Source organism: Rhodospirillales bacterium, from assembly GCA_018666775.1.
Classification (GTDB): domain Bacteria; phylum Pseudomonadota; class Alphaproteobacteria; order SMXQ01; family SMXQ01; genus JABIXC01.
The window spans coordinates 57,672-115,036 of sequence record JABIXC010000010.1 but is presented as its reverse complement, the minus strand read 5'-3'; the positions used below and the strand labels follow the sequence as shown (position 1 = coordinate 115,036).

At 53.9% G+C, this 57,365-nt stretch carries 55 protein-coding genes, 2 tRNA genes and 1 riboswitch (2 of these 58 cut by a window edge); of the genes, 28 read left to right on the top strand and 29 right to left on the bottom strand.

Annotation, left to right across the window (positions count from 1 at the left end; translation table 11 throughout):
* From HOJ08_05700 to HOJ08_05685, 4 genes are all read right to left on the bottom strand, one after another.
* On the bottom strand, window positions 1-473 hold the beginning of the coding sequence (locus tag HOJ08_05700; GenBank protein ID MBT5672926.1) for a hydantoinase/oxoprolinase family protein. 1,582 nt of this gene lie to the left of the window's left edge; the window shows 473 of its 2,055 coding nt (coding positions 1-473); its start codon is at window positions 471-473; its stop codon lies off the left edge, out of view.
* 26 nt (window positions 474-499) lie between these two features.
* Complete coding sequence (locus HOJ08_05695) at window positions 500-1,981, bottom strand: phospholipid carrier-dependent glycosyltransferase (GenBank protein ID MBT5672925.1); 1,482 nt, start codon at window positions 1,979-1,981, stop codon at window positions 500-502.
* A gap of 159 nt (window positions 1,982-2,140) precedes the next feature.
* The gene (locus HOJ08_05690) at window positions 2,141-3,352 is read right to left on the bottom strand and encodes an MFS transporter (GenBank protein ID MBT5672924.1); all 1,212 of its coding nucleotides are present in this window, start codon (window positions 3,350-3,352) and stop codon (window positions 2,141-2,143) included.
* Window positions 3,353-3,455: 103 nt separating this feature from the next.
* Window positions 3,456-3,529, bottom strand: a tRNA-Gly gene (locus HOJ08_05685).
* A 346-nt stretch (window positions 3,530-3,875) separates the two neighbouring features.
* Between HOJ08_05685 and HOJ08_05680 the strand changes: the two genes are divergently transcribed.
* The 5 genes from HOJ08_05680 to HOJ08_05660 all read left to right on the top strand — a co-directional run bounded on the left by HOJ08_05680 (window position 3,876) and on the right by HOJ08_05660 (window position 8,836).
* Complete coding sequence (locus tag HOJ08_05680; GenBank protein ID MBT5672923.1) at window positions 3,876-4,325, top strand: Rrf2 family transcriptional regulator; 450 nt, start codon at window positions 3,876-3,878, stop codon at window positions 4,323-4,325.
* 73 nt (window positions 4,326-4,398) lie between these two features.
* A riboswitch (SAM riboswitch) is annotated at window positions 4,399-4,478 on the top strand.
* Window positions 4,479-4,542: 64 nt separating this feature from the next.
* The gene (gene metZ / locus HOJ08_05675) at window positions 4,543-5,754 is read left to right on the top strand and encodes an O-succinylhomoserine sulfhydrylase (protein MBT5672922.1); all 1,212 of its coding nucleotides are present in this window, start codon (window positions 4,543-4,545) and stop codon (window positions 5,752-5,754) included.
* A 157-nt stretch (window positions 5,755-5,911) separates the two neighbouring features.
* Window positions 5,912-6,304: a Co2+/Mg2+ efflux protein ApaG gene (gene apaG, locus HOJ08_05670; protein ID MBT5672921.1), complete on the top strand. Its 393-nt coding sequence runs from the start codon at window positions 5,912-5,914 to the stop codon at window positions 6,302-6,304.
* A 266-nt stretch (window positions 6,305-6,570) separates the two neighbouring features.
* Window positions 6,571-7,125, top strand: a complete 555-nt coding sequence (gene folE, locus HOJ08_05665; GenBank protein MBT5672920.1) for a GTP cyclohydrolase I FolE — start codon at window positions 6,571-6,573, stop codon at window positions 7,123-7,125.
* Window positions 7,126-7,387: 262 nt separating this feature from the next.
* Window positions 7,388-8,836: a TrkH family potassium uptake protein gene (locus HOJ08_05660; GenBank protein MBT5672919.1), complete on the top strand. Its 1,449-nt coding sequence runs from the start codon at window positions 7,388-7,390 to the stop codon at window positions 8,834-8,836.
* On the opposite strand, the gene HOJ08_05655 is transcribed toward HOJ08_05660, so the two are convergent.
* The 3 genes from HOJ08_05655 to HOJ08_05645 form a co-directional block, all read right to left on the bottom strand.
* On the bottom strand, window positions 8,833-9,462 hold the full coding sequence (locus HOJ08_05655) for a hypothetical protein (GenBank protein ID MBT5672918.1): 630 nt from the start codon (window positions 9,460-9,462) through the stop codon (window positions 8,833-8,835). The genes HOJ08_05660 and HOJ08_05655 overlap by 4 nt on opposite strands.
* Before the next feature lie 107 nt (window positions 9,463-9,569).
* A complete protein-coding gene (argF, locus tag HOJ08_05650; GenBank protein ID MBT5672917.1) occupies window positions 9,570-10,499 on the bottom strand; it encodes an ornithine carbamoyltransferase in 930 nt (309 codons plus the stop codon).
* Window positions 10,496-11,674 (bottom strand): aspartate aminotransferase family protein, encoded by a 1,179-nt coding sequence (locus HOJ08_05645; GenBank protein ID MBT5672916.1) that lies wholly within the window; start codon window positions 11,672-11,674, stop codon window positions 10,496-10,498. Before HOJ08_05645 ends, argF begins: the two co-directional genes overlap by 4 nt.
* Window positions 11,675-11,882: 208 nt before the next feature.
* Between HOJ08_05645 and HOJ08_05640 the strand changes: the two genes are divergently transcribed.
* Window positions 11,883-12,389, top strand: coding sequence for an isoprenylcysteine carboxylmethyltransferase family protein (locus tag HOJ08_05640; GenBank protein MBT5672915.1), 507 nt, complete (start codon window positions 11,883-11,885; stop codon window positions 12,387-12,389).
* Between the two features lie 12 nt (window positions 12,390-12,401).
* Here the strand turns inward: HOJ08_05640 and HOJ08_05635 are convergent, their stop codons facing one another.
* A complete protein-coding gene (locus HOJ08_05635) occupies window positions 12,402-13,232 on the bottom strand; it encodes an ABC transporter permease (GenBank protein MBT5672914.1) in 831 nt (276 codons plus the stop codon).
* Window positions 13,233-13,284: 52 nt separating this feature from the next.
* Between HOJ08_05635 and HOJ08_05630 the strand changes: the two genes are divergently transcribed.
* Entirely contained in the window at window positions 13,285-13,968 is a 684-nt protein-coding gene (locus HOJ08_05630; GenBank protein MBT5672913.1) for a RecX family transcriptional regulator, read from the top strand.
* Between the two features lie 8 nt (window positions 13,969-13,976).
* Here HOJ08_05630 and HOJ08_05625 read toward each other — a convergent pair whose 3' ends face one another.
* The gene (locus HOJ08_05625) at window positions 13,977-16,187 is read right to left on the bottom strand and encodes a mechanosensitive ion channel (protein ID MBT5672912.1); all 2,211 of its coding nucleotides are present in this window, start codon (window positions 16,185-16,187) and stop codon (window positions 13,977-13,979) included.
* A gap of 187 nt (window positions 16,188-16,374) precedes the next feature.
* Between HOJ08_05625 and HOJ08_05620 the strand changes: the two genes are divergently transcribed.
* The 5 genes from HOJ08_05620 (at window position 16,375) to HOJ08_05600 (ending at window position 21,093) form a co-directional block, all read left to right on the top strand.
* Window positions 16,375-17,994 (top strand): glycosyltransferase family protein, encoded by a 1,620-nt coding sequence (locus HOJ08_05620; protein ID MBT5672911.1) that lies wholly within the window; start codon window positions 16,375-16,377, stop codon window positions 17,992-17,994.
* 49 nt (window positions 17,995-18,043) lie between these two features.
* A complete protein-coding gene (locus HOJ08_05615; GenBank protein ID MBT5672910.1) occupies window positions 18,044-18,445 on the top strand; it encodes a hypothetical protein in 402 nt (133 codons plus the stop codon).
* A gap of 114 nt (window positions 18,446-18,559) precedes the next feature.
* Complete coding sequence (locus tag HOJ08_05610; GenBank protein ID MBT5672909.1) at window positions 18,560-19,858, top strand: hypothetical protein; 1,299 nt, start codon at window positions 18,560-18,562, stop codon at window positions 19,856-19,858.
* Window positions 19,859-19,957: 99 nt separating this feature from the next.
* Entirely contained in the window at window positions 19,958-20,704 is a 747-nt protein-coding gene (locus HOJ08_05605; GenBank protein ID MBT5672908.1) for a ZIP family metal transporter, read from the top strand.
* A gap of 95 nt (window positions 20,705-20,799) precedes the next feature.
* Window positions 20,800-21,093 (top strand): antibiotic biosynthesis monooxygenase, encoded by a 294-nt coding sequence (locus HOJ08_05600; protein MBT5672907.1) that lies wholly within the window; start codon window positions 20,800-20,802, stop codon window positions 21,091-21,093.
* Window positions 21,094-21,103: 10 nt separating this feature from the next.
* On the opposite strand, the gene HOJ08_05595 is transcribed toward HOJ08_05600, so the two are convergent.
* Window positions 21,104-21,180: transfer RNA gene (locus tag HOJ08_05595), tRNA-Arg, on the bottom strand.
* Between the two features lie 297 nt (window positions 21,181-21,477).
* Here HOJ08_05595 and HOJ08_05590 point away from each other — a divergent pair.
* From HOJ08_05590 to HOJ08_05580, 3 genes are all read left to right on the top strand, one after another.
* Window positions 21,478-22,650, top strand: a complete 1,173-nt coding sequence (locus HOJ08_05590) for a hypothetical protein (protein ID MBT5672906.1) — start codon at window positions 21,478-21,480, stop codon at window positions 22,648-22,650.
* A gap of 146 nt (window positions 22,651-22,796) precedes the next feature.
* Window positions 22,797-23,495 (top strand): isochorismatase family protein, encoded by a 699-nt coding sequence (locus HOJ08_05585; GenBank protein ID MBT5672905.1) that lies wholly within the window; start codon window positions 22,797-22,799, stop codon window positions 23,493-23,495.
* A gap of 34 nt (window positions 23,496-23,529) precedes the next feature.
* Window positions 23,530-24,114: a hypothetical protein gene (locus HOJ08_05580; protein MBT5672904.1), complete on the top strand. Its 585-nt coding sequence runs from the start codon at window positions 23,530-23,532 to the stop codon at window positions 24,112-24,114.
* A gap of 2 nt (window positions 24,115-24,116) precedes the next feature.
* On the opposite strand, the gene HOJ08_05575 is transcribed toward HOJ08_05580, so the two are convergent.
* Both HOJ08_05575 and panB read right to left on the bottom strand, forming a co-directional pair.
* Complete coding sequence (locus HOJ08_05575; protein ID MBT5672903.1) at window positions 24,117-24,986, bottom strand: pantoate--beta-alanine ligase; 870 nt, start codon at window positions 24,984-24,986, stop codon at window positions 24,117-24,119.
* A 36-nt stretch (window positions 24,987-25,022) separates the two neighbouring features.
* Complete coding sequence (panB, locus tag HOJ08_05570) at window positions 25,023-25,859, bottom strand: 3-methyl-2-oxobutanoate hydroxymethyltransferase (GenBank protein MBT5672902.1); 837 nt, start codon at window positions 25,857-25,859, stop codon at window positions 25,023-25,025.
* A 173-nt stretch (window positions 25,860-26,032) separates the two neighbouring features.
* Between panB and ggt the strand changes: the two genes are divergently transcribed.
* Window positions 26,033-27,862: a gamma-glutamyltransferase gene (gene ggt, locus HOJ08_05565; GenBank protein MBT5672901.1), complete on the top strand. Its 1,830-nt coding sequence runs from the start codon at window positions 26,033-26,035 to the stop codon at window positions 27,860-27,862.
* A 10-nt stretch (window positions 27,863-27,872) separates the two neighbouring features.
* Here ggt and HOJ08_05560 read toward each other — a convergent pair whose 3' ends face one another.
* The 4 genes from HOJ08_05560 to HOJ08_05545 form a co-directional block, all read right to left on the bottom strand.
* Window positions 27,873-29,303 (bottom strand): HAMP domain-containing histidine kinase, encoded by a 1,431-nt coding sequence (locus HOJ08_05560; GenBank protein MBT5672900.1) that lies wholly within the window; start codon window positions 29,301-29,303, stop codon window positions 27,873-27,875.
* A 161-nt stretch (window positions 29,304-29,464) separates the two neighbouring features.
* Entirely contained in the window at window positions 29,465-29,650 is a 186-nt protein-coding gene (locus HOJ08_05555; protein MBT5672899.1) for a hypothetical protein, read from the bottom strand.
* 200 nt (window positions 29,651-29,850) lie between these two features.
* The gene (locus tag HOJ08_05550; protein ID MBT5672898.1) at window positions 29,851-31,284 is read right to left on the bottom strand and encodes an FAD-dependent oxidoreductase; all 1,434 of its coding nucleotides are present in this window, start codon (window positions 31,282-31,284) and stop codon (window positions 29,851-29,853) included.
* 3 nt (window positions 31,285-31,287) lie between these two features.
* Entirely contained in the window at window positions 31,288-32,046 is a 759-nt protein-coding gene (locus tag HOJ08_05545; GenBank protein ID MBT5672897.1) for a TVP38/TMEM64 family protein, read from the bottom strand.
* 363 nt (window positions 32,047-32,409) lie between these two features.
* On the opposite strand from HOJ08_05545, the gene rpmH reads away from it, so the two are divergent.
* The 6 genes from rpmH to argB all read left to right on the top strand — a co-directional run bounded on the left by rpmH (window position 32,410) and on the right by argB (window position 36,770).
* A complete protein-coding gene (gene rpmH / locus HOJ08_05540) occupies window positions 32,410-32,544 on the top strand; it encodes a 50S ribosomal protein L34 (GenBank protein ID MBT5672896.1) in 135 nt (44 codons plus the stop codon).
* A 69-nt stretch (window positions 32,545-32,613) separates the two neighbouring features.
* Window positions 32,614-33,015, top strand: a complete 402-nt coding sequence (gene rnpA, locus HOJ08_05535) for a ribonuclease P protein component (protein MBT5672895.1) — start codon at window positions 32,614-32,616, stop codon at window positions 33,013-33,015.
* A 14-nt stretch (window positions 33,016-33,029) separates the two neighbouring features.
* Window positions 33,030-33,353: a membrane protein insertion efficiency factor YidD gene (gene yidD, locus HOJ08_05530; GenBank protein ID MBT5672894.1), complete on the top strand. Its 324-nt coding sequence runs from the start codon at window positions 33,030-33,032 to the stop codon at window positions 33,351-33,353.
* Entirely contained in the window at window positions 33,350-35,167 is a 1,818-nt protein-coding gene (yidC, locus tag HOJ08_05525) for a membrane protein insertase YidC (GenBank protein MBT5672893.1), read from the top strand. The genes yidD and yidC overlap by 4 nt, the downstream gene beginning before the upstream one ends.
* A gap of 31 nt (window positions 35,168-35,198) precedes the next feature.
* A complete protein-coding gene (locus HOJ08_05520) occupies window positions 35,199-35,849 on the top strand; it encodes a YihA family ribosome biogenesis GTP-binding protein (GenBank protein MBT5672892.1) in 651 nt (216 codons plus the stop codon).
* A 12-nt stretch (window positions 35,850-35,861) separates the two neighbouring features.
* The gene (gene argB / locus HOJ08_05515; protein MBT5672891.1) at window positions 35,862-36,770 is read left to right on the top strand and encodes an acetylglutamate kinase; all 909 of its coding nucleotides are present in this window, start codon (window positions 35,862-35,864) and stop codon (window positions 36,768-36,770) included.
* Window positions 36,771-36,787: 17 nt separating this feature from the next.
* On the opposite strand, the gene HOJ08_05510 is transcribed toward argB, so the two are convergent.
* The 3 genes from HOJ08_05510 to HOJ08_05500 are packed head-to-tail and all read right to left on the bottom strand — an operon-like array spanning window position 36,788 to window position 41,513.
* Window positions 36,788-38,074 (bottom strand): DUF2336 domain-containing protein, encoded by a 1,287-nt coding sequence (locus tag HOJ08_05510; GenBank protein ID MBT5672890.1) that lies wholly within the window; start codon window positions 38,072-38,074, stop codon window positions 36,788-36,790.
* The gene (locus HOJ08_05505) at window positions 38,071-39,819 is read right to left on the bottom strand and encodes a diguanylate cyclase (protein ID MBT5672889.1); all 1,749 of its coding nucleotides are present in this window, start codon (window positions 39,817-39,819) and stop codon (window positions 38,071-38,073) included. Before HOJ08_05505 ends, HOJ08_05510 begins: the two co-directional genes overlap by 4 nt.
* Before the next feature lie 8 nt (window positions 39,820-39,827).
* Complete coding sequence (locus HOJ08_05500; protein ID MBT5672888.1) at window positions 39,828-41,513, bottom strand: EAL domain-containing protein; 1,686 nt, start codon at window positions 41,511-41,513, stop codon at window positions 39,828-39,830.
* 180 nt (window positions 41,514-41,693) lie between these two features.
* Between HOJ08_05500 and HOJ08_05495 the strand changes: the two genes are divergently transcribed.
* The 4 genes from HOJ08_05495 (at window position 41,694) to HOJ08_05480 (ending at window position 45,109) form a co-directional block, all read left to right on the top strand.
* Window positions 41,694-42,440 (top strand): pyrimidine 5'-nucleotidase, encoded by a 747-nt coding sequence (locus HOJ08_05495; protein MBT5672887.1) that lies wholly within the window; start codon window positions 41,694-41,696, stop codon window positions 42,438-42,440.
* Window positions 42,441-42,516: 76 nt separating this feature from the next.
* Window positions 42,517-43,374, top strand: coding sequence for a 2,3,4,5-tetrahydropyridine-2,6-dicarboxylate N-succinyltransferase (gene dapD, locus HOJ08_05490; GenBank protein ID MBT5672886.1), 858 nt, complete (start codon window positions 42,517-42,519; stop codon window positions 43,372-43,374).
* Between the two features lie 2 nt (window positions 43,375-43,376).
* Window positions 43,377-44,537, top strand: a complete 1,161-nt coding sequence (gene dapE / locus HOJ08_05485; GenBank protein ID MBT5672885.1) for a succinyl-diaminopimelate desuccinylase — start codon at window positions 43,377-43,379, stop codon at window positions 44,535-44,537.
* A gap of 8 nt (window positions 44,538-44,545) precedes the next feature.
* Window positions 44,546-45,109: a hypothetical protein gene (locus HOJ08_05480; protein MBT5672884.1), complete on the top strand. Its 564-nt coding sequence runs from the start codon at window positions 44,546-44,548 to the stop codon at window positions 45,107-45,109.
* Window position 45,110: 1 nt separating this feature from the next.
* Here the strand turns inward: HOJ08_05480 and truA are convergent, their stop codons facing one another.
* The 3 genes from truA to HOJ08_05465 form a co-directional block, all read right to left on the bottom strand.
* The gene (gene truA / locus HOJ08_05475) at window positions 45,111-45,848 is read right to left on the bottom strand and encodes a tRNA pseudouridine(38-40) synthase TruA (GenBank protein ID MBT5672883.1); all 738 of its coding nucleotides are present in this window, start codon (window positions 45,846-45,848) and stop codon (window positions 45,111-45,113) included.
* Window positions 45,845-46,795, bottom strand: coding sequence for a methionyl-tRNA formyltransferase (locus tag HOJ08_05470; protein MBT5672882.1), 951 nt, complete (start codon window positions 46,793-46,795; stop codon window positions 45,845-45,847). The genes truA and HOJ08_05470 overlap by 4 nt, the downstream gene beginning before the upstream one ends.
* Window positions 46,796-46,859: 64 nt before the next feature.
* Window positions 46,860-47,423: a peptide deformylase gene (locus tag HOJ08_05465; GenBank protein ID MBT5672881.1), complete on the bottom strand. Its 564-nt coding sequence runs from the start codon at window positions 47,421-47,423 to the stop codon at window positions 46,860-46,862.
* Between the two features lie 148 nt (window positions 47,424-47,571).
* On the opposite strand from HOJ08_05465, the gene rmuC reads away from it, so the two are divergent.
* Window positions 47,572-48,681, top strand: a complete 1,110-nt coding sequence (gene rmuC, locus HOJ08_05460; protein ID MBT5672880.1) for a DNA recombination protein RmuC — start codon at window positions 47,572-47,574, stop codon at window positions 48,679-48,681.
* Here the strand turns inward: rmuC and HOJ08_05455 are convergent.
* The 7 genes from HOJ08_05455 to bioB form a co-directional block, all read right to left on the bottom strand.
* A complete protein-coding gene (locus tag HOJ08_05455) occupies window positions 48,678-49,526 on the bottom strand; it encodes an MBL fold metallo-hydrolase (GenBank protein ID MBT5672879.1) in 849 nt (282 codons plus the stop codon). The genes rmuC and HOJ08_05455 overlap by 4 nt on opposite strands.
* A gap of 37 nt (window positions 49,527-49,563) precedes the next feature.
* Window positions 49,564-50,421 carry an NAD(P)-dependent oxidoreductase gene (locus HOJ08_05450; protein ID MBT5672878.1) on the bottom strand — a complete coding sequence of 286 codons (858 nt, stop codon included), beginning with the start codon at window positions 50,419-50,421 and terminating at the stop codon, window positions 49,564-49,566.
* 29 nt (window positions 50,422-50,450) lie between these two features.
* Window positions 50,451-51,203, bottom strand: a complete 753-nt coding sequence (locus HOJ08_05445; protein MBT5672877.1) for a dienelactone hydrolase family protein — start codon at window positions 51,201-51,203, stop codon at window positions 50,451-50,453.
* A 14-nt stretch (window positions 51,204-51,217) separates the two neighbouring features.
* A complete protein-coding gene (locus HOJ08_05440; protein ID MBT5672876.1) occupies window positions 51,218-52,078 on the bottom strand; it encodes a hypothetical protein in 861 nt (286 codons plus the stop codon).
* Between the two features lie 61 nt (window positions 52,079-52,139).
* Window positions 52,140-53,939 carry an ATP-binding cassette domain-containing protein gene (locus tag HOJ08_05435; GenBank protein ID MBT5672875.1) on the bottom strand — a complete coding sequence of 600 codons (1,800 nt, stop codon included), beginning with the start codon at window positions 53,937-53,939 and terminating at the stop codon, window positions 52,140-52,142.
* Between the two features lie 114 nt (window positions 53,940-54,053).
* Window positions 54,054-55,325 carry an adenosylmethionine--8-amino-7-oxononanoate transaminase gene (locus HOJ08_05430; GenBank protein ID MBT5672874.1) on the bottom strand — a complete coding sequence of 424 codons (1,272 nt, stop codon included), beginning with the start codon at window positions 55,323-55,325 and terminating at the stop codon, window positions 54,054-54,056.
* Window positions 55,309-56,367, bottom strand: a complete 1,059-nt coding sequence (gene bioB / locus HOJ08_05425; protein ID MBT5672873.1) for a biotin synthase BioB — start codon at window positions 56,365-56,367, stop codon at window positions 55,309-55,311. Before bioB ends, HOJ08_05430 begins: the two co-directional genes overlap by 17 nt.
* A gap of 112 nt (window positions 56,368-56,479) precedes the next feature.
* Between bioB and HOJ08_05420 the strand changes: the two genes are divergently transcribed.
* Window positions 56,480-57,365 carry the 5' portion of an 8-amino-7-oxononanoate synthase gene (locus HOJ08_05420; protein ID MBT5672872.1) on the top strand. 275 nt of this gene lie beyond the right edge of the window, so 886 of the gene's 1,161 nt are visible here — the first part of the coding sequence; its start codon is at window positions 56,480-56,482; its stop codon lies off the right edge, out of view.

The following is a 57,365-nucleotide window of genomic DNA, read 5'->3' as shown; positions in this document are numbered from 1 at the left end:
ACGCCCTTTTTGCGAAATTCCTGCACGGTCTTGCGAAGCGCTGCTTCATCCAGCTTTTTCAGAACCTTGCCCTGAAAATCGACCCGCTCTATCACTTCGCCGGTCATGCTTTCAGGGGCCAAAAGGCTGGGCTTTTGATAGGTAACATCAAAAACAGACGGGCCATGGGGGGTGGATTGTTCCGCCACCTCATAGATGCCCCTAAACCCTTCGGTCACCAACAACCCGGTCTTTGCCCCCTTGCCTTCCAAAAGGGCATTGGTGCCAACGGTGGTGCCATGACAAAAATATTCGACGTCTTCTGCCGCAACGCCTTGATCCAGCAGATGGCGCACGCCTGCAACAATGGCCAAAGAGGGGTCATGGGGCGTAGAGGGCAGCTTGTGGATAGAGATTTCGCGGGTATCTTCGCGAAAATAAACGACGTCAGTAAAGGTTCCGCCGGTATCGACGGTGATGCGATATTTGCTCACGGAATAATGCCTGTTTTCAGATTATATTATAAATGCGGTTTATAACCGATAAACCCCTGTCCGTAAAAGACCCAGATGCGCCGGACCGTCTTGGTGCCTGTCGGGCCTGCAATAACCCCAAGCTTTTGGATGCCAGAAAATCTGGACAAAATATCTTTTGGGTCGGGCCAGAGCGAAATAATAACCGCATTCCGGCCCTTTTTTTCAGGCCCAATCCAGGGCCGGGTCAGCCGGAAATGGTTGGTCACATGCCCATTGGAATACCAGGCATAATAATCGTTCGGCAGCGTTTTCCCAGATCGTCCATGGTGATACAACAGCGCCGCCATGGCCATGCGGTCGCGGATCAACAGCGCCGCCCCCGGATGTTTTGATCGAAGTTCGTTGATTTTATCACCAATAAACGCCCACCCCCGATGATGACGGTAGGGGTCCAATTTGGCCGGAACCGCGTAGCCCGCATATATTCCGGGGGCAGATGCCAACAAACTGCCCCCCATCAAGATCACCGCAAGCCCGATGTGCAAAATAAGCGAGCCCTGAACCAACGATGCCTTATATCGGGCAAGGAGTTCACCGGTCACAAAAATGCTGGCCGCAACATAGACCGGTGCTGCCCAATTGGCATTGGCCCGGGTCAACAGGCTTAACCCTAAAATGGGCAACCCCATGGTCAGAATGAAAGCCACCAGCATGCGGGCCCGGGGATGGGCACGCCATTGTCGATGGCGAAACATCAACCACAGGAGGGCAGCAAACAAAATGGGGCCAAACAGGCCAAATTGAGCCCCAAAAAATTCCAGAAGTTTATCGGGGCGAAAGAGTTCGCCGCCAAGATCCGCATTGGAACGGGTATGGGCATAGGTGATAAATTGCGTGCCCATGTTCCAGATAAAATTAGGCAGATAAATCACAAACCCTAAAATGCCTGACAGCAAAACACCCCGCCCGAATGTGGGCATTGCCAGAAAATACCGCCGACCGTCGCGGTCTAAAACAAGCCAGACCACCAGCGCCGCCACAAAGAAGGCCATGGCGTATTTGGACAAAAACCCAAGCCCCACAGCCACCCCAAGCAACGCCCACCAGCGATATGCACCATCGGGATCAGACCCAAGGCGAACCAGCGCATACATCCCCAATGCCCAAAACATCATCAAGGGCGGATCGGTGGAAACAATGGCAGAAGAAAACGTAACGCCGGGCAAGGTGATGAAAATCAGCGCTGCCATAAAGCCTGTGCGCGCATCATAAAGCCTGCGTGCCATGCCATAGATCAACAGTGCCGTGATCCCGTGAAGAACCGGGACACTTGCTTTAACGCAAGCCACCCCATCCCCACAGATCGCCGTGGTGGCGGCGATCAACCATGCGACCACAGGGGGTTTTGAAAAATATCCCCAATCCAGATCGCGCGACCAACTCCAATACTGGGCCTCATCAGGATGCAGGCCCATGGGATAGGCCATGAGGTACAAAAGCCGGAGCACAACAATGCCCCCAACCATAAGACCAACACCGGATGGTCCAAATAGGGTCCTGGTGAGCCCCTGTCTGGGGGGTTCAGAATTTTGGAACAAGGGTGTCATCGCGATAGGGTCTTTTTCAGTCCTTGTTGGATTCTGGCGATTATGCGCCAGCTACGTCATGCGGTCCACGCATGCCAGCTACATCGTGCGGTCCACACGCTCTACCTTGGCAAGATCCGGGAACAGACGCCAGAACAGGCCGGCAATAATAACAGACCCCACCCCACCGATAACAACGGCGGGCACAGCCCCCAGCCACGCTGCCATCACGCCCGCGCGAAATTCTCCGATTTCATTGGAGGTGTTGATAAAGATTGAGTTCACGGCACTGACCCGGCCCCGTTTTTCATCGGGCGTGGCAAGCTGAATCAGGGTTTGGCGAATATAGACGCTGACCATATCCGATGCCCCCAACACGAACATTGCCAACAAGGACAGCGCAAACCACGAAGACAATCCGAACGTGATGGTGGCAAGCCCGAAGATGAACACGGTGATAAACATGATCCTGCCCGCAGCCCGGGTCAGCGTGATTTGGGTTAACACCAGCGCGGTGGAAATACCGCCGACCGCAATGGCAGCCCGAAGCAACCCGGCACCGCCTGCCCCGACATCAAGAATGTCCTTGGCAAATACCGGCAATAAAGCCGTGGCACCGCCCAGCAACACCACAAACAAATCAAGGGTAATGGCCCCAAGAATAACTTTCTTTTCGAAGACGTACGCAACCCCTGCGAACAAAACTTCCATCGTAATCGGGCCACGGCCTTCGCGGGCGATCCGGGTTTTGATCATCAACACGGTCACGGATGCCATGACCAGAACAACAGCGCTTACCTCGTACACAAATTCCGGCCCCAAAAGATATAGAAACCCGCCAAGGGCAGGGCCACAGATCGCCGCCAGTTTGTTGGCGGTGGTGTTCCATGCGACCGCATTGGGGAATTCTTCCGGTGGCACCAGATTGGGCACCAAGGCATTAGAAGTGGGCTGATAAAACGCGCGCCCCGTGCCAAACAACACCAAAATCAGAAACACAGGCCAAACTTCTGTACTGCCTGAGATGCTGAACAATGCCAACAGCACCGCTGACGCCATCATCACCAGATAACACATGGCCAACACAAAACGCCGGTCGAACTGATCGGCCACATACCCTGTAACCAGGGCAAAGCCAAAGGCTGGCGCAAAGATTGACAGGCCAATATAGGCAAGGTTCATGGGATCACCGGTCAGGTCATAAACCTGATAGGTAATGGCCACCATCACCATGTGCAGTGAGAACGAAGCGAAGGCCTTGCCAAAAAAGAAGTATCTAAAATCGCGCCGACGAAAAGCCGCCAGCCCCATGTTCTTTTTCCCCTCAGATTTTTCAGGGGTTTGGTCAGAACCGGGACCGCCTGTGGGTGGATTACTCAAACAACACCTCTTTCAGAATATTTGGCAAAAAATTTGGAGCGGGTGGAGGGAATCGAACCCTCGTATTCAGCTTGGGAAGCTGATGTTCTACCATTGAACTACACCCGCGTAGACCAGAGCAAACGCACAGCATCTGGACAGTCTGCCCTCAAGGGGCTTCTATGTAGCGTTTTCATACCACTTTCATCAAGTAAAACCCCACAGAGATGGCCCAAGGGCAGATTTTCCCGAAAAACATCGTAACGCATTAAAAACAATTAGAAATCTAGCCTTTTTTGGCCATTTCCCTTCATTGATATTTTACAGAATGCCTGTATGTTTTCTATTGTTACAGATATGTTTTACTCAATTTCCGAGCGACCTTACTATATTTGCTGCAACTTAATGAATAAGGGGGGCCTCTCATTGGTCCTTCGTCGGGGGACAAAAATGCAGACAAAGGATAGTGCCTAATATGATTCTTACAAAATATGCTGATTACAGCATTCGTGTTTTAATTTATCTGGCGGAACGCTCAGGGACTCGTGTCTCCATTGCCACCATCGCCAAGGATTACGATATATCTCGCAATCATTTGATGAAAGTTTCCCAAAATCTGGCGCGCCATGGCTACATCGTTGGCTATCGTGGCAAAGGCGGCGGGATTATGTTGGCTCGCCCCGCCCGCACCATCAACATGGGTGAACTATTGGGTGATGTCGAACGCAACCTCAAGGTAGACGAAGACAACTTTGAAACGGCTGGCCGGGAGAATATCAGGCTTGTTCTAGGCAAAGCACTAGAGGCCTTCACCGACACCTTTGCCGCCTATACCCTTGCTGATTTCATTAAGGAAAATGGCAGTGCACCTGTGCGCACGGAACTTAAAGAACAAAAGCAAAGCGAGGGATCGCGTTGCGCCTGATCCACGTTCTTGACGGGAACGCCTGATCCCCGCGTTCTTGACGGGAACGCCTTATCAATGTATTACCCCACACATACCAACTCGTGGAGATTTGTGCCGACCGGCTTGCGTCCACGTAAAAAACACAGCTAAAAAGGTCAGGCGCTTGCACAAGCCCCCGACCCAACTGGTTGGGGATTTTTTTGTCCCAACCCCAGAGCGCCAAAGGATGAAGCATATGGGTACGAACGACAGCAACGACAAGGGACCCAATGGGTATCGCCCACGAACCAATTTGGTTCGGGGTGGCACAAAGCGGTCCGAATTTCAGGAAACCAGCGAAGCGATTTTCGCCACTTCTGGGTATATTTACGGCTCGGCCGAAGAAGCTGCCGGTGCCTTTAAGGGTGAAAATGACAACTACATCTATTCCCGGTTTTCCAATCCCACCGTCTCCATGTTCGAAGAACGGATGGCCTTATTGGAAGGTGCGAAAACCTGCCGCGCCACGGCATCGGGCATGGCCGCCGTATTTGCGGCACTGGTCTGTATGCTCCGCGCTGGCGATCACGTGGTTGCATCAAGGGCCTTGTTTGGATCTTGTCTTTATGTGATTTCCGATATTTTGCCGCGTTACGGAATAGAGGTTACCTTTGTCGATGGCACCGATCTTGGCCAATGGGAAAAGGCCTTAAGCCGCCCGACCCAGGCTGTCTTTTTAGAAACGCCATCCAACCCGGGCCTTGAAATCATTGATCTAGAGGCGGTTGCAGGACTGACCCATCAGGCCGGGGGCCGCTTAATCGTGGACAATGTCTTTGCCAGCCCCGCTTTGCAAAAACCCATGGCCTTTGGTGCCGATGTGGTTGTCTATTCCGCAACCAAACATATTGACGGCCAGGGCCGGGTACTGGGTGGGGCCATTCTGGGTGATCCGGAATTCATGGAAGATCATCTGCGCATGTTCCTGCGCAACACCGGACCATCCCTTAGCCCGTTCAACGCCTGGGTTTTGCTAAAAGGACTGGAAACCCTTGATCTTCGTGTCAATGCCATGTGCGACACCGCCGGGGCCATTGCTGAATGGCTAAATGGAAGAAGCGATCTTCCAAGGGTGGTCTATCCGGGCCTTGCCAATCATCCCCAGCGTGCGCTGGTCGAAAAGCAGATGACCGGAAACGGCACTGTGTTCGGGTTTGAAGTGCCCGGAGGCCAGGACGGTGCGTTTCGTTTCCTGAATGCGCTTCGCATGATTGATATTTCCAACAATCTTGGAGATGCCAAATCGTTGGTAACCCACCCCGGGACCACGACGCACCAACGATTGGAAGAAGATGTGCGTGTCCATCTGGGCATAACACCAGGTTATGTACGCATTTCTGTCGGTCTGGAAGATATTGAAGACATCCGCGAAGATATTGACCAAGCGCTGAAACAGGCCATTCTGTAATCGGCGTCTGATCAGAGAATACCATAAAATAGTTTCATTTTAAGGGGTTATGGGCTGGTCCCATGCCCCTTAAACATGAAGACTGGACAGAAGCGAAAGGTTCCCTAAACTTCCCTGAATTCTGATTTATCATCCTTTGCACAGCAAAAAAACGGACATGTATAACACCACAACCCATTCGATTAGCATCACCGTCGAGCCGTCCTATATGGACCATGAATCGTCCCCGCGTCGGGGGCGTTATTTCTGGTCTTATCATGTCATTATCGAGAATCAGGGCAGGGAAACCGTCCAGTTAAAAAGCCGCTATTGGATGATCACCGATTCGCTGGGGCGCATTCAAGAAGTTGAAGGAGACGGCGTTGTGGGTGAACAGCCCGTGATCGGGCCGGGGGAAAGTTTTGAATACACATCTGGGACACCCCTTGAAACCACATCAGGCATTATGGCCGGTCACTACAAAATGGAAACCATAGACGGACACCCCCTAGAAATTGAAATCCCGGCCTTTTCCCTTGATCGCCCCAATGATCGCCCACTCATTCATTAAGTTGATCCATTAGAGGCCATTCCCTGCCCACCCTCTTTTGCTTTCTATTTTTTTGACCTCATGCCATGGTTATCAGGCAAAATGCGGGGGAAATGGCACCCCCCAGATCAATTGCCAAATCAATTGCTAAATAAATCAAAGGTGGCCCCGTGAAGGCAGACAATCCCACAAAACTGGTTTCAACCAAGCCGCTTGTTGCATGCGGCCCGGATAAAGCCCCCGCCGATGATGTGCCCAATGATGCGCCAAGTGATAAGCCAAGCCGCATGGAAGCCGAGCGTGCCGTTCGGACATTGATCCGCTGGGCCGGCGATAACCCTGATCGTGAAGGCTTGCTTGGAACACCTGACCGGGTGGTCAGGGCCTGGGAAGAATTTTTCTGTGGTTACAACGAAGAACCAAGGGAAATCCTTGCCCGCACATTCGAAGAGATCGAAGGCTACGACGAAATGGTCGTGCTGAAAGACATCCGCTTTGAATCCCATTGCGAACATCACCTGTTACCCATCATCGGGGTGGCCCATGTCGCCTATTTGCCCACCCGGCGCGTTGTTGGCATTTCCAAACTGGCCCGGTTGGTAGAAGCCTATGCCCGCCGCCTGCAAATTCAGGAAAAGATGACCGCCCAAATTGCCACGGGCATTGATGAAATTCTCCAGCCCGCAGGGGTTGCCGTTGTCATAGAGGCAGAACACCAGTGCATGACCACCCGGGGCATCCATAAACCCGGAACAACCATGGTCACCAGCCATATGATTGGCAGTTTCAGGACAGACCAAAAAACCCGACGCGAATTCCTGGCCATGATTGGTCGCGGCTAGCCGCAAGAGCCCGACTGAGAAGACCACATATAGACAAAAATAATTGTATTAAGACCCAATGCCACAAGCTGTAGTAGAAATCTTAATAAATTCAAAAAATACGAAAAATTTGCCTATTCATCCCTAAAAGAATCAATTTTTTCCATAAAAATCGATTAAATGTACGAAATATGATAAAAAACAGGGAAAAAATCCTTATAATCTGGAAAAACCCCTTGGAATTACCACATATAATCGTAATTTTATCCATTTCAGGGGTTTCATGATCGATTTTCGCCCTATTCTATTCATTTTAGGCATCTTGCTGACGACATTAGCCGTTGGGATGTGCCTGCCCGCGCTGGCCGATCTAATCTCTGGTCGGGGCGACTGGCTGGTCTTTGCGGCCAGTGCCGGGGTCAATGCCTTTATCGGCATTACCATGATCCTGACCACCCGCACGGCCCCTGGGAACCTTTCCATGCGCCAGGCCTTTCTGCTGACCGCCATGAGCTGGGTCGTGATCGCCGTGTTTGGGGCATTGCCCTTTACCTTTGCCGATCTGCAGCTGTCTTTTACCGATGCGGTGTTTGAAGCCATGTCCGGGATTACCACCACCGGGGCGACCGTGATGACCAACCTTAACGATGCGCCGCCGAGCATTTTATTATGGCGGGCGTTGCTGCAATGGTTTGGGGGCATCGGCATCATTGTCATGGCCGTGGCCATCTTGCCGCAGCTCCAGGTTGGCGGCATGCAATTGTTCCGCATGGAATCATCTGACAAATCTGAAAAGGCCATGCCCCGCATTGCCCAGGTGGCCAGCGCCATTGGCATTACCTATGTTGGATTAACCGGCCTGTGTGCCGCCCTGTATTGGGCATCCGGCATGCCCGGATTTGAAGCCTTTGCCCACGCCATGACCACCATTGCCACCGGCGGGTTTTCAACCCGGGATGCATCAATCGGGTTTTTCAACAACGCCGCCATCGACTGGGTTGCCGTGATCTTTATGATTTTGGGCTCCCTGCCCTTTGTGCTTTACCTTCAGGCGGTGCGCGGCAACATGACACCCCTGCTTCAAGACACCCAGGTGCGCTGTTTTCTGTTTCTGGCATTTTCAGCCGTGGCATTGATGGTCACTTGGCAAACGCTGATCAATGGGGTGCCATTTGGCGAGGCCGCCCGCTACGTCACGTTTAACGCCGTCTCGATCATGACCGGGACCGGTTATTCATCAACTGATTTTGGTCTGTGGGGCTCTTTCCCGGTGGCCTTGTTCTTCTTTTTGATGTTCGTCGGAGGCTGTGCCGGCTCTACCACGTGCGGGTTAAAGGTATTCCGCCTTCAGGTTCTCTATGCCACCACCCAGGCCCAGATCGGGAAACTGTTACAACCCCATGGGGTTTTCCTGCCCCAGTTTAATCGCAAGCCAATACCGGAATCTGTATCGGCATCGGTGATGAGCTTCTTTTTCTTTTATGTGATGTCGTTTGGCGCATTGGCAATCGGTCTTGGCTGGATGGGGCTGGATTTTCTGACCGCCGTTTCTGGTGCTGCCAGCGCCATCGCCAATGTCGGCCCCGGCCTAGGACCGATTATCGGCCCGGGTGGCACCTATGAATCCCTGCCCGATGCGGCCAAGTGGCTTTTGTCCTTTGGCATGCTTTTGGGCAGGCTGGAATTGTTTACGGTCCTGATCCTGTTCACCCCGGCATTCTGGCGGAATTAATTCCCTGCCAGATATGCGCCGAAATGTTGGGGCAGCCCAGCTTGGATCTGAGCATTAAGTTCCTTCATCATCTCATCGACGATTTTGAACCATATTTTTTCACGATCAGCGATGCTCGTCCCTTCGACCGCAGTGCCATCATATTTAGACCGGACCGTCAGGAATGCACGCTGGCGTCCGCGAGAATCCCTGATTTCCAGCAAAAAGGATGCACGCCCCTCATAGCGGAGCGATTGTTCGCGAAGGAATAATCCCTTGATCCCACTTGTGGTTTTAAGCGGCACCGCACGAATGGACGCATCCAGAATAATAAGATTGGCGACATGATCGCCGCCAATGGCGCGCAACCGATGTTCACCCCAACGGCGGATTGCCCCATACGGCGTTACCGGAGCCAGATGTTCTACATTGGGTTCTTTCAGCGGCGGGATATAACGGGTGGAAATATCGATGCGCCCGACTTTAAAATTGATCGGGGAAAGATGCGCAAAGGTCAGGTCGGGAAAGGCCCGTGGCGGGGCCGATTCACACCCCGATAGTGCCAATGCCAAGAATGCCGTAAAGACCGGCACAATGAACCGATATCCAGAAAATCTGAAATTAGCCTTGGGCCAAAAACCACGCATGTCAGCAATCCCCCGCTATCTTGATCGTGGAAATACTGCGCTTCAAATGCTGGCTTTTCAAGCATGGCGCGCGAAACGGCTGCCACTCACCGGACCCAACAGGGGGTTTAGACCTCAGAGAGGCACCAGTGCAGGATGCCTTTTTGGGCATGCATGCGGTTTTCAGCCTCATCCCATACGACGGAACTGGGGCCATCAATGACCCCCGCACTGACCTCATGATCGCGGCTGGCTGGCAGACAATGCATAAAGATCGCATCCTTCCCGGCACCAGCCATCAGGGCTTCGTCCACCCGGTATGGGCTAAGCGCTTTAATGTGTTCTTCCGGGCTTGGCCCATCGCCGTTGCCCATAGACAACCAGGTATCGGTGGTCACGCAATCAGCACCGGCCACCATTTGGGCCGGGTCTTCGCTCAGCTCTATTTTGGCACCGCCATCAATGGCACGGGCCACCAGATCCGCATCGGGCGCGTACCCTTTGGGGGTGGCTATGCGAAGGGTATAGCCAAACAAAGATGCTGCGTGAATCCACGATGCGCACACATTGTTGCCATCGCCGATCCAGGCAATGACCCGGTCTTTGATCGGACCAATGTGTTCTTCAAAGGTCAGGATATCGGCCATGATCTGGCAGGGGTGACTTTTATCAGTCAACCCGTTGATCACCGGCACCGATGCATATTTAGCCATCTCAATCAGGCTTGTTTCAGACAAGGTACGGAACATGATGGCATCGGCATAACCCGACAATACCCGCGCCGTATCCGCAATGCTTTCGCCCCGGCCCAATTGGGAGGATTGAACATCAAGGGATGTCACAATGCCACCCATCTGCATCATGCCAACCTCAAACGATACCCGGGTTCGCGTCGATGGTTTTTCAAACACCAAAGCCAAAACCTTGCCATTTGCGGGCGATTTTTCCGATACAATCTTCCCGGCCTTATAGTCCCCGGCAGATGTAATCATCTGCCTCAGTGTTTCAGCAGAGAACTGATCAAGGTCCAGAAAATGGCGCGTGGGGGAATCAATCATGCGGCCGCCTCCGCCTCTGTTGCCGTGCGATCCAGAATCTCCAGCGCGAGGCGAATATGGCTTTCATCAATGTTCAGCGGTGGCAAAAGCCGTATCACATTGCCCCCACCGGCAAGACACAACATGGCGTTGTCGCGGATTTTGGCAATCAAGGGCCGGGGTTCACCGGCACAGACAATGCCGATCATCAATCCCTTGCCACGCACTGCCGTAAAGGTTTTGGGATGGGCCGCAACCAGTTTCTCCAGCCCCGCCATCAATGACGCGCTCATGGTTTGGACGTGATCCATAAAGCCGTCTTCGGTCATGACATCCAACACCGCATTGCCCACCGCCATGGCCAGCGGATTGCCCCCATAGGTGGACCCATGGGTGCCAAGGGTCATGCCCTTGGCCGCATCTTCCGTTGCCAGACACGCACCAACCGGGAACCCGCCGCCGATGCCCTTGGCCACGGCCATAACATCAGGGGTGATGCCTGCCCATTCATGGGCAAACAGCTTTCCGGTCCGGCCCATGCCGCACTGAACTTCATCAAAGAATAAAAGCAATCCATATTCATCTGCTGTTTCCCGAAGGCCACAGAGGAAATCTTCGGATGCCGGACGGATGCCGCCTTCGCCCTGAACGGGTTCGATCAAGATCGCCGCAGTTTCGTCCCCGATGGCGTCGCGGGTTTCATTCAGGTTACCAAATGCAACATGATCAAAACCACCAACAGCGGGATCAAAGCCTTTCAGCAATTTTTCCTGACCGCCCGCTGCAATGGCAGCCAACGTGCGCCCGTGAAAGGCCTGATTGGCACAGATAATCCGGTAACGGTCTGGATCACCCACGGCATCAAAATGGGACCGCACGGTCTTGATGCCACATTCCATGGCTTCACTGCCGGAATTACAGAAAAAGACGGTATCGGCAAAGGTTTCCGCAACCAGCCTTTCCCCCAAACGCTCCTGACCCGGGATATGAAACAAATTGGACGTGTGCCAAAGTTTCCCTGCCTGTTCCGTCAACGCCGCCACCAAACGGGGGTTGGCGTGACCAAGGGCATCCACGGCAATGCCAGCCGTAAAATCAAGATAGCGCGTGCCATCTTTGGTGAAGAGATATGCCCCTTCCCCTCTTTCAAATGCAATGTCGGCGCGCCCATATGTGGGCATAACGGCGGAAATCACGACTTCACTCCTATATTCAGGAACTGCGAAACCCCTCATAAATCGATCAATCTATGAGGGTGCCTTGCGCAAAAAAGCGGCGAGTATCCATATAACGGGGGTCCATGTCAATGTTACTGGCGATGTTCGGGGCATTGGCAAACCCCATCCAAACCATGCTTTAATAGGCGTTCACACAGATCAATCAGACCAATCAGGAATAAAAAGCATGACCAACCCCATCATCAAATGGCTGGGTAGCACATCCAACCGCTCCTTTATCATCTATCCCATTTTGATCCCGGCCCTTACCTGGGCGCGCCATGGCCTCACCCCGCCTAGCCTGCCCTGGGCCACCCTGCCTGATGCAACATGGACCATCACACCGTGGTGGGCGGCGTTGATGGTTTGGGGGTATTTGCAATTCAAATGGACGGGCCGATATCGCTCACGCCTTGGCGGTGGCGGGCCCGGTATTGCCATCCCACCTGACCGGATTCTCAACACCGGGCTTTACCGGTTCACGCGCAATCCCATGTATCTTGGCCATTTGATTTTTATGACCGGTCTTGCATTGACGTTCCATTCAATTGCCGGTTTTGCCCTTTTGGTCTTCCACGTGGTGTGGTTTCAACGCCGGGTAAAAGGCGATGAGCTCAGCCTTGAAAAACGTTTTGGAAATCCATATCGGGAATACAAGGACCGGGTAAAACGCTGGATACCGTTCGTGATCTAAACCCGATCTAAATCACGTCCTGAGGCGATAGCCTGACCGGAACATGGCCCAGCAGATCAAGCCCAACCCGATATTGCCAACAATCATGATGCCATAACCGATGTAAAGCGGTGCTTCGGCATGGCCGGTAAAGCCGTACCGGAACCCATCAATCATATAGAAGAATGGGTTAAGTCTGGCTGCCACATGCCACAGGCCCGGCAACCGATCGATGGAATAAAACGTGCCGGACAAAAAGGCCAAGGGGGTGATCACAAAATTGGTCAGCAAGGCCGATTGTTCATGCTTTTCCGCCCAGATGCCGCCAATGGCCCCCAAAAGCGACAGCATCAGTGCCGCCAGAACCGAATAAAAAACCAGATGCACCAGAGAATGGATATGGAACGGCACAAAAATCGCCATCCCCGCCATGACCACCATGCCCACCACCAAGCCCCGGGTCATGCCGCCCAGCCCGTAACCGATGGTCAATTCCAAAGGCGACAAGGGTGCCATGATGGCATCGACGATGTTGCCCTGCATTTTCGACATCACAATAGATGACGATGTATTGGCAAAGCTGTTCTGGATGATCGACATCATGATCAAACCGGGTGCCAGAAATTCAATGAAGGGCACCCCGCCCACCACCGTCAGTGCGCGGCCCAACGCCAGAGAAAAAATTGCCAAAAACAAAAGCGTGGTCACAATGGGTGCCGCCACGGTCTGAACATAAACCGCCATGAAGCGCATCACTTCTTTGCAATACAAAGACCACATGCCACGCCAGTTGACCCGACCCATAGGACGGGGACCCGGATGGGCCTGTTGGAGCGGGTTTGGTGAAAATTGATCGGGGCTCATAAAATTCCTGCAAGACATGTGATCGGGGCGGGCGATCCTAAGGCGGGATGACATGCGCTGGCAAGCCTGCCATGCTTTGCCCATGGAAAATGGCGAAGACAACACAGATGGCGGTGAAGATAACGGCAAAGAAACCGGGCCAAAGCGTGCCGACCGCAAGCGCAAAAACCCGCGCAAGATAACCATGAGCCATTTAGAGAATGTGGCGCTTTGGTATCTGGAGCGGTTTCAGGCAACGGCCAAATCCCTGGAACGGGTTTTAATTCGCCGCGTCTATCGTTCCGCCAATTTCCATGAAGCAGATCCCGATATTGGCATTGAAATGGTCAAGGAACTGATTGCCCGCTACCGCGAAGTGGGGCTTTTGGATGATCGAACCTATGCCATTGCCCGCACCGAAACCCTGTATCGCCGGGGCAGCTCACTTCGCCTAATTTCAGGCCGGTTACGGGAAAAGGGGGTAGACCCCGAAGATATTGACCATGCCCTTAATGCGTTGCGCGAACGCCTGATTGCTGATGGCATGGATGAAAACCCCGACATTGCCGCCGCAATTCGATATGCCAAACGCCGCCGCCTAGGCCCCTGGCGCAGCCCTGAAAGACACCGCGCCTTGGCAGAACGTGACAAGATCAAAGACCAGGAAACCCGCGATATGGGCGCGATGGCACGGGCCGGATTTTCCCGAGACGTGGCCATGCGCGCACTCGCCAAAAATTCAGAAGATACAGAATAAAGCCGACGTTAGCTGGATTCCGGCGGCGTTGGCTTCATCGCAACATTGGCAGGTGGTGCATTGCCATCGCGATCTTCGCCGAAATAAATGGTCTGGTGGGGGAATGGGATTTCGATGTTTTCCGCATCAAACCGTTCTTTCATTCGGCGGTTAAATTCGCGCCCAACAATCCACTGCTGCAAGGGTTTGGTTTTGATGCGGGCTTTGATAATCACCGCCGAATCACCGAATTGATCAAGCCCCAAAACATCAATGCTTTCCAACATGTGAACCCCAAATTCAGGATCGGCCTTCAGATCGTCACCGATTTCTTTCAAGACAGTGATCACATGATCAACGTTTTCACGATACCCAACACCGACGTCCAGCGCATAATAAGACCAGTCCTTGGTCATGTTCAGGATGGTCTTCACCTCAGAAAACGGCAGCGTGTGCACATTGCCCGCCAGATCGCGCAGACACACGGAACGGATCGATAAGGCCTCTACGGTGCCTGCGTGGTCTGAATCAAACCGCACAACATCACCAATGGCCAAGGTGTCTTCGATCAAGATAAACAATCCGGTGATGACATCCTGGACCAGCTTTTGTGATCCAAACCCGATGGCAAGACCAAAGACCCCGGCACCCGCCAGCAACGGCCCGATGTTCACGCCAATCTCTGACAAGACCACCAGCACGGTCAGCAGCAAAATAACAATGGCCGCCGTGGTGCGCATCAAGGGCAACAAGGTCCGCGCCCGGGCCGCCCCCTTAATGTTATCGTCGATGCCATCAAGATAGCGCCCAATAGCAAGGTTCAACCCTTCCCAGGCGACAAAGGCCATCAACAGAATGATCGCCACAGTGACCGATTTTCCAATCACCACTGTGCCCTCTTCTGAGGCTAGCCATCCCAGCGTATCCACCCCCCAGACATCGAGAACGATCAATCCCGCACCGATAGAAACAACCCAGGCAATGATCTTGTTCAACACTGGCACATAGCGATTCGCCCGCGTTTTAAGGCCCGGAAAACGACTGTCCAGATCATCGCTGATGGCAAATAAATGCGTGGTCGCACGTTCCGTCCCAAGAATCGCAAGCTTGGCACCGACAACAAGAATGGCCGTCCACAGGGTTGCTGAAATCAGAAATTCAAAACCGCCCGCCACCTTGAACAGCCACACCAGATAAACGGCCATGACATACCCAATGGCAAACAAATGCCACGTGGCAGCGATCCGCGCACGCAAGCCCCCATAGGCACCTTCTGCATCGCCCCGAATGGCCGTCGCAGCCGCCATTCGGTTTTGCAACACGAACACCACAACAAAGCCCGCCAGAACAAATCCCAAAAGATAAAGAAGCGATTCATATGCCGGCGCTGGCAAGCCAACAAGGCGCACCGCTTCGAGCAGAAAAAATGCATAGACAAAGATGCGGACCAAACGCCGCGCCCAGATATAAAGATAGTTTGCCGTTTCATCTGAAATTGGGATGGGTCGCAACAAAGCAAGGCCAGGCGATACCGCCGTTCTGGTTGCTGCCAAAATCATCTTGGCCACAAAGAATGAACTGGCCCCGACAAAAAGCACCTGATGGGCAACACCGGTCATGGGCAAAAGCACCAACGCGCCATACGCACCCGCACCATAGGCAACCGCATTGGCAAACAGCAGGACCGTGCGCAGAACAAACCGCCATACCCTGCCCGCTATTTCCGTGCCCGTATCAGTTTCCACGCCTTTGCGCCAATGGCCCGTCAAGAAACGGAACACATACTGGCCCGCCATACCCGCAGCGACGATCACCAGAAAGTGCCAGACAACCCCGAACAGGCGATTGCGTTTGGACTCATCCGTTGCCCAGCGTTTTGCCCAGGGGATCAGATCAGGCACATCTTCAAGAACCCCCACAACACCGACAACACGATTGCCAAGCGCCAAAAGATGGCCAGATATCGCCCCCGCAACGCGCCCGCTCAGATCCTTGGCAATATTGGGTTTTGCCGACCCGGTTTTTTGGGTGGCAATCAAGCCTTTCAACGTGGCAATGAATTTCTTGCGCTCCCCATCATTTTCAAGGGTTTGGGCAAGGGTTTCCAGTTCGCTAATTGGAACCGCCTGAGCAGAACCTTGATCTGCGGCCTTGGCGGCACGCGGCGTGGCCGCAACGACACATGCGGCCATTAAAAAAATGGCCAGCGTAAACCCTGTTTTTTTGATGATCTTGCCCACGATTCCCCCAGTATTCCCTTACCCGTCTTCATATGATGTCCCCAGATTAGCCCGTCCCCGCAGCGCTGTCATATTCTTATGCGTATCGGGGGTTTGGGATGTCATTTAGCCTCTAATCGGGGGCAAAATGATGCTGGATCGATTAAGGTAAAGTTTTCGTAAACCTCTACCCTCTATCCTGTCCCCCATGACAGTCAGGCAAGAAATCACAATCGCTAAAAGGCCCGACCCACTAGAGGCGGGGCTTTTCCATCATCGCGCAGGCAATATTGCCAAAGCCGAAGCGGCCTATCGACGCGTGCTGTCGCGAGACCCAAAGAACCATGGGGCCCTGCATCTTTTGGCCCTTGCCACCCTGGACAAGGGCCGGGGACAGCGTGCGCTGCAACTGGTGGAAAAGGCCCTAAAGCTTGCCCCCGATGGGGCTGACTATCTGCATTCTGCCGGGCATATTTTGGCGGGCCTTGGTCAATTGGAAGAAGCTGTTGCACGCTACAAAGCGGCACTGGCCCAAGACCCCAAACGCCCCCTGACCCTTTCCAACCTTGGCAATGTCCTGAAACGCCTGGGCCACTATGATGATGCCGCAGATCATCTTTCCCGCGCCGTCATTCTTGATCCTGAATTTGCTGCTGGCTGGTCTAATCTGGGTCTGGTTCACCGCGAACGTGGTGATTTTGATGGGGCCTTTGCGGCCTTTTTAAAGGCCATCGCCATCACACCCAATGAGCCGGGGTTTCACTACAATCTGGCCAATGCCCGCATGGCCGATAACGATACCGCAGGCGCCATCACCTGCTACAATCACGCCCTGTCCCTCAACCCTACCCATTTGAGTGCCCATATGAATTTGGGCGCTGCCCTGAGACAAACGGGCAATCTGGCAGGGGCCATCACCCATCTGGAAACTGCCACCAGGCTTTCCCCTACCGACGCAGAAGCCCACTGGAATCTTGGATTGGCACAATTGATGGGCGAAAATTGGGCCACAGGCTGGGCCGAATATGAATGGCGCCGGAAAATGCCCAGCTATGGTTTGGCAGAACCCGATCAGCCGATTTGGAACGGCACCTCCCTTGAAGGCGCGCGGCTTTTAATCCTCCATGAACAGGGCTTTGGCGATGCCCTGCAATTCATGCGCTTTGCAGCCTATGCCAAGGCCCTTGGCGGGCACGTGATTTATCAGGGGCCAAAACCCATGCTGCCCATTATCGGTGCCATGGCCGGGGTGGACGAAACCTGTGATCTGAACGATCCCCCACCCCCATTCGATGCCTTTGTCCCAATGATGAGCATCCCCCACATCCTGAAACTCGATGGCGCCAGTTTGGCACAGGATACCTATCTATCGGCAAAGCCGGATCATAATCCACTTGCACACATAGACGGGCTGAAGGTCGGCATCGCCTGGCAGGGCAATCAGGACTACCGTTTGGATCGGGAACGCTCCATTCCCCTGCATCATTTTGAATCCCTGGCAAAAATGCCCGGCGTTACCCTGATTGGGCTACAAAAAGGCGAAGGCACAGAACAAATAAAAGATTGGCCATCAGCGCTGCCCTTTGTTGATCTTGGCACCAACATTGATGCTGAAGGTGGTGCCTTTATGGAAACGGCAGCCATCATGGGTGGTCTTGATTGTGTTGTGACATCCGATACCGCCCTTGCCCACCTGGCAGGTGCGATGGGGAAACCGGTCCATGTGGCATTGGCCCATGTGCCAGATTGGCGTTGGGGGCTTGAGGGATCAGCCTGTGTCTGGTATCCCACCATGACCCTTCACCGCCAAACAAGCCCCGGCGACTGACAGGGCGTGTTTGCAACCATCAAAGAGGCGCTTTGCGCGCGATAATATCATGGCCGATGCAACTGCTGCTATCACCATTCCCATCGCACCGGGGGAATTGCTTGATCGGCTAACCATTCTTGAAATCAAACTGGACCGCATAGACGACGCCGCCAAACGGGCCAACGTGCAGATCGAACAGGTTGAACTGGCAGCAATTGCGGCGGCAAAGATTCCAGACAGCGAACCCATCACCACCCTTCGCGCAGACCTGAAATCGGTCAATGAGGCACTTTGGGTGATCGAAGATGATATCCGTGACTGCGAACGCGCCAAGGATTTCAGCGATACCTTCATTTCCCTTGCTCGCGCCGTCTATCGCACCAACGACAAACGCGCAGCCCTAAAGCGCCAAATCAACGAAGCACTGGGTTCAGCCTTGGTCGAAGAAAAGTCCTACACCCCGTACTAAGCCCCTGACCAAGTAGCCCCATACGCAAACGGGAGTCTTGCTCTCAGGGGTAAAACTTGCGTACGCTGTCACCCATAAAAATAAAAATGTATTTTTTAACAGGGAGAAATATCTATGTCCTATCCACGATTTTCAATATTGCTATCCGGGGCAGCCCTTGGGGTCACCCTTGGCTTTGGCACCCAAATGGCGCCTGCAGTCGCAGCCGATATGTCCTTAAAGGGCGAAACCGTCCAGATCATCATCAATTCACGCCCCGGTGGCGGCACCGATGCCAATGCCCGGCGCATCGGCGGATATCTGATCCACCATCTGCCTGGCAAGCCTCAGGTGATCTTTCGCAATCTTCCCGGCGGCGGCGGCATCAAAGCCAACAACTATTTCTTCGCCAAGGTAAAGCCCGATGGCATGACACTGTTATCCGGTTCGCGGACCCAGGTCAGCCCGTACAAGCTTCGCCATCGCGCTGCCAAATATAATCCCGGCAAATACCGGTTTGTTGGGGGCACGGCGCGTCTGGGCACCATCATCTTGATCAACAAGAAACTGCATGGACGCCTGACCAAAGGAAAGGTTCTGGCATTTGGTGGCATCGATGGAGAACGCACCGGCAGCCATGCTGCAATCTGGGGCAAGGAATTCCTGAACTGGAATGTGAAATTTGTTCTGGGGTATTCAGGAACATCGGACCTTCTGCTGGCAGCACGACGCGGCGAGATTGATATGGTCCATAACCAAACCGTTTTTAACGTCGGCCCGCTTTTGAAAGACAATATGGATGCCCTTGTCCAGCTGGGCAATCGCGACGCCAAAGGCAAAATGATTGCCCGTTCATCTTTCTCTACGGTGCCGGTTCTGGGCGATCTGTTATGGCCCAAAATGGATGCTGCCGCAAAGCGGTCTTACAAAACCTGGCTTGGGGATCAAACGGTGGAAAAATGGATTGCCCTGCCACCCGGCACACCCGAAAAATTCGTGAAAATGTATCGCGGCGCCTATGCCAAGGTCATGAAGGATCCAAAATTTCTTAAAATCGTCCGCGCTGAATTTGGCGCAGATTTTGACTGGATCCCCGGCGCCACCATGGACACGGTCGTAAAAGATCTGGCCGCCACAACCGATGAGGAACTGGCCTATTTCATTGCCCTGCGCAAGAAACATGGCCTTGCATCCAGCCTGTCCAAAAAAATGACCGCCGTTACCGCCAAGATCACCAAGAAAAAACGCGGTGGCCGGCGCATGTATTTCATGGTCAAGGGCAAGGAACACAAGGTTAAAATTTCGGGTTCCCGCACCGACGTCATGCTGAATGGTGAATTATCATCACGCGGTAAAATCAAGATCGGCATGGTGTGCAAGATCGCCTATCCAGGCAATGGTAAAGAAGCCCGTTCTCTGGACTGCAAAAAATAACCAGCAAACGCTGGGGTTTAAAAGACAGGTGAAATTGACCGCGCCCCTTGACCAGGGCGCGGTCTTTCTTTATCTGTCTGCCTAACCTCTGGAGATCGCATGATTGCTTCTTTCGCAACAAGCCCATTTTGGACGCCTTTTCTAACCAGTGCCTTTGCAGCGCTGATTACCACTGTGGGCATCTATGTGATCCGTCGGTTCGATACATGGGGCCGTGAAAATACGACGTATTTTGCATGCTTCGCCGCTGGGGTTCTGATTTCTATTTCCTTCCTGCACCTTATTCCCACCGCATTGGGGATGAGCGAAAACGCACCGATCTATATTCTGGGCGGCTATTTGTTCATGCATTTCTTTAGCCGGTTCGTCACGGCCCATCTGTGCGACAAGCCCCACACCCAACATTATGCCATTGGCCTTGTGCCCATGGTGGGGATCGGCATTCACTCCTTTATTGATGGCATCACCTACTCAGTCACCTTTGCCGTCAGCACCTATACCGGGTTTCTGACAGCCCTTGGGCTGATCCTCCATGAATTCCCCGAAGGGGTGGTTATGTTTCTGATGCTGGTACGCGGTGGGTTTTCACGGTCAAAGGCAGCCTTTCTGGCATTTATCGCCGCCGCCCTGACCACGCCGCTTGGCATGGTTTTGTCTTATCCTATCGTCAGCCAGATTGACCGCCCGACCCTTGGCATTCTGCTTTCTGTGGCAGCGGGGGCCTTGATCTATGTGGGGGCCACCCATTTGCTGCCGCGCACGGAAACCGAGCCTAAAAAATATAGCCTTATTACCCTTGGCACCGGCATTCTGGTCGCCATTGCCATGAATTTCAGCAGTCATTAATTTTCTGGAATTAAGCCCAATTCATTAATTTCTCCCCCGCCTGCCACAAATCGGTCGTAAGCTATCCATCGCAGCAATGTCCGGAGGCAACATCGATGACCATTTCACGCGTTATTCTGATTAATGTACCCGAAGGCCAGGAAGCGGATGCCGAACGGGTATGGAAAGAAGATTGTTCGACCCTGATGCGCAAGCAAAAGGGATGCACGGCTGAAAAACTTTTACGATCGCTCGATCGGCCCGGCCTGTTCATTTCTTATTCTGAATGGGACAGCCAGGTTGACATCGACCGCTATCGCGACAGCGAAGATCACAAGTCAATCCAGTCCGAATCCCGCGCCCTGCAAGGGGGCCGGGCGGTGGTCTGGCGGTACGAAGTGGTTGAATAAAGGGAAAAAATGGTGCGCCCGAAGGGATTCGAACCCCTAGCCTCTTGATTCGTAGTCAAGTGCTCTATCCAGTTGAGCTACGGGCGCATCCGCTTTTGAAGGCCCGCAAGCTACTCAAAAGCGCAAGCCTTGGCAAGCAAATGACAGGGGATTTTTTATTGGGACGCATTTAAGTCATCAATTGGATTAAATAATTCCCCGAATAGCACGTTCAAACACCCCCATAACGCCTTGATCGGACCTTGTTCCTTGTGAAGCTTCGTTCTGTTAGATATAATTGTTGCAAATTAATGGGTTGTGTAAAATTATGAACTCCCATAGAACAGCAAATTGACACCTGGGGGTACTAACGTGCTGCTTACAGAAAATAGGGGTGGTTTTCCGATGGCCCGATTGAAAAATCATGCGGCTTTAATTATGGCTGGTCTGCTTTTAGGCGGCTGTTCATACGTGTCCGATTCGTTGTTTCCTTCACTTTGGGGGGATGATCCAGTGACACCGCCGCCCAGCAAGGTAGCAAAAGCAAGGCCTATTGCGCCAAAGGTGGTCCCTCGTCCGGTGCCCCAGGCGGCAAACCCGCCACGGCTTGGCACATCAACCTTTACGCCACCTAGCGTCACCCCTGGCAGCCCCACCGGCACAGCCGTTGGTGCCAAGGTCGCACAAATGCGCAGCGAATTGGGGCAACTTCAATCCGCCATCAATCGTCATAATTCTCGCCTGCAGCGCACACGGGTTCAAACCATTGCCCATGCCCAGCGCTATCACGGCACTGTGGCCGCCATCAATTCCCGTCTTCAGGTTGGCACCACCCCCGGTAATCCGGTTCTGATAAACCAGTGGAATGTCGCCCAGAGCCAGCTTGATGGTGTTAGCCGCGATATCGCCGCTATGAATTCGCTAGCTAATAATGTCGCCAGCGATTCAGCAACCGCCAGCTATCTGCTTGAAACCACCCGCGCCACCTACGGACTTTCCGGTGCAGTGGACGGCGATCACCGCCAGCTTTCCATTCTGGAAGACGAAGTGAACCGCACTGTGGTTTTAATCGATCGTCTGCTGAATGAACTGAGCGAAGACATCAATCGTCAATCTGCCTATGTCGGCAATGAACGCAAAAACCTCACCACCCTGTCGGTGGCGGTAAAGAACGGCGAACTTCTGGGTTCCAGCCTCGCCAATCGTGCGTTTAATGCAGCCCCCTTCCAGGCGCGGCCAAATTCCGGCTCTCGTGCCATGGCATCGGTCGGTGGCCAACGCCGCCCCTTGGTGGTGATCCGCTTTGATCAGGCCAAGGTTGAATACGAACAAGCCCTCTATTCAGCCATTTCCCGCACCCTTGAACGCAGGCCCCAGGCCGGCTTTGATCTGGTTGCTGTGACGCCAATCCGGGGCAGTGCTGCCAAGGTGGCCCAATCCTCCAATGCAGCGCGCCGCGCCGCAGAACGGGTGCTACGCTCCCTGACATCAATGGGATTGCCCGCAAGCCGCGTCACCCTTTCGGCCGGTACATCCAATCAGGCCCAAACCAACGAAGTGCACATCTACGTGCGTTAAGCCCGGTTTGAAGCCAATGCATTAAAGGGGCAGCTTATGGGCTGCCCCTTTTTTATGGGTCCCCTTTGACAGAACCCGGCGCTGGGGCGTTTAATGGGGATACATAAGCATTTTGCCAAAAGCCGTTTTAAACAGAGGAAATTTTCATGGGCACTTTTCGCACGGATCACTGTTGGGATGACATCATCCCCAGCGAAGAACGTGAAATTTATTCAAGTTTTTTCCCACGCGACGTAAAGGGCCTTGGCCCAAAGCCCGCGCTTCTTGCCATTGATCTTTACAAAAAGGTCTATGCCGGGGGTTCCGGTCCTGTGGTCGAAATCAACCGCAAACATCGCGGGGCCTGTGGCGATCAGGCATGGAATGCCATTGCACCGACAGTAAAATTATTCGAAGCAGCCAGACGTGCAGGCATTCCCATCATTTACACCACCGGCAATCCCAGCGCGGTTTCTGCCACCAACCGCCAACGCAGCGGCGAAAAAGTGGGCGATGGCTATGAAATCAAGGAAGAGTTTGCACCCCAGCCAGAAGACCTGATGATCCGCAAAGAACGGGCATCGGGGTTCTTTGGCACCCCCCTGTTCGCACACCTGAAACAACGCGGCATCGAAAGCCTAATCCTGTGTGGCGAAAGCACATCGGGCTGTTTGCGGGCATCGGTTATTGATGCATTTTCTTATGGGTTCCCCGTGGCCGTCGCCGAAGAATGCTGCTTTGATCGCTCTGTGCTCAGCCACAAGGTTGCCTTGTTTGACCTGCACCATAAATATGCAGATGTCGTCCATGTCGAAGAAATCACATCTGCGCTGGATGGCCTCACTGGCCGTGCGGCAGCTGAATAAAGATCACCAGTAATCCGTACTAGGGAGAACCACCATGGCCAGCCAGCGCATGCCCATATTCCAGAAATTCATCGATGACCTTCGTGCCGCATGGGATAGGGCTGACGACACCAAAAGCGCCATGGAACAAACCCGTGTCCTTTTAGAAGGACTGGTCGATGACAAAAGTTTGCGCATCCATTCAAAAGACTGGCCAAGCACTGAGGGTCACAAAAACCTGCTTTTATATGAAGATTCTGATCACGGATTTGCCATCAATGCCGTTGTCCGCACCCCGGGACGGACCGGCAGCGTCCACGATCATGCCCACGCATGGACAGCTTATGGCGTTCTGGAAGGGGTTGAAAAGCTGGAACGCTATGAACGTCTGGATGATGGCACAAAAGAAGGATACGCCGATCTGCGCATGGAAAGCGTCACCGAAGGCACGCCTGGCACCGTCGATCTGGTGGCACCCTTTGCCATTCATGCAGAACAGGGCGGGCCCCAACGGTCTGTTGCGGTTATTGTCCGGTCTGAACGGTTGGTGGGTCGTGTCACCCAAGGCCGGTTTGATGTCGAGAAAAAAATCATGAGCCAAGGGCACGGCCCAACCCAGGTCCCGTTCGAGCTTGCCTGAGCTTATTTAGGCCAACCCGGCACCGCAACATTATCAATCAATCGCGCAGCCCCAAGCCGTGCTGCGACAAACACCCGTGCAGGCCGGGATGATGATATTTGCGGGCGCAAACTGGTGGCATCCATACAGGCGAGATAATCAATTTTGCCAAACCCGCATGCGCGCAATTTGGAAGTCCCTTCGGCCAAAACATCCCCCGCATCCTGGCCGTCTGAGATTTTTGCAGCAACGTCTGTGATGGTCTGGAAAAGAACCGGTGCGATGGTCCGTTCATCATCAGACAAATAGGCATTGCGCGAAGAAATCGCCAATCCATCTGCTTCACGCACGGTGCCCACGCCTTCAATAGCAACCGCCAAGCCCTGTTCGTTCGCGGTATGGCGGATCACACAAAGCTGCTGGTAATCTTTTTCCCCAAAATAGGCCCGATCCGGTTTTGCCTGTTCCAAAAGCCGGGCCACCACCGTTGCTACCCCGTCGAAATGTCCGGGCCTGTGTTCCCCGCATAGATTTTGGGAAAGCGGACCTGCAGAAAGGCTGGATGCCAAACCATCGGGATACAGCGCATCAACATCGGGGGCATAAAGAAGATCAACCCTGCGTTCACGCAAGAATGCCGTATCTGCCGCACCATCACGGGGATAGGCCTTGAAATCTTCATTGGGGCCGAACTGGGTCGGGTTGACGAAAATACTCACAATCACCCGGTCACATGCTTGGGCCGCCTGATCCATCAAGACACCATGGCCCGAATGTAGGGCCCCCATGGTGGGCACCAGCGCAATGCTCAACCCTGCATCACGCCAGGCTTTCACCCGGGCGCCAAGGCCTTTTGCATCGTTTACGGTTTCTAGTTCAGACGTATCAGACATGATTGAGCTGTAAGTTCATGGGCAGGGATTAATCTTTTATCCCGAAATCAACTTTGGCCCGCGCTTTGCACCAAAACAATGCTCATCACTGGGGAAATTGCGCGCGCGCACATCATCGGCATAGGCGCGAACGGCCGCTTCAATGTCGGAGGTCAGATCGGCATAGCGCTTGACGAATTTTGGTGTGAATTCTCCGAACAGACCAAGCATGTCATCGGAAACAAGAATTTGCCCATCACAGGCCACCGATGCGCCAATGCCAATGGTCGGGATTTTCACGGTCTTGGTAATGGCACGGGCAACCTTTTCAACCGTGCCTTCAACAACCATGGAAAATGCACCCGCATCGGCGACGGCGCGGGCATCATCCATAAGACGTCTTGCGGCTTCTTCATCTTTTCCCTGAATGGCAAAGCCACCCATGGTTCGAACAGATTGTGGCTTCAAACCAATATGGCCCATCACGGGCACACCACGGTCAACCAGGAACCGAATGGTTTCGGCCATTTCCATGCCGCCTTCAAGCTTGATCGCATCACAGCCCGTTTCACGCAACAGGTGGGACGCCGTGCGATAGGCCGCTTCGGGTGATTCTTGATAAGAGCCAAATGGCAAATCAACAATGACACAGGCATGTTCCGCGCCCCGCACCACGGCCGCGCCGTGATTGGCCATCATGTCTATGGTGACACCCAACGTGGTATCCATCCCGTACAACACCATGCCGAGCGAATCGCCCACCAACAGAATATCCACATGGGGGTCCATAATGCGCGCCATGGGGGTGGTATAGGCGGTCAGGCACACAATGGGAGTGGTGCCTTTGCGGGCGGCAAGTTCGGGTACAGTCACGGCGTTTTTCTGCTTAGACATTGGCTTGTCCCGTTGTTTTCAGGCATTGGTTTGGGCATCATTTCGGCTGTTGCCGAGAGTAGTACCCCTATTTCCCTTAACGGGAAATGATTTTTCTATCATTCAGCCTTAATGCATAAAGTACAAAGCCCCGCTAAGATGCTGTTTCTAAATGGCCCACGGAGACCCGTTTGATGACAGTTTTGCAACAAAAAGACCGAAAAACCGGCATTAGATCAGGGTTTCTGATGCTTGCGTTCACAGCCCTTTTGGGGCTTGGGGCCTGTGGAAGCGACCCTGATGGACCAGACAGCGCCATAACTGACGATGCGGGCTTCACCCCCGTTGCGCGCAACAAACCGGTCGTGATCAAAAAAGCCGGTAAAAAAGCCAGTAAACACCACATGGTTTCCAGCGCCAATCCCCATGCATCAAACGTTGGCCGCGATATTTTACGCAAAGGTGGCACAGCCATTGATGCAGCCATTGCCATGCAAATCATGTTGACCCTGGTTGAACCCCAATCTTCGGGCATTGGCGGCGGCGGGTTCCTGCTTCATTTCAACGGCAAAACGGGTGAAATCTCGGCCTATGAAGGCCGGGAAGAAGCCCCGGGGGCCACAACAGAATATATGTTCATGAATACCGATGGCACGTCCATGGTCCGCGATCGCTATCGCGTTGGCGGCATCTCTGTGGCAACGCCGGGCATTTTGCGGGTGCTTGAAACCGTCCATAAAAAATACGGTCGCCTGCCCTGGAAAGACCTGTTCACGCCTACCATCACCTTGGCCCAAAATGGCTTCAAGGTTTCAAAGCGGCTGTATGCTTCGATAAAGCGCGACCGGTATCTTATTCAATACCCAACAGCGCGGAAATATTTTCTGGATGAAACCAACCAGCCAAAGGCGGTTGGCAGTTTGCTCAAGAACCCTGAATTGGCGAACACGTTAACAGCCATCGCCAATCATGGCGCGAACGCCCTGTATCAGGGCGCCATTGCCAGCGACATCGCCAAAGCAACCCAAGCCGACAAAATGCGCCCGGGCCTTTTGGCCGTTCGTGATCTGGCTGCCTATAAAACGAAAAAACGCCCCCAACTTTGTGGCCCATACCGGGTCTGGCTGGTTTGTGGCTTTGGCCCACCCACCGCAGGTGGGGTTACAACCTTGATGGTTTTGTCCATGCTGGAGCGGTTTAAATTACACAAGATAAAACCCGGCAGTGCCAAGGCCGTGCATCTGATATCCGAAGCCTTCCGGCTGGCCAATGCAGATCGTCTGCGGTATGTGGGCGACCCGGATTTTGTCTCAGTCCCCCTTTCAGGGATGCTGAACCCCAAATATCTGGCCGAACGATCTGATCGCATCCGCATTGATCGGGCCATGAAACATGTCTCACCCGGCAAATTTTCCATGCCCAATAAACGCGCCGCAAATTATGTGGCATCAGAAGACGAAGAACAGCCTTCCACGACCCACATGGCCATTGTCGACAAACAGGGCAATACGGTTTCCATGACGGCTTCTGTTGGCGGCGCTTTTGGATCACGCATCATGGTGCGCGGGTTCATGTTGAACAATCACGCAACTGATTTTTCATCCCGCCCCCGCAGCAGATCAGGCCGTCCCAAGGTCAACCGGCCGGGGGCTGGCAAACGGCCCCGATCGGCACAATCACCCACCCTTGTCTTTGATGGGTCCGGAAAACTGCTTTTGGCTGTTGGCTCGCCCGGGGGGACACGGATCATTGGCTATGTGGTCAAAACACTGATCGGGGTTCTGGACTGGAAACTGAACATTCAAGCGGCAATCGAATTACCAAACCACGCAATCCGCCGTGGAAAAATTGAACTGGAACGCGACACCGCCATCACCAACATCGAAGCCGGTCTTAAGGCCCTGGGTCACAAAACCCGCATCAAGAAACTAACCAGCGGATTGCACGCCATTGCGATTGGCAAAGATGGCACGCTTTATGGCGGTGCCGATCCCAGACGTGAAGGCCTGGTGCTGGGAGATTAGTATTTGAAGATTAGTCTTTTTTGGGCAGCCTTAAATGAAAGACAGTGCCGCCCGCGCCTGTTTCAGACAGGTCAATGCTGCCGCCATGGGCTTCCATGACTTCGCGGGCAATGGCCAACCCAAGGCCCGTGCCCCCGGCCCGGGTTGAGCCCGCGAAAGCCTTGAATAAATGTTCAACCGATTTTTCAGGCATCCCCGGTCCATCATCGGATAGTGCCAACCCGATAACGCCGCCATCATCATCTTCATCAATCAATCGGGTGGTTACCGTGGTGGCCCCCGCTTCAAAGGCATTTTTGGTCAAATTGGCAAACACCCGAAACAATTGATCCCGATCCGCCGTCACGTTCAAGTCAACGGGGATTTCCGTCACCATTTTTGTGCCACTGTCTTTTGTGCCCGCGACTGGAACGGCGACGGGAACAGCGACGGGCACTTCGGCCAGCATTTCCACAAGATTAAACCGCGAAAATTTCAGCTCATTGCGTTCCTCGGCAAAATTAAGGGTCTGGGTGCACAGTGCCACGGCCCGATCAATGGCGCGTTCCAGTGTGGGCAAGGCGCGTTTGACATCGGGATCATCACTATAGGCCATGCGTTCAGACACCAATCGTGCGGTGGCCAGCATGTTGCGCAAATCGTGATTGATTTTTGCCACGGCCTCTCCCAGGGCCGCCAGACTTTCACGCTGGCGAAGGGCAGATCGAAGGCGGGTCTGAAGGGTTGAAAGCTCTCGTTCGGCCACGCCAATTTCATCACGCCTGGCACTGGGCACGACCCTGCTTTCCGGATCAAGGGGATCTTCACGAAAGGCCACCATGGACGTTGTGATGCGCCGCATGGGCGCCACCATCAACCATTGCAGGCTGAGGAACACCAGCGCTGCGGTAAACAACGATATGATGACCGATAGCCCCAATATGCGCCATCCATAGGCAATCATTTTATCGCGCAAAGGCCGTTCATCCAAAACCACCGTAACGATGATGTTGGCGTCCCGGGGCGATGGCCCCATAACCCGCAGCACCCGGTTTTTGGATCGGATCAGGGTCGATAACGCATCACCAATCAGGCCGAAGAATGTCGCGTTTGCGAGATTAACCGTCGCATCAACCGAAGGCGGCATATCGGCAGATAACATCAAAACTTTGGAACCCGGTTTCTGCAAAATAACGCCATACCCCTGCACATGGCGCAACAGTTCCTCTTCCAGCGGTTTGGCGATGGCACGATTTGGGGTGGCCTCCAAGGCCATGGTTGCAAGATGGGCCGCAGAGATCCGGTCTTCCATCCAGTTCAGCCGGAACCGGGCGATAGAGGGCGCAAACACCAGAACCTCAGCCAGCATGACGCAGACGATTGTCAGCAACAGAAGGCGCGCCGATAGCGATTTTGCCAATGAAGGCATCGGTGATGGGGCGGGCGGGTGCATGGGTGTCATAACCGGACTTTATCCCAAGAAATGGGTGCAAGGCCATGAATAAGAGGCCTGTTCAAACGGGCTGCAATTTAAAAAAAACGGCATGGCTCCAATGCCAGGAGCCATGCCGGTCAGGGAAAAGCGGATGGGGGACTGCCGCTTTGGGAGAAGAACTACAGAGATTAGTGCTTAGCCGCACAGGGGTTTTTGGCTGCACAGGGGTTTTTAGCAGCACACGGATTTTTAGCCGCGCACGGGTTTTTGGCTGCACAGGGATTACAGGGGCTTTTGGCCTTGCAGGGATTACACGCTGCAACCTGAATAGACGCAACATCTGCCGGTGCTGCAATGGCAGCCGGTAGGGTCATCGCTGTCGCCGCTGCGGCAATGGTCAATGCGGTAAGAGATTTTTTAAACATAAGAACCTCCTTGATTATATTTTACTGGAATTAAAATTTCCGGCTCATTCCGGCACCGATCATCGGGGCCTGGATACAATGCCTATTGAGCGGCAAAACACGTTCCCGGTCCAATGAACTCAGATCACGTTATTGTGAAAGATAGTGGATCAGCCAAACCGGCCCAGAAACCGCACAAGACGACGGGTTCGGTCTGAGAACAGACTGGGGGTATAAAAACTGCCAGCGGCGCGTTTGGTGATTTCAGAAAGCGTTGGATAGGGCGCGATCACAGAGGCCATGTCCTTGACCTTAAGTTTGCCTTGAACCGCAAACACCCAGGGCAGGATCAATTCACCCGCATGGGCGCCAACAATGGATGCGCCAAGAACCTTGCCTTTTTTCGTAACCACCGCCTTTAGCAGGCCATCGGTTGCCCGCTCTGCCCGGGCGCGATCATTTTCAGAAAATTCTGCGCGCAAGACCTGAACGCTATCGCCAAATTGTTCTTTGGCATCTGCTTCGCTTAAACCCACATGGGCCAGCTCTGGCGCGCTGTAGGTGACCCAGGGGATCGCTGAATGATCGGCCTTGGCTGGCAGGCGGAACAGCGCGTTACGGATGACCACGCCCGCGTGGTAGCCCGCGACATGGGTAAATTGATAGCCCCCCGCCACATCGCCAATGGCGAAGATGCGCTTATTGGACGTGCGCAACCGGGCATCCACCTCAATCCCGCGCGGGCTGTGGGTGATCCCTGCCGCATCCAGACCAAGATTTTGAACATTGGGGGCGCGCCCAACAGCCACCAACAGGTGGGAACCCGTAATTTCGCCAATCCCCCCATCTGTCTTTTCAAAAGAAACGCGCAGCTCACCGTTATCGGCTTTTTCAACGGAGCTAACCTTGGCCCCTTCATAGAGCGCCAGGCCCTCATTCTTCATGGCGCTACGCACCACTTCCACCAGCTCTGGATCATCTTTATTCATGATGGTAAGGCCTTCGATCACCGTGACCTCCGCCCCCAGACGGCGATGGGCCTGAGCCATTTCCAGACCAATCGGCCCGCCGCCGATAACAATCAAATGGCGGGGACAATCGGTTAAATCAAAAATGGTTTCGTTGGTAAAATAAGCAACAGAATCAAGGCCCGGAATGGGCGGCACAAAGGCGCGCGACCCCGTCGCAATCACATAGCGCCGCGCCTGAATATGGGCTTCACCCGCAATCAAATCCCGGGGGCCGGTAAATTCTGCTGCAGCACTTATGACCTGCACGCCCAGTTCTTCAAACCGTTCAACGGAATCATGGGGGGCAATGGATGCGATTACCCCATGGACATGATCATGCACCCGGGCGAAATCGGCCTTCACCTCCCCGGCATCAATTCCGAAGCGTGCCCCGTGGCGCGCATCATGGGCCGTGTGGGCAGCTGCCAAAAGAGATTTGGATGGGACACAGCCGGTATTAAGGCAATCACCGCCCATCTTTGCCTTTTCCACCAAAACGCATTTGGCCCCCATTTGTGCGGCACCGGCAGCAACCGAAAGCCCGCCTGAACCGCCACCAATAATGCAAAGATCTGCTTTTATAATATCGGCCATGGATCAGCCCCCCAAACCTGAATGATCGGATTTCTTTTTATCTTTGAACCGTTTGTAAAGCACCGGCACCAATGCCAGCAATCCAAGGCCAGCAATGGGGATCAGAATGTCGGGGGCAAAAATAATACCTAAATCCGGCGTCTTACCTGCGGCGAACAAGGCACCAAGGCCATTGCCCACAGAGGCAAACACAAAACTGCCGGGAATAATGCCAATCAACGTGCCGATGAAATAGGTGCCAATGGGCACCCCAAGAAACGCCGGGACCAGATTAACCAGCCAGAAAGGGAAGATGGGGATCAGCCTTAGAAACAAAAGATAACTGAACGCATTTTCACGAAATCCCTTTTCCATCCGCTGAAGCTGGGGACCCGCGCGGGCACGCAAGGGTTCCCCCAATGCGGTTCGCGCAGCCAGAAACAAGCCCGTAGCCCCAAGGCTCGCCCCAATGACCACATAAACCGTCCCAATCAGGGTACCAAACAGGAACCCACCGGCAATGGTCAGGATGGCACCGCCGGGCAGTGAAATCGCCGTCGACACCGCATAAATCACGATAAAAAGGACCGCTGCCAATATTGCGTTGCTGGCAACGAAGCCCGACAAGGTTTCCTGATGGTCCTTGAGGGCACCAAAATTAAGATATTGATTTAGATCAAGGGCAAAAAAGGCAATCAATGCCGCCGCCATCACCCCAAGCGGCACAAGACGCCCAAGGGAAAATGTAGGCTTGGTGCGAACAGGATCTTCAGACTCAGCCATATAACCATGATCTCCGGGTGTGGGCGCATCTTCTCTCGAAGAGGATGCGCTTGGATTGATCGCTCCATTATTCATATTTTTGATCATTCTGCATTAACCTGTTTTTGGGCTTTCAGACCGGGGCAAATCCGGTAAAGCATTGATTTTCAGGGAATATTCCCCTCATGAGCACAGGGAATGTGCCTGTTTCAAGCCCATGGGTCCAATCAATCCCGTTCACCAAAGGGTGAGGCAGGTGTGATTAAAGTGTTTTTTCCACGAAAAAGGCCATAAAAAGCTCAATCGGAATTGACTTCGCCGCTTTGAAACCGTATACAGCGGGCCTGTTTTCAAACATTCCAATACCCTTGAACGGAGCACGACGTGAAACGTACTTTTCAGCCTTCCAAAATTGTCCGCAAACGTCGCCACGGATTCCGTTCGCGCATGGCTTCCGTCGCTGGTCGCCGTGTTCTTGCATCCCGTCGCAAAAAGGGACGCAAGCGTCTTTCGGCGTAGCCTCTTTATTCGCGCGTTTTTCCCGATTACAGACGCTCAACACAGGCAATTTCCAATTATGTGGCCCGAATGATGGTGATGGTTCTTTCTCATCTGAAACGGCGCCCCGAGTTTTTGCGGGTTGCCAACAAGGGCCTAAAGGCTGTCGCGCCGGGGCTTGTCCTACAAGCACTGGACCGCGATGATGAAAATGCCGACATCCGCGTTGGTTTCACCACCACGCGGCGCATTGGCAATGCGGTTGCCCGCAATCGCGCCCGACGACGCCTGCGTGCGGTGGCCAGAGAAATCATGCCATCCAATGCAACACCGGGACATGATTATGTGTTAATTGGACGTGCCGCGACGAAGTCACGGCCTTATGATGCCCTTACCCGTGACCTTGCGGGGACGCTAAAAAGGCTCGGGCTTTTAATTCGTCCGGAACATTCAAGCAGCACATCCGAAGATAAAACGCAGAAAAAGTCGTGAACGGAATTTCAAAAATGGGCGGGGCAACAAAAATCACAAAATCCATCACCATTTGTGTGCGCTGGACCCTGACCGTTCTGGGGATGGCATTGATCTGGGCATACCGGTTGTTGGTTGCCCCCTTGTTTCCCGCATCATGTCGCTTTAATCCAAGCTGTTCCGCCTATGGGATGGAAGCCCTGAAAACGCACGGGCCCATCCGGGGCAGCTGGCTTACGATCCGCAGAATTTTACGCTGTCACCCCTGGGGTGATCACGGCCATGATCCGGTTCCTGAACCAGATTTGCATTTGGCCAAAAAACAATCTTTTCATCAGTTGCACCGAGGACGGTCATGAACGAACAAAAGAATCTTGTCATTGCCATCATCGTTTCGGTTCTGATTATGGTCAGCTTCCAGTTTTTCTGGGAACGGCCAAAAATTGAAAAGGCAAAGTTACAGCAACAATCCGAACAGCTTGCTGCAACCAAGCCCGGCCAGCCACAAGCTGGTCTCCCACGCGCCCAGATGCCCGCAACCAACACACCTGCCACGCCTTCCGCTACCCCTGGCTTGCCCACCGCAAGCCCATCACCGATGCCCGCCTCCAGCGGGCTCAGTGCCCCGGGGCCTGCCATCGTGTCGACCAAACCCGTCATCACCGGGCCCCGGATAACGTTGGATACCCCTGAATTACAGGGCTCCATCGCATTGAGGGGTGCGCGCATTGACGATGTCATTTTGAAAAAATATCGCGAAACCATTGACGCCAACAGCGATCCCATCCGCCTGTTTTCCCCGATTGGGTCCAAGGGGGCGTATTACGCAGAACATGGTTGGATCTCTTCTGATTCTTCGATCAAGCTCCCCACATCCAACACCTTGTGGAAAGCCGAAGGCAGATCCCTTAGCCCAAGACGCGGCCTGCGCTTGATCTGGGATAATGGCCAGGGCCTTCGCTTCATCCGCAACATCAGCGTCGATGATCACTACATGTTCAAGGTTGTCCAGGAAGTTGAAAACCGGGGTTCAAAACCGGTTCAATTAACGCCCTATGCCCTTGTGAACAGGACCAACACGCCCAGCACGCTGGGGTTTTATATTCTGCATGAAGGCCCGCTCGGGGTGTTCAACGGGACTTTGGAAGAAGTCGATTACGACGACCTGGTGGACAAACGCCAGATCGTCAAAACCACCACGGGCGGCTGGATCGGCATCACCGACAAATACTGGCTTTCAGCCCTTGTTCCCGATCAGAAGACAAAAACCAACATGCGCTTCTTGCACTGGAAAGCAGGGAACAAAGAAAAGTATCAGGTCGATTTTGTCAGCCCTGCTGTGATGATCCCTGCGGGCGGGCGTATGGAAACCACGTCCCATCTGTTCTCAGGTGCCAAACGGGTCAAAATTCTTGATGATTATTCGGAAAAACTCGGGGTCGCCAATTTCGATCTTGCGGTTGATTTTGGCTGGTTCTACTTCCTGACCAAACCATTCTTTTATCTTCTCAATTACCTCAATTCGTTCCTTGGCAATTTTGGCCTTGCCATTCTTGGGGTGACGGTTCTGGTGAAAATTCTGTTCTTCCCCCTGGCCAACAAGTCCTATCGCTCCATGAGCCAGATGAAGAAACTTCAGCCCAAATTGGTGAAACTGAAGGAACAGTACAAAGACGACAAACAGCGCCTTAATCAGGAAATGATGAAACTGTACCAGCGCGAAAAAGTGAACCCGGCATCAAGCTGTCTTCCGGTTATGATCCAGATTCCCGTGTTTTTTGCGCTCTACAAGGTCTTGTTCGTTTCCATCGAAATGCGCCACACCCCCTTCTATGGCTGGATTGAAGATCTATCCGCCCGCGACCCGACATCGTTCATCAACCTGTTTGGTCTTTTGCCATACGACGTTCCGGGCTTTGTGCCTGAGTTCATTTCCATCGGCATATGGCCGCTGATCATGGGCGGATCCATGTTCCTGCAAATGCGCCTTAACCCGCAGCCACCAGACCCTGTGCAGGCACGCATCTTCATGCTGATGCCTATCTTCTTTACCTTCATCATGGCCCCATTCCCGGCTGGTCTGGTGATGTATTGGGCGTGGAACAATACGTTGTCCATGGCGCAGCAGTGGACGATCATGCGGCGCATGGATAAAGCAGAAGCGTCCAAATAATACACCCGCATGGGGGCACAGGAGCCACACCATGAATGATGCATATGAACCGGCAGAACTAGAGGCCGCAAGAAAGCTGTTTCTAGGCCCGGTTGATTTTACCGCAGGGGCTGCCAGCACCGAACATTTGCCGCCGCCTGTTCTGCCAGAGGTTGCCTTTGCCGGACGATCCAATGTCGGGAAATCCAGCCTGATTAACGCATTGACGGGCAGAAAAGCATTGGCCAGGACCTCTTCAACGCCTGGGCGCACCCAACAGATCAACTTTTTTGATCTGGGCGGCGTGCTTGGTCTGGTTGATCTGCCGGGGTACGGATATGCCCGTGTATCCAAAAGCAAAGTCCTGGCATGGACGGAAACCGCAACCTTGTATTTGAAGGGCCGCGTCGGGCTGAAACGGGTCTTTGTCTTAATCGATTGTCGCCGTGGAATCGGGGACAGTGATATCGAAATCATGACTGAGCTGGACAAAGCCGCTGTCAGCTATCAGGTCGTCTTGACCAAATGCGACAAGATTTCCGCCACCAAACAAACGGCTTTGATTGCCCAAACGGCGCTCAACCTTGCCAGACATCCCGCAGCACACCCCGATATTCTGACCAGTTCGGCCGATAAAGGGGCCGGAATTGCAGAACTCCGGGCTGTTATCGCCGCGCTGGCGGCCCTGAAACAATTAGGTTAAAGTCCGCGCGCTATGGATAAAAACAAACACACACCGCAACCCATCTGGCTTGAAAAGGCAAAAACCCTTTCTGAAGCCCTGCCCTACATGCGCAAATATGCCGGGGAAACCTTCGTCATAAAATACGGCGGCCATGCCATGGGCGATCCGGCACTGGCTGAATGTTTCGCCCGGGATGTGGTGTTGATGAAACAAGTTGGCATCAACCCCGTGGTCGTTCACGGCGGTGGGCCCCAGATTGGCCAGATGCTGGAACGGCTCGCCATAAAAAGTGAATTTATCGACGGCCTGCGGGTGACCGACAAAGAAACCGTCGAAATTGTTGAAATGGTGCTGTCAGGCTCCATCAACAAACAGATCGTCACAGCCATAAACGAAGCGGGTGGCAACGCGGTTGGGCTATCGGGCAAGGATGGCAACCTGATCCAGGCGGAAAAAATCCGGCGCCATCGCCGCGAAACCGATTCCAACATCGAAAAAATTCTGGACCTTGGGTTCGTCGGGGAACCGACCCATATCAATCCCCATATCCTCGAAAATTTTGAAGAATCAGATATTATTCCGGTCATCGCGCCCATCGGCATTGGGCCCAATGGGCAAACCTATAACATCAATGCCGATACCGCCGCCGGTGCCATTGCGACCGCGGTCGGGGCCACCCGGTTTCTTCTTTTGACCGATGTGCCGGGCGTGCTTGATGAAAATGAGAATATTCTTAAGGAACTGACCCTTAAGGATACGGAAAATCTGATCAAAAAAGGGGTTATCAGTGGCGGCATGATTCCCAAAGTGGAAACCTGCACCCAGGCGGTCGCTGGCGATGTCGAAGCTGCCGTCATCATCGACGGCACCATCCCCCATGCCTTAATTCTGGAAATTTTCACCGATGCCGGCGTTGGTACCATCATTCGAGACGACTGATAAGCGCCTGATTTAACCTAGCCTGAGAACAAATCTATCTGCCAGGCCATGTCTTGTTCGGACATGGGGTACTCAAGCCCATTTTTGGCCTGAAGCACTTCACGCATGGGAACATTGGCAAACCGGGCCTGTAATTTTATAGCAAATCGCATGCTTAGCCCTGCCTTCCATGACAATGCCGTGACGGCCTTTGCGCTGCGCGCAGACACAATGCGCAATACCACCGCAGGGGCCAGACCGGAAAGCACCGCCAAAGCCTCTGTCACGAATGTCCTGTTCCCGCCCATCAATTCCTCATCGATGGCATCTTGATCAAGCGCATCTTCTGCATGGAGTGCCATAACCTTGGTCCGGGCATCGCTTTCGCGGGTTGGACGTTCTGGTTCTGATTGTTTTTCTGCCCCATCACCATTCATGCGTTCACGCACGGCTTTGCCAACCATATCAACGGTTTCCGCATCCAGATCATCCCGGCGTATTAAGGCACCGAGCACCGCATCGGTCACAAAACTGGACAGTTTGCGCACCGCACCAATCGGCAGGAAGGGCCGCTTCACAATGGGCATTTGCCAATCCTGGGTGCGTCTGGAACCTTCAACAAGGCTATCCAGCGTTTCTTCTCTGATCTGGGCGGATGCATTACCCAACAATGCGGTCACCCCATCAACATCGTCACTAACGACAATGGCATCACACACGTCTTCAGACACACCATCGCGCCGGGAAATCGCCCTGATGGCCCCGGTAACAGCAGTGGTCGAAATTATTTCCAACAAGTCTTCATCGGTCAAAATTGGCGAAAATTCCAAAATTGGCCCCGCCACCTCCAGCTCTGCATCCCGCGCCAGACGCTGGATGATCCCATGGGGCGCATCATGTGCATCTTTCAGGGCCTCAGCAATGACTTGTCGCACCTGGACCAACTGGTCTTGAACCAGAATGTCCAGGGCATCCAATGTCATGGCCCTGACCTTATCCCTTTCATCAGGGCTCAACTCCGGGGCCAGCTGGGAAATCTTCAAGGCCAGATCACACCGAACATTTGTGTCCCCATCGCGGGCCAACAACACATTGGCGTGGGCCGGGGTTTGTTCGTTGGTCGCAATTTCACGTCGCACTTCTGGCGCGGCATCTTCAGCAAGGTAATAAAGCACTTCCGGGCGAATATCCGTGCGCGCGGCAAGCTGCTTGCGAATGGCCGGGTCCGGGTCATTCGCTATTTTCCGGGATTCCTCGTAACTGATGGAATCACTGATGGGATCACTGGGTTTCTGTTTTAAAAAACGGCCAAGGAAGGATGTCATTGTTTGCCCCCTGCCCGTACAGAACCAACCTGCGTTCCCACAGCCACGCCAACATCGGGAGAGGCTGAAAGTGTTAGCTGGCCCTTACCTTTTTTCTTTGAGGCATACATGGCTTCATCGGCACGCGCCATTAATGCTTCCAGACTTTCATCTGATCCCGGCACCTGAACCGCAACCCCAAGGGACATGCCCAAAGGACAATCTTCGCTGCCGGAAAACACCTTCAGGCAATCGGCGGACACCAACAGGTGCTCGGCCATCAAACGGGCATTTGTCTCATTGGTATTATCGAGCCACACCGCGAATTCATCACCCCCAAGGCGCGCCACCAAATCTCCGCCACGGGTGTTGGTTTGTAAAAGTTTTGCTGCTTCGCAAATGGCTTTATCGCCCTGTTCATGGCCATGGGTATCATTAACTTGTTTAAAATTATCAAGATCACAATAGATCAATGTGCCTTCTGTCCCGCCATGACTGGCTCGGGCATAGCGCCTTGCCAAATCGGCAATAAAGCTGCGCCGGTTCAACAGACCCGTCATCCCATCGGTGCGCGACAGCGTCTGGAGCTGTTCATGTTCTGCCACCTGTTCAATCGCAATCCCAAGATGTTCCGCCGCCCGGATCGCAACGTCTTGCTCTTCATCACTCCAAGGGCCAAGGGTAGCGTCCCGTGAAACGTGCAGGACACCATTGACCTCGGCGCGAAAGCGCGTGGCCACAGCAAGGCCGTAGCCTGCTTCATTTTCAACCACCACAACCCCCTTGCGTCCAATGGCAATGCCAATCAGGCCATCAGATACCGGCAATGCTTCACCATTGCTTGCCGCTAAAACGGGCACCCCGTCCTGAATGCTGTAAATGCCGGTCTCCGTTGCCGTCAAAGCCCGCGCAATCGCCGCCGTGGCTGTTTTCATCATGCTTTCGGGTTCCATTTCATCGCGCATGGTACGCAGGATGTAGCTGAAAAGCCTTTCACGGCTGTGGGCCTGGGCCAAAGCAGCATCCCGGGCGCGATCTTCTGTCACATCCCTGCAAACCCCACGCGCCCCTGACCACTGCCCATCCACGCCCTGCAAGGGCTGAACACTGGCAGATAAACATGTGACAGTGCCATCTGCCCGCTTGAACCAAAGCTCTCCGTCTTGCATGGCATGATGGGAACAAAATGGATTGGAAGGGTGCGCCATATCCCCGTCAGGCCCTGCGGCAAGAAAATCGTTCACGTGCCGGCCCACCAATTGATCGGCAGCCCAACCCAGAGCCCCTGCAGGAGACACAAATGCAAACTGTCCCTCAACATCGACTTCCCATGCGAAATCACTGGAAATTTCAACCAGATCCTTAAACCGCTGCCGGGATTCCACAAGGGCATCCCGCAGGTTACAATCCAGCGTAATATCGCGCGCCAGCACCAGAACCAAATCACTGCCAATGGGGACCAAAGACAGTTCAAACCGAATTTCGCCTGAATCTTCAGGAATTTCGATGCTCTCTTTGCGCCCCATCTGATCCTGAGCAGCATCCTTTGCCGACACCAGAAAGGCAGACATCGAAGGGGCGTTTCCAGTGATTGCCCGGGCAATCACTTCGGCGCGGCCATTAACGGCTAGAATAGAACCGCGCGCATCCATGATCAGGGCGGGCGATGAAAGCATTTCCACCTGAACTGGAAATGCGCACGTGCCCCCAATGGTGGCGCCCCCACCCAAGCCAAAAAGTTTCTGCAAAAAATTTCTACCCGCCATGGCCGTCATCACCTGAAATTATTGCCAGTAAAAGACGGCGATGCCTCAAAGACATCAATATCAAAAGATGGACGTCCAAAAAGATAGCCCTGCCCATAACTGACACGGCATTCCTGCAAATAACTAAGCAATGCTTCGTCTTCCACCATTTCCGCAACGGTGTTAATCCGCAGGTCTTTGCACAAGCTGGCCATGGCCTTTAAAAAAGCGCGGCTCTTTGCTGTGCGTAGCGCACCTTTGACATAGGCCCCGTCGATCTTGACCAGATCCACTTCCAGATCCCTGATGTATTGGAACGCCGCCGCACCGGCACCAAAATCATCCAGACAAACCTTATGCCCAACTTGGCGAAAGTTCTGGATGGTCTTGTTAACCCGCTGCAGGTCTTCAATTTTTGATGATTCGGTAATTTCAAACATAACCCATGAACGCAGGCTTTCATGTTTGGCAAAAAGACGGTTAAGCGCATCAACAAATGACTGAGAATTAATGGATGCGCCAGACAGGTTGACCGCAACCTTGTAACGCTTTCCCTGACGGGCCGCATTGTCCATCCATGCGATAACCTTGGCACACATGGCAAGGTCGAATTCTTGAATTAAACCCGTTTTTTCAGCGAACCTGATGGTTTCATAGGGGCTTTTTCCATTGGCCTGATCGTCAAATCTGGCCAATGCCTCATAGTGATGGGGGGTCTTGGCTTTCAAATCAACGATGGGCTGGAAGGCAACGGAAAAATCCCCCCGCGCAACCATTGCCTGGAACGCACCAATGCGATCAATCGCATCGTCCATCATGGTATCCAGCCCGTCCGTTCGGGCGGCGGTGGCAAATGCCTCTGGTTCAGAATCTGCAAATTCAGTGCAAATATAGCCAAGGGCGCGGGCCTGGGTATCGCCGTCGCTGGAATTGGATGCCAAATTAACAGTGGTACTTTCCACCTCTACACCGCGTCCTTCGGGATCGGCTTGGCGAATCATGGACCGCAGACGATCATTTAAAAGATCGATATCGGTTTTATCGTCATGGACGACGCTCAGGTTTTCAGGGTCAATTTCACCAACCAGTTCGCCACCAACAGACGTTTCGTGCAACAATGCACCCATGGCAACATGCATACGATGGGCGCTGTCGGGATCAAGACGCTGGAGCAGTTCATGCATCTGCCCCAACCGGATCATGGTCATCTTGCATTCGGTATCGTCTTCCCCAACATTGGCAAGAACTTCACCGGACCTTGCGGCAAAGGCATCGGCATCCATGATCGGTTCATTTTGTGTGGGCAAGTCTGTCGCAACAGGGCCGCCCAAATGTGCGCCCAAGAAAAAATGGCCCTCAAAATCCGAAAGCTGATATCCAGACAATGACAAAGATGGGGTTGGGCCTGATTTACCCTCCATCCGGATCGATAGACCATTGATGCGCGAACCGGTCTTTGCTTCGGCCAGGGCATGGCGCAACAAAGGCCGATCATCAACACAAACAAGATCCAGAAAATTTCGCCCTTCCAGTGCGCCGGGATCAACGCCGAAAAGGCTTTCGCAAATGCCGCTGGCAAAGACGATTACCCCATCGCCTTCCAGTTCAAAAAGCATGTCAGATGCAGAAAATGCGAATGCAACAAAACGGTCCCGGTCTTGGCGCAACAGGCCGGGTGATAATTCGTCCTCAGAATCTTTTGTGATGAGTGCCATCACGAATTTCCGTTTCTCACGTATGATGCCCCATTCCCCTATCTGCCGCCGGGGCCTTTACGACACTGGACACGCTAAAGGATCAGGCTTAAGGAAGGGTTATCAATTTGACCCATATTCAGAAAGAAATGGCCGTTTTCCGGGAAATTCCAGACCTCTATTTGCCAAGAATGTTCAAAAATGCCCATAAATAAAAACAACGATTTAAAGCCCGCCTCTTCCACGTCCCTTTTGGGGCAATCGGGGGATATCCATCATTGGGTTTTTGATCTTGATAACACGCTCTATTCAGCCGATTCACACCTGTTCGACCAGATCGACCGGCGCATGGGGGATTTCATTGCCTCCCTGCTTGATCTTGAATATCTTGCCGCCCGGAAAATTCAAAAAGACTATTTCCACACCTATGGCACCACCCTGCGCGGGCTGATGCTGCACCATAAGGTTGAACCCAAAACCTTTCTTGATTTCGTCCACGATATCGATCTTTCGGTCATTCCTGAAAATGCTGCCCTGATCAACGCGCTGGATGGATTGGAGGGTGATTGCGTTATCTTCACCAATGCCAGCCGCGATCATGCCGAACAAATTGTGGAACATCTTGGTATTACACGGTTTTTCGATGGTATTTTTGATATTTGTGATGCCGATTACCTGCCCAAACCCGAAATGGAAACCTATGACCGGTTTATTAAAACCCATGCCATTGACCCTGCCCGCGCGATCTTGTTTGAAGACACCGCAGCAAATTTAAAGCCCGCCGACCAGCTGGGCATGACCACTGTGCTGGTCACCCCCGGCGAAGACGGTGTGACCAACGAGACCAATGCAGACCATATCCACCACATCACAGATGATCTGGCGCACTGGCTCACCAAACAGACCAATGCGCCCCAGATGCCAAAACCGGGCGCAAAGGTTGACTAGAACGCGCCCGGAGGCCATTTTGTCACCGGAAAATTTTGAACCCACACGCCGTTTTTAGGGAAAGAAAACCAGACACATGTCCAATCAAGACCTGCAAAAAACCATCGACCAAGCCTGGGAAGACCGGGACGGAATTAGCCCTGACACCAAGGGTGCCACACGCGATGCGATCGAAGCGACCCTGGATCTGCTTGATACCGGCGAACTCCGGGTTGCCGAAAAAATTGATGGCACCTGGACCGTCCACCAATGGGCAAAAAAGGCCGTCCTTTTATCGTTCCGCATTTATGACATGGTGCCAATCCCCGGCGGGCCGCGAGACCCCAAACGTGGCGATAGCCCATGGTTTGATAAAGTCCCGTCAAAATTTGCCGGCTGGGATGATGCGCGTTTTCGGACCGCCGGTTTCCGCGCCGTTCCCAATTGCGTCGTGCGCCGCTCTGCCTATATCGCCCCCGGGGCTGTCTTGATGCCCAGCTTTGTGAACCTCGGCGCCCATGTTGGCGAAGGCACCATGGTTGATACCTGGGCCACCGTTGGGTCTTGTGCCCAAATCGGGGCCAACTGCCATCTTTCCGGCGGCATCGGCATCGGTGGCGTTCTGGAACCCCTCCAAGCCGGCCCCGTGATCATCGAAGACAATTGTTTCATCGGTGCGCGTTCCGAAGTTGCCGAAGGCGTGGTGGTGGAAACCGGTTCCGTGCTCTCCATGGGTGTGTTCCTTGGGGCGTCTACGAAAATCGTCAATCGCGACAGCGGCGAAATTATTATTGGCCGCGTGCCTGCCTATTCCGTTGTGGTGCCGGGCACCTTGCCGGGCAGGCCTCTGGCTGATGGCACACCGGGTCCTTCGCTTTACTGTGCGGTCATCGTCAAACAGGTCGATGAACGGACGCGGTCTAAAACCTCTATCAACGACCTGCTTCGGGACTAACCATGACTGGCCCACTCTCTGATCCACTGGACCTTGCCCAACGGCTGATCCGCCACCCGTCGGTAACACCCGCCGATGAAGGCGCGTTGGACACGCTTCAGGGTGCCCTGGAAACTCTCGGCTTTACCTGCACCCGCCTTCCCTTTGAAGAAGAAGGTGCCGATCCGGTTGATAATCTTTACGCCCGGATTGGCACAGATGAGCCCAATTTCTGTTACGCAGGGCACACCGATGTAGTGCCTGTGGGTGACCCTGCGGGCTGGTCCAAAAATCCGTTCAGCGGCGATATTGTCGATGGGGTGCTTCATGGTCGTGGGGCAGCGGACATGAAAGGCAGCATTGCCGCCTTTGTTTCCGCCACGGCCCGGTTTCTGGATGAACAAGGCCCCGATTTCGGCGGTTCTATCAGCCTGTTGATCACCGGGGATGAAGAAGGCGTTGGGATCAACGGATCGAGAAAACTGGTCACCTGGCTGCAAGACCAGAACGAAACCCTGACCGATTGTCTGGTGGGGGAACCCACCAACCCGACCACCTTGGGTGAAATGATGAAGATCGGTCGGCGCGGCAGTCTGGTGGGCTATCTGACGGTTCATGGCACCCAGGGCCACACCGCCTATCCCCATCTTGCCGACAATCCCATTGATCGGTTGTTAAAGATGCTGAATGCCATTGTTGAAAAGCCGCTGGATGATGGCACCGAACATTTCCAGCCGTCTTCCGTCGCGTTTGCCACCATTGATGTGGGCAACCCGGCCACCAACATTATCCCGGCCATTGCCAAAGCGACAATCAATATCCGCTTTAACGACAACCACACCCAGGCAAGCCTGAAGGCGTGGTTAACTGGCCTGTTTGATGCGGTTGGTGGCAAATATGAATTCCGCCACCAAGACAATGGTGAGGCGTTCCTGTGCGAACCGGGAAAGCTTGCGCAATCCATTGCCGATGCGGCTGAGGCAGTCACCGGCACACGCCCGGAAATGTCCACCACCGGGGGCACATCGGATGCACGCTATATTCACAAAATCTGCACCTGTGCAGAATTTGGCCTGATCGGGCAAACCATGCACAAAACCGATGAAAGTCAGGATGTCAGCGACATCACCGCACTCGCCGATATTTACAAGGGCGTGCTGGACCGCTATTTCGAAAAGGATTAAGCCCCCCGATGATCAGCTTGCGCGAAGTTTCTGCAGGTGTTTTCGGTGCGTGGCGGCTGGCCCATGGGGATCGAAGCGGCCTGAACTGGTTTGATGCAACCGCCAATGGGGCGGCGCGATCCTTCTGGGCCGGGGTGATCGCCCTGCCTGCCTATATCGTACTTTTGGGCCTCGAATTCTCTGAAAACCCCGTGAATGCCGGGCCAATGCAGCTCATCATGGTGTATGCCATTTCCTATGTTCTGGACTGGGCAAGCTTTCCCCTCGCCATGCGATCCATCAGCACGTCCATGGGAAAAGGCAAACATTATTACCGATACGTCTCGGCGCTGAACTGGGCGCGGGTCGTCGAGGTGGCAGTGTTCCTGCCCGCCGCCATTCTGGGCAGCATGTCATCGAATGGCATGTTCGCCCTGATCCCCGTAATCTTACTGATCGCGATTTTGATCTATCACGGGTTCATTGCCGTGGTCGCACTGGAAGCCAGCAAGGCCGAAGCTGGCATGGTGGTCGCCATGAACCTGGGGCTTTCCATCATCATCAGCCTGTGGGCACGGTCTCTGGTTAGCTGAGCTAATAATGAACGGCGGATAAATACAATCCATCAGGCGGTGCCGTTGGCCCCGCAGCGGCGCGGTCACATGCCACCAGTGCCTTTTCCACATCCCCAATCGTCCATTTTCCTTCCCCCACCAGCTTAAGCGTGCCGGTGATGATGCGCACCTGATTGTGCAGGAATGACTGGGCATGCAAATGCAGGGTGATGACTTCTCCGGTGCGGGACACCGATATTTCATCCAGTGTTTTTTCCGGGCTTTTGGCCTGACATTGGGCGGCACGAAAGGATGTAAAATCATGATGGCCCAGCAACACCTTTGATGCGCGATCCATGGCATCCGCATCCAGCGCCACCCCCACCCGCCATGCATGCCCCGCCGAAAGGGCCAAGGGTGCGCGCCGGGTGATAATCCGGTAATCATATTCTCTTGATTTGGCTGAAAACCGTGCATGGAATTCATCATCGACCGCAGTTGCGCGCAGCACGGCAATGGGCTGCGGCTTGAGGTGGAAATTAACCGCATCGCGCACGGTGTCTGCGTCCCAATCCCCTTGCAGATCAAAATGGGCAACCTGGGCACGTGCGTGAACCCCGGCATCGGTGCGCCCGGCACCGGTAACCAAGGCTGCCTCACCGGAAAAGCTTTTAATGGCGGCCTCCAGGGCGGCTTGGACGCCTAAGCCACTTTTCTGGCGCTGCCAGCCAACGAAGGGCCTGCCATCATATTCAACGTCGATGCGCCACCGGCTCACGGTTCAGGGTTTTCCAGGTTTAGAAGTTCCAAAATCAGGCCTTTTGCTACAGGAAAGCCCCGCAAAAATTCTGCGGCACTCTGCTTTTTTTTGCCCGATCGCTGCAAACTTAAAATTCGGAGACTGCCGACACCACAGGCAACAGTCAGGCGACCCTCCCCGTCCAGCACTTCACCGGGTTGGGTATTTTTTGCAGACGCCATAATTTGCACGTCATCGACCTTGATCCGGGTGCCATTGATTTCAAACCACGCACCGGGCCACGGCGTAAAGGCACGCACCTGAGAGGCAAGGTCTTCTGCTGATTTCTGCCAATCCAGGCGACCTTCTTCACGGGTCAACTTTTTCGCATAATTAACCCCGAACGTTGGCTGCGGTGTTGATTCCAAAAGGCCCGCTTCCAGCCCGTGCAAAACGTAAACCACCATGCGCGCGCCCAAAATGGCCAACCGGTCATGCAGTTCCATGGCCGTGACTGCGGGACCAAGAAAAATTTCTTCGCTCAACAATATCGGCCCGGTGTCCAGGCCTTCATCCATCTGCATGATGGTGATGCCGGATTTCGTGTCGCCCGCCAATATGGCCCGATGAATGGGTGCCGCCCCCCGCCAGCGTGGCAAGAGTGAGCCATGAATATTGATGCAGCCCTTGGGCGGCATTTCCAGAACTGGTGCGGGCAAAATCAGGCCATACGCCACAACCACGGCAATGTCGGCGCCGGTCGATGCCACCACATCGGAGAATTCTTTTTGGGCATCAACCCCGCGCAAGCTTTTGGGGGTGTGAACGGGAATGTCTAATTTCAGCGCCAATTCATGGATCGGGGAACGCTTTTCGGCCTGACCCCGGCCTGACGGGCGCGGGGGCTGGGTATAGACGGCGACGACCTCATGGGGGCTATCCATGATGGCAGTAAGCGCCCTTACGGCAAAATCGGGGGTTCCCATGAAGATGACGCGCACTGGATTTTCCTTAACCAAATCAACCGCAAATTAGGATCAGTATTTAGACTCAGTATATTGAAGCTTTCTCGGATTTCTCGGCTTTTTTAGCCTTTTTCAGCTTTCGCAATACCATGCTGCGCCGCAAGGCCGATATATGATCGATAAACAGTCTGCCATCCAGATGATCAATTTCATGCTGCAAACAGATACCCAACGTGTCTGATGCCTCAATTTCCCGGACCTCATTTTCATAATCGAGATAGCGCAGGCGCACCGATGCCGGTCGTTTAACATCGGCATAATGATCGGGCAGCGAAAGACAGCCTTCTTCTGCGATCAGGGTTTCTTCGGATGCCCAGAGTATTTCCGGATTGGCAAGCTGCATGGGGTTGCGTTTTTTGGACTGGCTATTTTTAGGATGCCCTTCTGGCACCTCTTCACCAACATCCAACACGATCACGCGCAGCTTTGATCCCACTTGAGGTGCCGCCAGACCGATGCCCGGGGCCACATACATGGTTTCCAGCATATCATCCATCAACTGGCGCACATCATCATCGACCCGATCAACGGGTGTGGCCTTGATTTTAAGCCTGGGATCAGGCGCGGTGATAATGGGCAAAATGGCCATGGTGGTGCTCTGTGATGCTCTGTCATGATTGTGCACGTCTGGCCATTACCTATCCCCGCAATTGCGCGGCGTCAATACCCCCAATTGCCCCCCCAAATTTAGCAATCGGGCCATATTCAAAACGCGGGCGCTATGCTAGGCTTTGATCATGGAATTAAGCGCCATCATTATCGTTATCGCCATCATCGCTCTTGGGGTTTTGGTGGTTTTTGTCCTGATGCGCGGTGAACGCCTCATGGGCTCCATCGGACAGATCGCAGACTCCAATTCCAGCAATCAGGATCGATTAAACGAACGCCTGAATGCCCAGGAACGGGTTATGACGAAACTGTTAGATGAACGGCTATCGGACGTTTCCAAACGCCTGTCTGATGGCATGATCAAATCCACTGATCGCACCAATGAAACCATGACCCATATCCAAAAGCGTCTGGCAGTAATTGATGAAGCGCAAAAGAACATTTCTGAACTCTCCACCCGCATGGTCGGGCTGCAAGACATCTTGTCCAACAAACAGGCCCGGGGGGCCTTTGGTGAAATCCAGCTAAACGATCTGGTCTCTGCCACCCTGCCACCATCGGCCTATACGTTCCAGGCCACCCTTTCCAATGGCAGGCGGGCTGATTGCCTGTTGAAACTGCCCAATCCGCCGGGCTCCATTGTGATTGATGCCAAATTCCCGCTGGAATCCTATAACGCCCTGCAAACGGCCACGTCTGAGGCCGATAAAAAGGTCGCAGCGCGGGCCTTTTCCGCCGATGTTCTGAAACACATCAACGACATTGCCGATAAATACATCATCGGCGGCGAAACCGCAGAACAGGCCCTGATGTTCCTGCCGTCCGAAGCCGTGTTTGCGGAACTGCACGCAAATTTCATCTCGGTCATTGAACAAAGTTACAAAAAACGGGTGTGGATTGTCTCGCCGTCCACCTGCATGGCCATGCTCAACACCGTCCGCGCGGTGTTGCGCGATGTGCAAATGCGCGAACAAGCCCACGTCATCCAGCGCGAAGTGGCAACACTGGGCGAAGACGTTCTCCGCCTTGATAAACGCGTCGGCAATCTGCGCCAACATTTCAATCTCGCCGAAAAAGACCTCGGCGAAATCGAAACCTCATCGCGCAAAATAACCTCCCGCGCTGAGCGCATCGAAAAAATCGAAATGGCCGAAGACGATGCCGAAGAATCCCTCACCGCCCCCGAAGCCCCGACAAAACCGAAACTGGTTTCGGGCGCGGATGACCGTCTCCTCTAAAACAAATTTTCCGGAAATATAAGCACGGTTTTTCTACGCAGCACGTTGCGGCTGAGCTGGAAATTGTCAGTGGTGACGCGCAGGGGGACGTAGCCTTGGTCGCGCATCAGGGTGGTGAAGTAGGCCAGCGAATCGAGGCCGAAGACATGCATGGGCACCACCATTTTAGGCTTGAGCGCCTTGATGGCTTTGGCCATTTCATCGTGGTTCAGCGTCATGCCGCCATCAACCGGGGCCATGACCACATCGACCTGTCCGATGCGGCCTAGATGGGATGGGGTCAATGCGTGATGCAAATGGCCCAGATGTGCCAGACACAAGCCATTGGTTTCAAATATAAAAATTGAATTCCCGGCGATTTCTGTGCCGCTGGCATCAAAATCGGTGCGGATGTTGGTGGCAACATTGCGCACCCGCATGTCGCGGATCGTCACGTTGTGGCGCGGGTATCCCTTTAAGGTCATCCAGCCCCGCAGGATATGGCGCACGCCCGGTTCCACAAAATCCGTGTAATGGCTGTCATGGGCGTGGTTCATGGTGACGATGTCGGGGGGAAAGCCCGCCACTTCGACCCCGTTGTAATCGGTGATGGCGGTCACGTTTTGCGGTGTGCGAATCAGAAAACTGGAATGGCCCAAATAACTGAGCGCCACCCTGCCCGGCAATAACACCGGGCCTTGGATAGCAGCGCGAGAAAAGCCCGCGTGCAAAAAATATGGATGGGGGGAAAGCGTTGGCGCACTTGCCACCGGCAGACAGGTTGCAAGGGCCGGTGCAGTCACACCGCCAAACAACACAGCCAAAGCCAAAACAAGAAACGCTAAACTTTTACGCGGACCGAACATGGATTTCTCCTCGCTCTGGTTTCGTTATCTATTCTGTTTATTCTGCTGCGTCTTTATTGGCGTCTTTTTTTGCCCAGTGTTCCAGATAATTCTTTGATGCTTTCGCAGCGCCCCGGGTCAGGGGCAGATCAAGGCCCAGAAGATCACCCAATTGGGCGACATGGTGGATGTCCTTGTTGAACAGGCCAGCGGCGCGTTTGGGGCCATAGGTGCCGTCTTCGACCACCAACGCTTTTTCCCATTTCTCAATAATGTTGCCTGAACTGACGCCTTGGGCCATTTCAAGATATTGCAACACATCCAACCCGCCTGCCTGGGCCAGCGCCACGGTTTCGGCCATCAACACCCGTTCCACAACATTGGAATAATTTTTGATAATCTTTGCCGTGTTGCCCGCACCAACGGGGCCAAAATGGATCACAGCTTTGCCCAAAGCCTCTAGATGGGGGCGAACCTTTGCCACCACTTCATCGGGGCCACCCACCAAAAAGGTCGCCCCGCCTGCGCGCAATACCCGGGGCACCGAAGTCACCGATGCATCCATCACATCGATGCCGGCTTTGGCGGCATCAGATGCGACCTGTCTTGTGGTATCGGGCAAGATGGTGCTGTGCAGGATTACCGGACAACCGGGTGAGACACCTTCCAGAACGCCTTTGGGGCCAAGGGTGGCATCCAGCATTTCCTGATCGGTGCGCACGAACACATGGACGAAATCGACATCTTTGGCCGCACTGGCCGCACAATCGACGGTTTGGGCGCCATCATTACTGGCCTTGGTCATGGCCGTGTCTGCAATATCAAAGGCTTTTACGGTGTGGCGGGATGCGAACAAGCGTTCCAACAGGGATGAGCCCATGGCCCCAACACCGACAAGGCCGATTTGCTTTCCCATGGCATGTTCCCTCACGTCACGTCCCCCGTTTAGTCCTCGGCTGCATCCCCGGCACTGGCACCTGAACCAAGTGTTGCGTGGAAAAATTCAAAACTGCGTTCATAAGATAAATCAGATGCCGCCTTTTGATCCGCTGGCACATCGGCATCGGGCGTGATCTGGGCAAAACTATGGGGCATGCCTTCATACCAGTGGACCTGATAGGTCTTGCCCGCCTGATCAAGGGTTTTGGTAAAGGCCTCAACCTCAATCACCGGGGTGGAATGATCATTGGTCCCGTAATGACATTGCATGGGGCAATTGATATTTTCAAGATCGCGCGTATCTGGGAACAGGCTTTGGTGATAGACCTCGCAGGCATCAAATTTATCACTGCGCGCCGCTGCCAAAAGCGACAAGCCACCACCAAGACAAAAGCCCATGACGCCAACATGGCCGCCTTCACCCACCCAGGGCAGGCTGCGCAGAAAATCGACGCCACCAATGATTTGATCGGCCGCCGCGCCAAAATCCAGAGAATTTTTGGCCTGCAACCGGCCGGTAATATCATCGGGCATATGGCCGCCCATAAAATCAGGTGACAAGGCAACAAAGCCTGCACGGGCATAGCGGCGCGTAATTTCGCGCTGTATCCAGGTCAGCCCCCCCATGCCCGAAAGCAAAACCACGCCCGGGCGTCCAACACCAGATTCCGGCCGTGCAATAAAGCCATCGGAATAAACCCCGTTGGTTTCATAGCCTGCATGAAGTGACACAATTTTCTCTGCTGTATTTTCTGGCATTTTTTTGTCCTGATTTAAGCGTGTGTTTGAAACGGTGCGCCGGCCACAACGACGCGATGCAGCATGCGGTACTGGCCTTGATAATCATTGATGGCGTAATGCATGGCCGTTCGGTTGTCCCAGAATGCAATAGAACCATCTTCCCACGAAAAGCGGGTGGTGTTTTCGGGCCGCGTTGCATGGGCATAAAGCATTTCAAGAAACGGCTTTGATTCCGCCTCTGTCCAGCCGTCGATCTTTGACGCATAGGTAGGATTGACGAACAAACATTTGCGCCCGGTTTCAGGATGGCGCACCACGACGGGATGGGATGTAAAGCGATCCCCCAGTTCTTCTTCGATCTTGGCAAGTTCCTTCGGGCTGACCTGGCGCTCAGGGCGGGGGTCATTGTAGAAAGAGCTTTTTTTAGCGTGAACCACTTTCAATGTCTCTACGGTTTTCTTCAAACCATCAGACAGGCTGTCATAGGCGGTGGCCATATTGGCAAAAAGCGTGTCCCCGCCACTTTCGGGCAAGACCTGTGCATACAGGCAAGACCCCAAGGGCGGGATTTCGTCAAAGGAATGATCCGAATGCCAGTTGCCACCCACATTGCGCACCTGATCGGCCTGTTTTTCGATCAAGCCAATTGCCGGAAAGCCATCGACGGTTTTTAAAAATTCTGCGTCTGGCACGGGGCCAAATTTTTCGGCCAGCGCCATTTGATGGGCGGGTTCCAGATTCTGGCTTCGAAAAAATAAAACGCCGGTTTCAAAAAGCGCATTTTTCATTTCGGCCACGGCAGAATCAGGGATCGGTTCCCGCAAATCAATGTCGCTGATGACCGTGCCCGTAAAGGCCGAAGCCGGGCGTAGATTAAGGACTGAATTTTTCATAATAACTCCCTGAATTTCCCAGATTTCCGGGTTTTTTACAGGTCTCCGCACCGTTTAGAATTTAATGAATTGCCCCCCGGGCAGCGGCCAGTTTTTCCAATGTCATATCCGGATCAAATTGCATGGCGGCCAATCGGGCATACAGATCACAGCATTCCATCAATTCTGCATGGGTGCCCGTCGATATGATCCGCCCGCGATCAATCACGGCGATGCGATCTGCATTGACCACCGTGGCCAAACGATGGGCAATGATCAACGTGGTCCGGCCTTCCATCAAGCGCTCCAAGGCCGCTTGGACAAGGCGTTCATTTTCTGCATCCAGCGCCGATGTCGCTTCATCCAACAGCAACACAGCAGGGTTGCGCAAAATGGCCCTGGCAATGGCAATGCGCTGGCGCTGGCCACCGGAAAGGCGTACGCCGCGTTCCCCCATAAAGGTATCAAAGCCATCGGGCATGCGGTCCAGAAATTCCGTGGCAACGGCGGCTTCGGCTGCGGCACGGACTTCTTCGTTCGTTGCGTCTTCGCGGCCATAGCGGATGTTTTCCCAAGCATTGGCAGCGAAGATCACCGGTTCTTGGGGCACAAGCCCAATTCGCTGGCGGGTGGCCACAGGATCAGCGTCTTTCAGGTCCACCCCATCCAGCGACACCGTCCCCGTTTGCGGGTCATAAAACCGCAGGGCCAATTGAAACACCGTGGTTTTGCCCGCCCCAGATGGGCCAACCAAAGCCACGGTTTCGCCCGTGGTAATGTCAAGGTTCAACCCCGTAAGCGCCGAGGTATCGGGGCGCGATGGATAATGGAACGTCACATCGGAAAACCGCACCGTCCCAACAGCCGGTTCTGGCAGGGCAACCGGGTTTTCCGGGGCCGTGATTTCCGGCTTTAACGCCATAATTTCAAGCAACCGTTCCGTGGCCCCGGCGGCGCGCTGCACATCCCCATACACTTCAGATAGCCCGCGCGCAGACCGCGCCATGACAAGGGCATAAAAGATAAAGGCAGACATTTCCCCGGCTGTGACCGTGCCTGTCAAAACCTTGTGGCCGCCGATCCAGATCATCACGCCAACGGCGCCAAACATCAAAACGATCACCGCAAAATTCAAAATGGCCCGCGCACGCGTCCGGTCAATGGCGGTATCAAAGGCGACCTCTGCACAATCGCGATAGATTTTTCGATCCTGTTCTTCGTGGCTGAAAGCCTGCACGGTGCGCACATTGTTGAGGCTTTCTTCGGCAAAGGCACTGGTTTCAGCGATTTTATCCTGAGACAATCGTGACAGCACCCGCACCCGGCGACCAAAAATAATCACCGGGGCAACAATCACCGGCACGATCAGAAAAATGGGGCCGGTCAGCTCGATAGAGGTGTACATCAGCATGGCCAAGCCACCGACCAGCATCAACGCATGGCGAATGGCCAATGACACCGAAGACCCGACCATGGATTGCAGCACCGTTGTATCGGTGGTGAGCCTGGACAGGATTTCACCGATCTTTGTGGTTTCAAAAAAGCCAACCGAAAGCCCGACCACATGATCAAACGTGCGGCGGCGCAAATCTGTCGCCACCCGTTCCCCCAACCACGAGATCAGGAAAAACCGGGCATAGGTAGACCCCCCCATGATAAAGACGATGACAAACAAAACGATCAGGGATTGATCCAAAAGGGCCGGGTTGGCCTTGGCAAAGCCTTCATCCACCAGATATTTAAGCCCCAACCCCATGGCCAGCACCGATGCTGCACCAACACCCAGCGACAAAAGGAACCCGGCAATCTGGAGGCGATAGGGTTTCAGATAGGGGTACAACCCACGCAGCGTCTTCAGGCTTTCGCCCCGTTCGCGATGCATGAAAGATGTCCGTCCACCTGCCCCATGGCCGCCGCCGGGGATCCCAGGAATACCAAAACTCATGACCCGGCTACTTTCTTTTGTTTCAAATACATGTCGGCCATTTTACACCGGTTACGCCGGATTGGCGCTTAAAACGTCCTTTATTCCTTCCATCAGGCAGAAAAGATCGCCAAATTCGCCAGATTCAATGGTGAATGCCGGTGTCAGGTAGACAATTTTTCCAAATGGGCGCACCCAGAGCCCGCGCGTGATGAACGCACTGCGCAAAGCATAAAGCCGTTCCAGAGGCATTTCTGCCAGTTCAACCACCCCGATGGCCCCCAACACACGGGTATCCACAACACCGGGGATGTCTTTGCATGGGGCCAGACCCTCTTTTAGGGCCGCCGAAATTGTCGCCACCTGATCCAGCCTTGGTTCGGTTTCAAACAAATCCAAAGACGCATTTGCCGCCGCCATCGCCATCGGGTTCGCCATATACGTGGGCCCATGCATGAAGGCGGCATCAAGATCATCCGACAAAAAGGCATCAAACACCCGGTCCCCGGCCAAGGTCGCCCCCAACCCCAGCGCACCGCCGGTCAGCGCCTTTGACAGGGTCATGATGTCGGGCACCACATTGGCGCTATTACAGGCGAACATTTTACCAGTGCGGCCAAAGCCTGTGAAAACCTCATCGGCAATCACAAGAATGCCGCGTTTTTGCGCCTCATTGACAATTGCGGCCAAGGTATCTGGATCATGAAACACCATGCCACCCGCGCCCTGGACCAAGGGTTCAATAATGACGGCCGCAATGTCATCGCTGTGGCGATCCAAAAGGGATGCATAATCTCTGCGCGCCGCAGCACCAATGGGCAGGTCTGCCAAAATGTTTTCGGCCAAGATGGGTTTAAAGGTTGCGTGGAATCCGTTTTCGCCATCAGACACCCCCATGGCCCCGATGGTGTCGCCGTGATAGCCGCCCTTGAAACAGACAAACCGATTGCGGGTTTTGATCCCCTGATTGATCCAGAATTGCAGGGCCATCTTCAGGGCCGCCTCTACCGCGACGGAGCCAGAATCTGAAAAGAAAACATGGTTCAAATCACCCGGGGCCAAGACCGCCAATTTATTGGCAAGATCAAGGGCGGGCCGATGGACCAGACCGCCAAACATGACATGGGGCATGATGGTCGCCTGAGACTGAATGGCCTCAATAATTTTGGGATGGTTATAGCCGTGACACGCGGTCCACCACGAAGCGATCCCGTCAATCAGGTCGCGGCCATCGGCCAAAAGGATCCGCGTCCCTTCGGTAGCGACGGCCTCCAACGGCGGGGTTTCCAGCGCCATTTGGGTGTAGGGCAGCCAGAGTTTGTCTTGTTCAGGCTTTTTCGGCATTTCCCCGGTCCATATTTCCGGTACTGCCCATGGGGTGCATGCCCAGACGATCCAGAAACGCCCGGTCTGCCGTGCTTTCGGGATTGGGGGTGGTCAGTAATTTTTCGCCATAAAAAATGGAATTGGCCCCGGCAAAGAATGCCATCGCCTGGGTCGCTTCATCCATTTCTGATCGGCCCGCCGCAAAGCGCACCACCGATGCCGGCATCATGATCCGGGCCGTGGCAATCACCCGGACAAAATCAATGGCATCGGGCATTTCGTTTTCTGCCAAAGGCGTACCTTCGATGGCCACCAGGGCATTGATGGGCACGGATTCTGGATGCTGTTCCAGATTGGCAAGACTGACCAGCATGGAGGCGCGATCATCTTCATCTTCACCAAGGCCTAGAATGCCGCCGCAACACACATTGATGCCAGCATCGCGCACCCGCGATAAGGTGTCCAGGCGATCGCGATAAGTTCGGGTGGTGATGATTTCGCCGTAATATTCTTCGGACGTATCCAGATTGTGATTGTAATAATCAAGGCCCGCTTGTTTCAGGCGGGCGGCTTGGCGGTCTTCCAACATGCCAAGGGTCACACAGGTTTCCATTCCCAATGCCTTGACCCCAGATACCATGTCGCAGACCTGATCCAGATCGCGATCTTTGGGGTTGCGCCATGCGGCCCCCATACAAAACCGCTGCGCACCTGCTTCTTTTGCGATGCGGGCCTTTTCGACCACGGCATTCACGGCCATTAATTTTTCTGCCTTTAAATCTGTATCAAACTTTGATGACTGGGCGCAGTATTTACAATCTTCGGGGCAGCCACCATCCTTGATGTTCAACAAGGTGGAAAACTGAACTTCAGTTGGGTCGAAATAACGCCGATGCAGGGTATGGGCCCGGTACAACAAATCATTGAAAGGTAAATCAAGGACGGTGCGCGCTTCTGCCTTCGTCCAATCATGGCGAATATCGGCTACAGTTTCGGGCACAGGTTCGGGCGATCGGGACTGACGAGAAGGGCTGTTTTGATCTGGCTTGTGGGTGGCCATATTGGGGGACTTCCGTGGTGGTTTCAACGCACCCTAGTCAATCAGGGACCATGTTGCAATCGGGTGCGTAATCGGGTCGCGAAGGGCTATGATTTCACGCTATGATCCGCCCATGACATTGTCCCTTGATCAACATGCATTGCAAAAACTGGCAGAAATTAAGGCCAAAACCCTGACCCGGCGTCTTTCCCCCACGACGCGGGAACCTGACGCCCGGGTCATGCGCGGCAAAACCGGGCTAATTGCCTTTTGCGATAATGATTATCTGGGGCTGAGCCAACACCCGGCCCTGAAACAAGCTGCCATTGAAGCCACAGAAAAATATGGTGCAGGAACCGGCGCATCCCGGCTGATCACTGGCGATAACCCGCTTTATACGGCGCTGGAATCGCGCATTGCCAGGATCAAGGGCACACAAGCGTCTGTCGTGTTCGGATCGGGCTATCTTGCCAATATCGGCATTATCCCGGCCTTTGTTGGCCCCGGGGATCTGATTGTTGCCGATGAACTGTCCCATGCCTGCATGCATGGGGGGGCAACCTTATCGGGCAGCGACATTCGCTTTTTTGCCCACAACGACGCCCAAGATTGCGCAAAAATTCTGGCTGAACATCGCCCACATTACAAAAATGTTTTGGTCATGACAGAAGGCGTGTTTTCCATGGATGGTGATTGCGCCCCCATTGAAGCTTTGTCTACCCTGACCCGTGACATGGATTGCTGGTTGTTGGTGGATGACGCCCATGCCCTTGGTGTGATCAATCAAGGGCGCGGCAGTGGCTTTGCCAAGGGTGATCACACCCCCATTGATTTGCACATGGGAACCCTGTCCAAAGCAGCCGGGGCCTATGGCGGCTATCTGGCCGCCAGCCGGGCCGCCATTGACCTGATGGTCAACCGGGCGCGCAGCCTGATCTTCACAACCGCCCTGCCACCGGGCGTGTTGGCGGCGGCAGAAAAAGGTCTGGAACTGATCGAAACCGATGCAGCGCTGGTTT

Bases quoted from the DNA above. Each gene is read 5' to 3' on its own strand.
- rnpA (MBT5672895.1), top strand. From the start codon at position 32,614: ATGATGGTGATGGTTCTTTCTCATCTGAAACGGCGCCCCGAGTTTTTG.
- HOJ08_05605 (MBT5672908.1), top strand. From the start codon at position 19,958: ATGATTGCTTCTTTCGCAACAAGCCCATTTTGGACGCCTTTTCTAACC.
- HOJ08_05640 (MBT5672915.1), top strand. From the start codon at position 11,883: ATGACCAACCCCATCATCAAATGGCTGGGTAGCACATCCAACCGCTCC.
- HOJ08_05560 (MBT5672900.1), bottom strand. From the start codon at position 29,303: ATGACACCCATGCACCCGCCCGCCCCATCACCGATGCCTTCATTGGCA.
- HOJ08_05585 (MBT5672905.1), top strand. From the start codon at position 22,797: ATGGGCACTTTTCGCACGGATCACTGTTGGGATGACATCATCCCCAGC.
- HOJ08_05480 (MBT5672884.1), top strand. From the start codon at position 44,546: ATGATCAGCTTGCGCGAAGTTTCTGCAGGTGTTTTCGGTGCGTGGCGG.
- HOJ08_05520 (MBT5672892.1), top strand. From the start codon at position 35,199: ATGAATGATGCATATGAACCGGCAGAACTAGAGGCCGCAAGAAAGCTG.
- HOJ08_05495 (MBT5672887.1), top strand. From the start codon at position 41,694: ATGCCCATAAATAAAAACAACGATTTAAAGCCCGCCTCTTCCACGTCC.
- argF (MBT5672917.1), bottom strand. From the start codon at position 10,499: ATGATTGATTCCCCCACGCGCCATTTTCTGGACCTTGATCAGTTCTCT.
- HOJ08_05575 (MBT5672903.1), bottom strand. From the start codon at position 24,986: ATGTCTGATACGTCTGAACTAGAAACCGTAAACGATGCAAAAGGCCTT.
- ggt (MBT5672901.1), top strand. From the start codon at position 26,033: ATGACAGTTTTGCAACAAAAAGACCGAAAAACCGGCATTAGATCAGGG.
- HOJ08_05510 (MBT5672890.1), bottom strand. From the start codon at position 38,074: ATGACATCCTTCCTTGGCCGTTTTTTAAAACAGAAACCCAGTGATCCC.
- HOJ08_05620 (MBT5672911.1), top strand. From the start codon at position 16,375: ATGACAGTCAGGCAAGAAATCACAATCGCTAAAAGGCCCGACCCACTA.
- dapE (MBT5672885.1), top strand. From the start codon at position 43,377: ATGACTGGCCCACTCTCTGATCCACTGGACCTTGCCCAACGGCTGATC.
- HOJ08_05600 (MBT5672907.1), top strand. From the start codon at position 20,800: ATGACCATTTCACGCGTTATTCTGATTAATGTACCCGAAGGCCAGGAA.
- apaG (MBT5672921.1), top strand. From the start codon at position 5,912: ATGTATAACACCACAACCCATTCGATTAGCATCACCGTCGAGCCGTCC.
- yidC (MBT5672893.1), top strand. From the start codon at position 33,350: ATGAACGAACAAAAGAATCTTGTCATTGCCATCATCGTTTCGGTTCTG.
- dapD (MBT5672886.1), top strand. From the start codon at position 42,517: ATGTCCAATCAAGACCTGCAAAAAACCATCGACCAAGCCTGGGAAGAC.
- HOJ08_05465 (MBT5672881.1), bottom strand. From the start codon at position 47,423: ATGGCCATTTTGCCCATTATCACCGCGCCTGATCCCAGGCTTAAAATC.
- yidD (MBT5672894.1), top strand. From the start codon at position 33,030: ATGGGCGGGGCAACAAAAATCACAAAATCCATCACCATTTGTGTGCGC.
- HOJ08_05580 (MBT5672904.1), top strand. From the start codon at position 23,530: ATGGCCAGCCAGCGCATGCCCATATTCCAGAAATTCATCGATGACCTT.
- rmuC (MBT5672880.1), top strand. From the start codon at position 47,572: ATGGAATTAAGCGCCATCATTATCGTTATCGCCATCATCGCTCTTGGG.
- HOJ08_05590 (MBT5672906.1), top strand. From the start codon at position 21,478: ATGGCCCGATTGAAAAATCATGCGGCTTTAATTATGGCTGGTCTGCTT.
- HOJ08_05435 (MBT5672875.1), bottom strand. From the start codon at position 53,939: ATGCATCGCGAACGGGGCGAAAGCCTGAAGACGCTGCGTGGGTTGTAC.
- HOJ08_05615 (MBT5672910.1), top strand. From the start codon at position 18,044: ATGGCCGATGCAACTGCTGCTATCACCATTCCCATCGCACCGGGGGAA.
- metZ (MBT5672922.1), top strand. From the start codon at position 4,543: ATGGGTACGAACGACAGCAACGACAAGGGACCCAATGGGTATCGCCCA.
- bioB (MBT5672873.1), bottom strand. From the start codon at position 56,367: ATGGCCACCCACAAGCCAGATCAAAACAGCCCTTCTCGTCAGTCCCGA.
- HOJ08_05555 (MBT5672899.1), bottom strand. From the start codon at position 29,650: ATGACCCTACCGGCTGCCATTGCAGCACCGGCAGATGTTGCGTCTATT.
- HOJ08_05680 (MBT5672923.1), top strand. From the start codon at position 3,876: ATGATTCTTACAAAATATGCTGATTACAGCATTCGTGTTTTAATTTAT.
- HOJ08_05660 (MBT5672919.1), top strand. From the start codon at position 7,388: ATGATCGATTTTCGCCCTATTCTATTCATTTTAGGCATCTTGCTGACG.
- HOJ08_05635 (MBT5672914.1), bottom strand. From the start codon at position 13,232: ATGAGCCCCGATCAATTTTCACCAAACCCGCTCCAACAGGCCCATCCG.
- HOJ08_05430 (MBT5672874.1), bottom strand. From the start codon at position 55,325: ATGCCGAAAAAGCCTGAACAAGACAAACTCTGGCTGCCCTACACCCAA.
- HOJ08_05550 (MBT5672898.1), bottom strand. From the start codon at position 31,284: ATGGCCGATATTATAAAAGCAGATCTTTGCATTATTGGTGGCGGTTCA.
- HOJ08_05445 (MBT5672877.1), bottom strand. From the start codon at position 51,203: ATGCCAGAAAATACAGCAGAGAAAATTGTGTCACTTCATGCAGGCTAT.
- HOJ08_05695 (MBT5672925.1), bottom strand. From the start codon at position 1,981: ATGGTTGGGGGCATTGTTGTGCTCCGGCTTTTGTACCTCATGGCCTAT.
- HOJ08_05440 (MBT5672876.1), bottom strand. From the start codon at position 52,078: ATGAAAAATTCAGTCCTTAATCTACGCCCGGCTTCGGCCTTTACGGGC.
- HOJ08_05470 (MBT5672882.1), bottom strand. From the start codon at position 46,795: ATGGGAACCCCCGATTTTGCCGTAAGGGCGCTTACTGCCATCATGGAT.
- HOJ08_05450 (MBT5672878.1), bottom strand. From the start codon at position 50,421: ATGGGAAAGCAAATCGGCCTTGTCGGTGTTGGGGCCATGGGCTCATCC.
- HOJ08_05630 (MBT5672913.1), top strand. From the start codon at position 13,285: ATGCGCTGGCAAGCCTGCCATGCTTTGCCCATGGAAAATGGCGAAGAC.
- HOJ08_05505 (MBT5672889.1), bottom strand. From the start codon at position 39,819: ATGGCGGGTAGAAATTTTTTGCAGAAACTTTTTGGCTTGGGTGGGGGC.
- HOJ08_05545 (MBT5672897.1), bottom strand. From the start codon at position 32,046: ATGGCTGAGTCTGAAGATCCTGTTCGCACCAAGCCTACATTTTCCCTT.
- folE (MBT5672920.1), top strand. From the start codon at position 6,571: ATGGAAGCCGAGCGTGCCGTTCGGACATTGATCCGCTGGGCCGGCGAT.
- HOJ08_05500 (MBT5672888.1), bottom strand. From the start codon at position 41,513: ATGGCACTCATCACAAAAGATTCTGAGGACGAATTATCACCCGGCCTG.
- panB (MBT5672902.1), bottom strand. From the start codon at position 25,859: ATGTCTAAGCAGAAAAACGCCGTGACTGTACCCGAACTTGCCGCCCGC.
- HOJ08_05455 (MBT5672879.1), bottom strand. From the start codon at position 49,526: ATGTTCGGTCCGCGTAAAAGTTTAGCGTTTCTTGTTTTGGCTTTGGCT.
- argB (MBT5672891.1), top strand. From the start codon at position 35,862: ATGGATAAAAACAAACACACACCGCAACCCATCTGGCTTGAAAAGGCA.
- HOJ08_05655 (MBT5672918.1), bottom strand. From the start codon at position 9,462: ATGCGTGGTTTTTGGCCCAAGGCTAATTTCAGATTTTCTGGATATCGG.
- HOJ08_05610 (MBT5672909.1), top strand. From the start codon at position 18,560: ATGTCCTATCCACGATTTTCAATATTGCTATCCGGGGCAGCCCTTGGG.
- HOJ08_05690 (MBT5672924.1), bottom strand. From the start codon at position 3,352: ATGGGGCTGGCGGCTTTTCGTCGGCGCGATTTTAGATACTTCTTTTTT.